The 54,841-nt window shown below is 70.3% G+C and carries 58 protein-coding genes and 2 pseudogenes (1 of these 60 cut by a window edge); 33 read left to right on the top strand and 27 right to left on the bottom strand.

Annotated elements, in window-relative coordinates:
* On the bottom strand, nt 1-213 hold the 5' end (the start) of the coding sequence (locus ACTWPP_RS39580; RefSeq protein ID WP_443109593.1) for a sigma-70 family RNA polymerase sigma factor. The gene continues 681 nt to the left of window position 1, outside the view; the window shows 213 of its 894 coding nt (coding positions 1-213); its start codon is at nt 211-213; its stop codon lies beyond the left edge, outside the window.
* A gap of 357 nt (nt 214-570) precedes the next feature.
* On the opposite strand from ACTWPP_RS39580, the gene ACTWPP_RS39575 reads away from it, so the two are divergent.
* From ACTWPP_RS39575 to ACTWPP_RS39515, 13 genes are read left to right on the top strand one after another with little or no spacing between them, the layout of a single operon-like run.
* Nucleotides 571-1,353 carry a 2-keto-4-pentenoate hydratase gene (locus ACTWPP_RS39575; RefSeq protein ID WP_443109592.1) on the top strand — a complete coding sequence of 261 codons (783 nt, stop codon included), beginning with the start codon at nt 571-573 and terminating at the stop codon, nt 1,351-1,353.
* Between the two features lie 47 nt (nt 1,354-1,400).
* Nucleotides 1,401-2,393, top strand: coding sequence for an ABC transporter substrate-binding protein (locus tag ACTWPP_RS39570; protein WP_443109591.1), 993 nt, complete (start codon nt 1,401-1,403; stop codon nt 2,391-2,393).
* An 18-nt stretch (nt 2,394-2,411) separates the two neighbouring features.
* Nucleotides 2,412-3,341: an ABC transporter permease gene (locus tag ACTWPP_RS39565; protein ID WP_443109590.1), complete on the top strand. Its 930-nt coding sequence runs from the start codon at nt 2,412-2,414 to the stop codon at nt 3,339-3,341.
* Nucleotides 3,338-4,126 carry an ABC transporter permease gene (locus tag ACTWPP_RS39560; protein ID WP_443109589.1) on the top strand — a complete coding sequence of 263 codons (789 nt, stop codon included), beginning with the start codon at nt 3,338-3,340 and terminating at the stop codon, nt 4,124-4,126. Before ACTWPP_RS39565 ends, ACTWPP_RS39560 begins: the two co-directional genes overlap by 4 nt.
* Nucleotides 4,123-5,049, top strand: a complete 927-nt coding sequence (locus tag ACTWPP_RS39555; RefSeq protein ID WP_443109588.1) for an ABC transporter ATP-binding protein — start codon at nt 4,123-4,125, stop codon at nt 5,047-5,049. Before ACTWPP_RS39560 ends, ACTWPP_RS39555 begins: the two co-directional genes overlap by 4 nt.
* On the top strand, nt 5,046-5,915 hold the full coding sequence (locus tag ACTWPP_RS39550) for a creatininase family protein (RefSeq protein WP_443109587.1): 870 nt from the start codon (nt 5,046-5,048) through the stop codon (nt 5,913-5,915). The genes ACTWPP_RS39555 and ACTWPP_RS39550 overlap by 4 nt, the downstream gene beginning before the upstream one ends.
* Nucleotides 5,908-6,756, top strand: a complete 849-nt coding sequence (locus ACTWPP_RS39545) for a hypothetical protein (protein WP_443109586.1) — start codon at nt 5,908-5,910, stop codon at nt 6,754-6,756. The genes ACTWPP_RS39550 and ACTWPP_RS39545 overlap by 8 nt, the downstream gene beginning before the upstream one ends.
* A gap of 32 nt (nt 6,757-6,788) precedes the next feature.
* Nucleotides 6,789-7,118 (top strand): extradiol ring-cleavage dioxygenase, encoded by a 330-nt coding sequence (locus tag ACTWPP_RS39540; protein ID WP_443109584.1) that lies wholly within the window; start codon nt 6,789-6,791, stop codon nt 7,116-7,118.
* On the top strand, nt 7,111-8,232 hold the full coding sequence (locus tag ACTWPP_RS39535; protein ID WP_443109583.1) for an amidohydrolase family protein: 1,122 nt from the start codon (nt 7,111-7,113) through the stop codon (nt 8,230-8,232). Before ACTWPP_RS39540 ends, ACTWPP_RS39535 begins: the two co-directional genes overlap by 8 nt.
* Complete coding sequence (locus tag ACTWPP_RS39530) at nt 8,229-8,618, top strand: hypothetical protein (RefSeq protein ID WP_443109582.1); 390 nt, start codon at nt 8,229-8,231, stop codon at nt 8,616-8,618. Before ACTWPP_RS39535 ends, ACTWPP_RS39530 begins: the two co-directional genes overlap by 4 nt.
* Complete coding sequence (locus ACTWPP_RS39525; RefSeq protein ID WP_443109581.1) at nt 8,615-9,241, top strand: cysteine hydrolase family protein; 627 nt, start codon at nt 8,615-8,617, stop codon at nt 9,239-9,241. The genes ACTWPP_RS39530 and ACTWPP_RS39525 overlap by 4 nt, the downstream gene beginning before the upstream one ends.
* Nucleotides 9,241-9,447 (top strand): 2-hydroxymuconate tautomerase, encoded by a 207-nt coding sequence (locus ACTWPP_RS39520; protein WP_443109580.1) that lies wholly within the window; start codon nt 9,241-9,243, stop codon nt 9,445-9,447. The genes ACTWPP_RS39525 and ACTWPP_RS39520 overlap by 1 nt, the downstream gene beginning before the upstream one ends.
* Nucleotides 9,438-10,877, top strand: a complete 1,440-nt coding sequence (locus ACTWPP_RS39515) for an aldehyde dehydrogenase (protein ID WP_443109579.1) — start codon at nt 9,438-9,440, stop codon at nt 10,875-10,877. Before ACTWPP_RS39520 ends, ACTWPP_RS39515 begins: the two co-directional genes overlap by 10 nt.
* A 333-nt stretch (nt 10,878-11,210) precedes the next feature.
* On the opposite strand, the gene ACTWPP_RS39510 is transcribed toward ACTWPP_RS39515, so the two are convergent.
* The 3 genes from ACTWPP_RS39510 to ACTWPP_RS39500 form a co-directional block, all read right to left on the bottom strand.
* Nucleotides 11,211-11,774, bottom strand: coding sequence for a hypothetical protein (locus ACTWPP_RS39510; protein ID WP_443109578.1), 564 nt, complete (start codon nt 11,772-11,774; stop codon nt 11,211-11,213).
* The gene (locus tag ACTWPP_RS39505) at nt 11,771-12,019 is read right to left on the bottom strand and encodes a hypothetical protein (RefSeq protein ID WP_443109577.1); all 249 of its coding nucleotides are present in this window, start codon (nt 12,017-12,019) and stop codon (nt 11,771-11,773) included. The genes ACTWPP_RS39510 and ACTWPP_RS39505 overlap by 4 nt, the downstream gene beginning before the upstream one ends.
* A gap of 506 nt (nt 12,020-12,525) precedes the next feature.
* Nucleotides 12,526-13,062, bottom strand: a complete 537-nt coding sequence (locus ACTWPP_RS39500) for a gluconokinase (RefSeq protein ID WP_443109576.1) — start codon at nt 13,060-13,062, stop codon at nt 12,526-12,528.
* 33 nt (nt 13,063-13,095) lie between these two features.
* Here ACTWPP_RS39500 and ACTWPP_RS39495 point away from each other — a divergent pair, with 33 nt between their 5' ends.
* Nucleotides 13,096-13,803 (top strand): FadR/GntR family transcriptional regulator, encoded by a 708-nt coding sequence (locus ACTWPP_RS39495; protein ID WP_443109575.1) that lies wholly within the window; start codon nt 13,096-13,098, stop codon nt 13,801-13,803.
* An 11-nt stretch (nt 13,804-13,814) separates the two neighbouring features.
* Here the strand turns inward: ACTWPP_RS39495 and ACTWPP_RS39490 are convergent, their stop codons facing one another.
* Nucleotides 13,815-15,206 carry a GntP family permease gene (locus tag ACTWPP_RS39490; RefSeq protein WP_443109574.1) on the bottom strand — a complete coding sequence of 464 codons (1,392 nt, stop codon included), beginning with the start codon at nt 15,204-15,206 and terminating at the stop codon, nt 13,815-13,817.
* A gap of 165 nt (nt 15,207-15,371) precedes the next feature.
* On the opposite strand from ACTWPP_RS39490, the pseudogene ACTWPP_RS39485 reads away from it, so the two are divergent.
* Nucleotides 15,372-15,512, top strand: a pseudogene (locus ACTWPP_RS39485) (transposase); the annotation flags it as partial.
* Nucleotides 15,513-15,604: 92 nt separating this feature from the next.
* The gene (locus ACTWPP_RS39480) at nt 15,605-15,886 is read left to right on the top strand and encodes a hypothetical protein (protein WP_443109631.1); all 282 of its coding nucleotides are present in this window, start codon (nt 15,605-15,607) and stop codon (nt 15,884-15,886) included.
* Nucleotides 15,887-15,919: 33 nt separating this feature from the next.
* Here the strand turns inward: ACTWPP_RS39480 and ACTWPP_RS39475 are convergent, their stop codons facing one another.
* The 4 genes from ACTWPP_RS39475 to ACTWPP_RS39460 are packed head-to-tail and all read right to left on the bottom strand — an operon-like array spanning nt 15,920 to nt 17,557.
* The gene (locus ACTWPP_RS39475) at nt 15,920-16,111 is read right to left on the bottom strand and encodes a hypothetical protein (RefSeq protein ID WP_443109573.1); all 192 of its coding nucleotides are present in this window, start codon (nt 16,109-16,111) and stop codon (nt 15,920-15,922) included.
* 54 nt (nt 16,112-16,165) lie between these two features.
* Entirely contained in the window at nt 16,166-16,525 is a 360-nt protein-coding gene (locus tag ACTWPP_RS39470; RefSeq protein WP_443109572.1) for a dihydrofolate reductase family protein, read from the bottom strand.
* Nucleotides 16,512-17,012, bottom strand: coding sequence for a pyridoxamine 5'-phosphate oxidase family protein (locus ACTWPP_RS39465; protein ID WP_443109571.1), 501 nt, complete (start codon nt 17,010-17,012; stop codon nt 16,512-16,514). Before ACTWPP_RS39465 ends, ACTWPP_RS39470 begins: the two co-directional genes overlap by 14 nt.
* Nucleotides 17,009-17,557 carry a cysteine dioxygenase gene (locus tag ACTWPP_RS39460; protein ID WP_443109570.1) on the bottom strand — a complete coding sequence of 183 codons (549 nt, stop codon included), beginning with the start codon at nt 17,555-17,557 and terminating at the stop codon, nt 17,009-17,011. Before ACTWPP_RS39460 ends, ACTWPP_RS39465 begins: the two co-directional genes overlap by 4 nt.
* A gap of 104 nt (nt 17,558-17,661) precedes the next feature.
* On the opposite strand from ACTWPP_RS39460, the gene ACTWPP_RS39455 reads away from it, so the two are divergent.
* The 3 genes from ACTWPP_RS39455 (at nt 17,662) to ACTWPP_RS39445 (ending at nt 21,678) form a co-directional block, all read left to right on the top strand.
* A complete protein-coding gene (locus tag ACTWPP_RS39455) occupies nt 17,662-19,863 on the top strand; it encodes an ATP-binding protein (protein WP_443109569.1) in 2,202 nt (733 codons plus the stop codon).
* A gap of 6 nt (nt 19,864-19,869) precedes the next feature.
* Nucleotides 19,870-20,319: a hypothetical protein gene (locus tag ACTWPP_RS39450; RefSeq protein ID WP_443109568.1), complete on the top strand. Its 450-nt coding sequence runs from the start codon at nt 19,870-19,872 to the stop codon at nt 20,317-20,319.
* Nucleotides 20,320-20,697: 378 nt separating this feature from the next.
* On the top strand, nt 20,698-21,678 hold the full coding sequence (locus ACTWPP_RS39445) for a helix-turn-helix domain-containing protein (protein ID WP_443109567.1): 981 nt from the start codon (nt 20,698-20,700) through the stop codon (nt 21,676-21,678).
* Nucleotides 21,679-21,714: 36 nt separating this feature from the next.
* Here ACTWPP_RS39445 and ACTWPP_RS39440 read toward each other — a convergent pair whose 3' ends face one another.
* Nucleotides 21,715-22,062, bottom strand: a complete 348-nt coding sequence (locus ACTWPP_RS39440) for a hypothetical protein (RefSeq protein ID WP_443109566.1) — start codon at nt 22,060-22,062, stop codon at nt 21,715-21,717.
* 1,332 nt (nt 22,063-23,394) lie between these two features.
* On the opposite strand from ACTWPP_RS39440, the gene ACTWPP_RS39435 reads away from it, so the two are divergent.
* The 3 genes from ACTWPP_RS39435 (at nt 23,395) to ACTWPP_RS39425 (ending at nt 29,660) form a co-directional block, all read left to right on the top strand.
* Nucleotides 23,395-27,564: a golvesin C-terminal-like domain-containing protein gene (locus ACTWPP_RS39435; RefSeq protein ID WP_443109565.1), complete on the top strand. Its 4,170-nt coding sequence runs from the start codon at nt 23,395-23,397 to the stop codon at nt 27,562-27,564.
* A 457-nt stretch (nt 27,565-28,021) separates the two neighbouring features.
* Nucleotides 28,022-28,990, top strand: a complete 969-nt coding sequence (locus ACTWPP_RS39430) for a hypothetical protein (protein ID WP_443109564.1) — start codon at nt 28,022-28,024, stop codon at nt 28,988-28,990.
* A gap of 379 nt (nt 28,991-29,369) precedes the next feature.
* On the top strand, nt 29,370-29,660 hold the full coding sequence (locus ACTWPP_RS39425; RefSeq protein WP_443109563.1) for a hypothetical protein: 291 nt from the start codon (nt 29,370-29,372) through the stop codon (nt 29,658-29,660).
* Nucleotides 29,661-29,871: 211 nt separating this feature from the next.
* Here the strand turns inward: ACTWPP_RS39425 and ACTWPP_RS39420 are convergent, their stop codons facing one another.
* Complete coding sequence (locus ACTWPP_RS39420; protein WP_443109562.1) at nt 29,872-30,564, bottom strand: TetR/AcrR family transcriptional regulator; 693 nt, start codon at nt 30,562-30,564, stop codon at nt 29,872-29,874.
* A gap of 194 nt (nt 30,565-30,758) precedes the next feature.
* Between ACTWPP_RS39420 and ACTWPP_RS39415 the strand changes: the two genes are divergently transcribed.
* Nucleotides 30,759-31,445 (top strand): MFS transporter, encoded by a 687-nt coding sequence (locus tag ACTWPP_RS39415; protein WP_443109561.1) that lies wholly within the window; start codon nt 30,759-30,761, stop codon nt 31,443-31,445.
* Here the strand turns inward: ACTWPP_RS39415 and ACTWPP_RS39410 are convergent.
* Nucleotides 31,328-32,290: a LysR family transcriptional regulator gene (locus tag ACTWPP_RS39410; protein ID WP_443109560.1), complete on the bottom strand. Its 963-nt coding sequence runs from the start codon at nt 32,288-32,290 to the stop codon at nt 31,328-31,330. The genes ACTWPP_RS39415 and ACTWPP_RS39410 overlap by 118 nt on opposite strands.
* Before the next feature lie 144 nt (nt 32,291-32,434).
* Here ACTWPP_RS39410 and ACTWPP_RS39405 point away from each other — a divergent pair, with 144 nt between their 5' ends.
* The 9 genes from ACTWPP_RS39405 to ACTWPP_RS39365 all read left to right on the top strand — a co-directional run bounded on the left by ACTWPP_RS39405 (nt 32,435) and on the right by ACTWPP_RS39365 (nt 42,915).
* Nucleotides 32,435-33,592: a tartrate dehydrogenase gene (locus tag ACTWPP_RS39405; RefSeq protein WP_443109559.1), complete on the top strand. Its 1,158-nt coding sequence runs from the start codon at nt 32,435-32,437 to the stop codon at nt 33,590-33,592.
* Nucleotides 33,589-35,262 (top strand): hydantoinase B/oxoprolinase family protein, encoded by a 1,674-nt coding sequence (locus tag ACTWPP_RS39400; RefSeq protein WP_443109558.1) that lies wholly within the window; start codon nt 33,589-33,591, stop codon nt 35,260-35,262. Before ACTWPP_RS39405 ends, ACTWPP_RS39400 begins: the two co-directional genes overlap by 4 nt.
* A complete protein-coding gene (locus ACTWPP_RS39395; protein ID WP_443109557.1) occupies nt 35,259-37,325 on the top strand; it encodes a hydantoinase/oxoprolinase family protein in 2,067 nt (688 codons plus the stop codon). Before ACTWPP_RS39400 ends, ACTWPP_RS39395 begins: the two co-directional genes overlap by 4 nt.
* A gap of 118 nt (nt 37,326-37,443) precedes the next feature.
* Complete coding sequence (locus ACTWPP_RS39390) at nt 37,444-38,679, top strand: MFS transporter (RefSeq protein WP_443109556.1); 1,236 nt, start codon at nt 37,444-37,446, stop codon at nt 38,677-38,679.
* Between the two features lie 73 nt (nt 38,680-38,752).
* Nucleotides 38,753-39,739 (top strand): NAD(P)-dependent oxidoreductase, encoded by a 987-nt coding sequence (locus tag ACTWPP_RS39385; protein ID WP_443109555.1) that lies wholly within the window; start codon nt 38,753-38,755, stop codon nt 39,737-39,739.
* Nucleotides 39,740-39,781: 42 nt separating this feature from the next.
* A complete protein-coding gene (locus tag ACTWPP_RS39380; RefSeq protein ID WP_443109554.1) occupies nt 39,782-41,167 on the top strand; it encodes an acyclic terpene utilization AtuA family protein in 1,386 nt (461 codons plus the stop codon).
* Nucleotides 41,160-41,486 (top strand): DUF4387 domain-containing protein, encoded by a 327-nt coding sequence (locus tag ACTWPP_RS39375; protein WP_443109553.1) that lies wholly within the window; start codon nt 41,160-41,162, stop codon nt 41,484-41,486. Before ACTWPP_RS39380 ends, ACTWPP_RS39375 begins: the two co-directional genes overlap by 8 nt.
* 44 nt (nt 41,487-41,530) lie before the next feature.
* The gene (locus ACTWPP_RS39370; RefSeq protein ID WP_443109552.1) at nt 41,531-42,220 is read left to right on the top strand and encodes an MFS transporter; all 690 of its coding nucleotides are present in this window, start codon (nt 41,531-41,533) and stop codon (nt 42,218-42,220) included.
* Nucleotides 42,175-42,915 carry a hypothetical protein gene (locus ACTWPP_RS39365; protein WP_443109551.1) on the top strand — a complete coding sequence of 247 codons (741 nt, stop codon included), beginning with the start codon at nt 42,175-42,177 and terminating at the stop codon, nt 42,913-42,915. The genes ACTWPP_RS39370 and ACTWPP_RS39365 overlap by 46 nt, the downstream gene beginning before the upstream one ends.
* A 126-nt stretch (nt 42,916-43,041) precedes the next feature.
* Here the strand turns inward: ACTWPP_RS39365 and ACTWPP_RS39360 are convergent, their stop codons facing one another.
* From ACTWPP_RS39360 to ACTWPP_RS39320, 9 genes and pseudogenes are all read right to left on the bottom strand, one after another.
* Nucleotides 43,042-43,563, bottom strand: coding sequence for a hypothetical protein (locus tag ACTWPP_RS39360; RefSeq protein ID WP_443109550.1), 522 nt, complete (start codon nt 43,561-43,563; stop codon nt 43,042-43,044).
* A 575-nt stretch (nt 43,564-44,138) separates the two neighbouring features.
* Nucleotides 44,139-44,519, bottom strand: coding sequence for a serine hydrolase domain-containing protein (locus ACTWPP_RS39355; RefSeq protein WP_443109549.1), 381 nt, complete (start codon nt 44,517-44,519; stop codon nt 44,139-44,141).
* Nucleotides 44,519-44,947 (bottom strand): YybH family protein, encoded by a 429-nt coding sequence (locus ACTWPP_RS39350; RefSeq protein ID WP_443109548.1) that lies wholly within the window; start codon nt 44,945-44,947, stop codon nt 44,519-44,521. Before ACTWPP_RS39350 ends, ACTWPP_RS39355 begins: the two co-directional genes overlap by 1 nt.
* Nucleotides 44,944-45,387 carry an SRPBCC domain-containing protein gene (locus ACTWPP_RS39345; RefSeq protein WP_443109547.1) on the bottom strand — a complete coding sequence of 148 codons (444 nt, stop codon included), beginning with the start codon at nt 45,385-45,387 and terminating at the stop codon, nt 44,944-44,946. The genes ACTWPP_RS39350 and ACTWPP_RS39345 overlap by 4 nt, the downstream gene beginning before the upstream one ends.
* A complete protein-coding gene (locus ACTWPP_RS39340; protein WP_443109546.1) occupies nt 45,384-45,728 on the bottom strand; it encodes an ArsR/SmtB family transcription factor in 345 nt (114 codons plus the stop codon). Before ACTWPP_RS39340 ends, ACTWPP_RS39345 begins: the two co-directional genes overlap by 4 nt.
* 319 nt (nt 45,729-46,047) lie before the next feature.
* The gene (locus ACTWPP_RS39335; protein ID WP_443109545.1) at nt 46,048-46,350 is read right to left on the bottom strand and encodes a group II intron maturase-specific domain-containing protein; all 303 of its coding nucleotides are present in this window, start codon (nt 46,348-46,350) and stop codon (nt 46,048-46,050) included.
* A complete protein-coding gene (locus tag ACTWPP_RS39330; protein WP_443109629.1) occupies nt 46,344-47,261 on the bottom strand; it encodes a reverse transcriptase domain-containing protein in 918 nt (305 codons plus the stop codon). The genes ACTWPP_RS39335 and ACTWPP_RS39330 overlap by 7 nt, the downstream gene beginning before the upstream one ends.
* A gap of 406 nt (nt 47,262-47,667) precedes the next feature.
* Nucleotides 47,668-48,888 carry a lipase family protein gene (locus ACTWPP_RS39325; RefSeq protein WP_443109544.1) on the bottom strand — a complete coding sequence of 407 codons (1,221 nt, stop codon included), beginning with the start codon at nt 48,886-48,888 and terminating at the stop codon, nt 47,668-47,670.
* A 407-nt stretch (nt 48,889-49,295) separates the two neighbouring features.
* Nucleotides 49,296-49,433: pseudogene (locus ACTWPP_RS39320) on the bottom strand (IS5/IS1182 family transposase); the annotation flags it as partial.
* 222 nt (nt 49,434-49,655) lie between these two features.
* On the opposite strand from ACTWPP_RS39320, the gene ACTWPP_RS39315 reads away from it, so the two are divergent.
* The gene (locus ACTWPP_RS39315) at nt 49,656-49,982 is read left to right on the top strand and encodes a histone-like nucleoid-structuring protein Lsr2 (RefSeq protein ID WP_443109543.1); all 327 of its coding nucleotides are present in this window, start codon (nt 49,656-49,658) and stop codon (nt 49,980-49,982) included.
* Nucleotides 49,983-50,342: 360 nt separating this feature from the next.
* Here the strand turns inward: ACTWPP_RS39315 and ACTWPP_RS39310 are convergent, their stop codons facing one another.
* The 6 genes from ACTWPP_RS39310 to ACTWPP_RS39285 all read right to left on the bottom strand — a co-directional run bounded on the left by ACTWPP_RS39310 (nt 50,343) and on the right by ACTWPP_RS39285 (nt 54,639).
* Nucleotides 50,343-51,038, bottom strand: coding sequence for a hypothetical protein (locus tag ACTWPP_RS39310; RefSeq protein WP_443109542.1), 696 nt, complete (start codon nt 51,036-51,038; stop codon nt 50,343-50,345).
* 116 nt (nt 51,039-51,154) lie between these two features.
* A complete protein-coding gene (locus ACTWPP_RS39305; RefSeq protein ID WP_443109541.1) occupies nt 51,155-51,412 on the bottom strand; it encodes a hypothetical protein in 258 nt (85 codons plus the stop codon).
* A gap of 262 nt (nt 51,413-51,674) precedes the next feature.
* The gene (locus ACTWPP_RS39300; protein WP_443109540.1) at nt 51,675-52,331 is read right to left on the bottom strand and encodes a response regulator; all 657 of its coding nucleotides are present in this window, start codon (nt 52,329-52,331) and stop codon (nt 51,675-51,677) included.
* Entirely contained in the window at nt 52,328-53,482 is a 1,155-nt protein-coding gene (locus tag ACTWPP_RS39295) for a sensor histidine kinase (RefSeq protein WP_443109539.1), read from the bottom strand. The genes ACTWPP_RS39300 and ACTWPP_RS39295 overlap by 4 nt, the downstream gene beginning before the upstream one ends.
* A gap of 80 nt (nt 53,483-53,562) precedes the next feature.
* Nucleotides 53,563-54,066, bottom strand: a complete 504-nt coding sequence (locus tag ACTWPP_RS39290; RefSeq protein ID WP_443109538.1) for a hypothetical protein — start codon at nt 54,064-54,066, stop codon at nt 53,563-53,565.
* A gap of 108 nt (nt 54,067-54,174) precedes the next feature.
* Nucleotides 54,175-54,639 carry a hypothetical protein gene (locus ACTWPP_RS39285; protein ID WP_443109537.1) on the bottom strand — a complete coding sequence of 155 codons (465 nt, stop codon included), beginning with the start codon at nt 54,637-54,639 and terminating at the stop codon, nt 54,175-54,177.
* Nucleotides 54,640-54,841: the final 202 nt, after the last annotated feature.

Below are 54,841 nucleotides of genomic sequence, written 5' to 3'. Positions count from 1 at the left end.
CCGCAGATTGGCCCGGATCATGTGGTCCTTGGCCAGCGTCCCGTCCTGCGCGACCGCCTCCAGTTCCGCACGCCCGGCCGGACGACGCGGCGTCTCACCGCTGTCCAGCAGGTGGCGCGCGTACACACCCGCCTCGATCCGCCTGGCCAGCTCGACCTCCTCTTCGGCGGTCAGCAGTGGCGTCCTGCCGATCTGGTTGAGGTACTGGCCCACCGGATCAGCCTCGTTCTCCGGCCCATAGGGCTCGGAACGGTGATTCTTCATAACCTCAGCCGCCTCACGGCCTCCCCTATGGCCCGATGCGTCCGGCAGATCCAATCCCATACCCAATGGGACCGATGGCAACCGCGACGCCGACCGGGCGGGCCTCGGTCCCGGGGCCTTCAGACGCCGACCACACCGGCCACGGTCGCCCTGTGAGGAGGGGCTGACGTGGGCGTTCACCCTGCCGCGCCCGCGGCCTCCGAAAATAATCTGTATTGACCTATTGAATATAACCAATACAGGTCTTAGGTTGGGGCGTCACGAGCTACCCGCACGTGCAGAAGACGGACAGAAGGAAGCGCGGCCATGGCTGAGTGGACGATCGACACCACCGTCGGCGAGCTGCTGCGCCGCGAACGCGGCCGCGAGGACGGAGGCAAGATCACCGATCGGTGGCCGGCTCTCGACCTCGGCACCGCCTACCGGGTCCAGGACGCTCTGCTGGACCGCAAGGTGCGCGCCGGGCAGACCATCGTCGGGGTGAAGCTCGGCCTGACCTCACGTGCCAAGCAGCGGCGCATGGGGGTCGACGCCCCGCTGACCGGCTGGCTCACCGACGCGATGACCCTGCCGCCGGGGGAGCCGGTGGCCGTGGGGGAACTCATCCATCCGCGCGTCGAACCCGAGATCGCCTTCACCATGGGCGCGCGGCTGACCGGCCCCGGCGTGACGGCGGAGCGGGCCATGAGCGCGGTCGAGAGCGTGCACGCCGGGTTCGAGGTCATCGACAGCCGTTACCGCGGCTTCGCCTTCGACCTGCCGGACGTGGTGGCGGACAACGCCTCCGCGTCCCGGTTCGTCGTCTCCGGCCGCGCCGTCTCACCCGGCGGCCTGGACCTGGCGGAGGAGACCTGCCGCCTGGACGTCGACGGCCGCACCGTCGACACCGCGACCGGCGCGGCCGTCCTGGGTCACCCGGCCAACGCCCTCGCGCTCGCGGCCAACGGGCTGGCCGAGCGCGGGATGGCCATCGAGTCCGGCTGGATCGTCCTGACCGGCGGACTCACCGACGCGGTCGCTCTGCAACCCGGCCGCACCATCTCCGCGGATTTCGCCTCACTCGGCGTCCTGTCCCTGACCGGAACCTGACGATCCCGCCGCGCCATCGCGCGCCTCCGCACACCTGGAGTCCCGAAATGTTCCTTCCCAACCGTGACCACAAGAGGGGCCCCGCGAGGTTCACCGCGTTCGCGGCGACGGCGGCGCTCGCCCTGACGGCCCTCACCGGCTGCGGCTCCGATGACGGCGAGGCCTCCGCCTCCGGCGAGACGGAGGTGAAACTCGGCGTCATCCCCATCATCGACATCGCCCCGGTGAAGCTCGGGGTCAGCAAGGGCGTGTTCGCCCGCCACAAGCTGACGATCACCACGCAGAACGCCCAGGGCGGCGCCGCCATCGTCCCCGCCGTGATCAGCGGCGACTTCCAGTTCGGCTACTCCAACATCGTCAGCCTCCTCATCGCCCGGAGCAAGGGCGTCCCGGTGACGATGGTCTCCGTCGGGGCCCGCGCCTCCGGCGACGAGATGGACGACGGATCCGGGCAGCTGATGACCCGCGACCCCGGGATCGCGAAGGTCGCCGACCTGAAGGGCAAGAAGATCGCGATCAACACCCTCAAGGGCATCAACGAGGTCGCGGTGGCCTCCAGTCTCAAGAAGCACGGGCTGCAGCGCGGCGACGTCAGTCTCGTGGAGGTGCCCATCCCCACCATGCCCGCCGCCCTGAAGGACGGCCAGGTGAACGCCGCGATGGTCGGTGAGCCGTTCATCACGATCGCCGAACGGCAGGGCGCCAAGCCGCTGCCGGTCAGCTACGCCAGCATGGGCGCGCGCCTGCCGTTCGCCGGCTGGTTCACCTCCGAGCGGTACGCGGCCGAGCACCCCGACGTCGTGAAGCGCTTCACCGCCGCGCTGAAGGAGTCCATGAAGTACGCCGAGGAGCACCCGGACGAGGCCCGCGCGGCGCTGGACGGCTACCTGAAACTGGACCCGGGCCTCAGCGGCGAGGTGAGCCTGCCCGGCTGGAACCCGGAGGCCGGACCGTCCGAGATCGCACCTCTCGCGCGGCTCACCGTCGAGACCGGCCTGCTCGACAGCGCCCGTCCGCTGGACGACCTGTTCGCCCGGTGACATGACGAGGACATCGCGATGATCATGAAGAGTCAGCACCGGGGCGACGCCGGACCCGTCGCCCCGGCCGGCGGGCGGCCGCACCCGCCCGCCGGCGGCCCCGGCGGCACGGCGGCCGCCGCCACCGGGCCGCTCCGCGGCGGGCGGCCGGGCAACGGCCGGCGGGCGGGGCGCCGGGGCGTGCCCGACCCGTTCCTCGGCCTGCTCGGAGCCGGCGTCTTCGTCGGCCTTCTCGAGCTGCTCCCGCGGACTGGCGTGATCTCGCCGGACGAGCTGCCCCCGTTCAGCGAGATCGCGCGGGCGCTGGCCGGCGAGGCGGGAAGCGCCGCGTTCTGGGGCGCCCTGCTCGACACGCTCCGCGGCTGGGGGTACGGGCTGGGCATCGCGCTCGCGGCCGGGCTGAGCCTGGGCCTGCTGATCGGCAGCGTTCCCTTCCTCCGCGAGGCCACCGCGTCGACCATCGAGTTCCTGCGGCCGATACCCTCGGTCGCCCTCGTCCCGCTGGCCGTGCTGCTGTACGGCACGCAGATCGGCTCGACGCTGATGCTGGTGGTGTACGCCGCGGGCTGGCCGGTCCTGCTGCAGGCGATCCACGGGGTGCAGGACGTCGACCCGGTGGCCCGGGACACCGCGGCCGCCTATCGGTTCTCCCCGTGGGCCCGGCTGCGGTACCTGGTCTGGCCGACCGCGCTGCCGTACCTGATGACCGGCGTGCGGCTCGCGGCATCGGTGGCGCTGATCCTCGCCGTCGCAGGCGAGCTCATCATCGGCGCCCCGGGCCTGGGCAGCGCGATCGCGCTGGCCCAGGCGAGCAACGCCGTCGCCGAGATGTACGCGCTGATCTTCGTCACCGGCGCGCTCGGAGTCTGCGTGAACCTCCTCGCCCGTGCGCTGGAGCGGCGCGTGCTGGCCTGGCACTCCTCGGTGCGGACGGAGGTGCCGGTGTGAGGACCGTCCTGCACGGCGCCAGGCGCCTCGGCTACCTGCTCGGGCTGCCCGCGGCGCTGCTGACCCTCTGGTGGACGCTGACCGCTCAGAGCACCAGCTTCTACTTCCCACCATTGCGCACGATCCTGACCGCGTTCGGTGAGACGTGGTTCTCCGGCCGCATCGTGGACGACGTCCTGCCCAGCGTCGCCCGTCTGGCGGCCGGATACGCCGGCGCGGTGGTCCTGGGCGTGACCGTCGGCGTTCTGCTGGGATCCAGCCGCCGGACCAGGCTGCTGGCCGAGCCGGTGCTGGAGTTCTTCCGCGCGGTCCCGCCGCCGGTACTGATCCCGGTGCTGATGCTCTTCGCCGGCATCGGCGACACCATGAAGATCACCGTCATCGTCCTCGGGTCGATGTGGCCGGTGCTGCTCAACACCGCCGAGGGCGTCCGCGCGATCGACGAGGTGCTGGCCGACACCGCCCGCTCCTACGGGCTGACCGGGGCCGCGCGGCTGCGTCGCCTGGTCCTGCCCGCCGCCGCCCCGCAGATCGTCACCGGCATGCGGCAGGCACTGTCGATCTCGATCATCCTGATGGTCATCAGCGAGATGTTCGCGAGTTCCAGCGGCCTCGGCTACACGATCGTCCAGTTCCAGCGCGGTTTCGCCATCCCCGAGATGTGGAGCGGCATCCTGCTGCTCGGCCTGCTGGGGTTCCTGCTGTCGCTGCTGTTCGGGCGGTTCGAGCACCGGGCGCTGCGCTGGCACCGGGGCTGGCGCCAGGCCCAGAAGGGAAAGACATGACCGGTACCGATATCGCGTCCCCCACCGCGGTGGGCACCGGGAGCGCCCGGGCCCTGCTCGACGTGCGGGGGCTGAGGAAGACCTATCAGGCGGCCGACCGGACGGTGGAGGCGGTACGCGACCTCACCTTCGGGATCGCCGCGGGCGAGCTGGCCTGCATCGTGGGCCCGTCGGGCGCCGGGAAGACCACCCTGCTGAAGTGCGTCGGCGGCCTGCTGGCCCCGAGCGGCGGCGAGGTGGTGCTGGAGAACCGTCCGGTCCTGCGGCCGCCCGAGAACATGGCGGTGGTCTTCCAGGAGTACGGGCGGAGCCTGTTCCCCTGGCTGACCGTCGCGCAGAACATAGACCTGCCGCTGAAGCAGAAGAAGGTGCCGAAGCGGCGGCGCGGAGAACTCGTGGCCGAGGCGCTGGAGTCGGTCGGCCTGGCCGATGTGCCGGGCGCCTACCCCTGGCAGCTCTCCGGCGGGATGCAGCAGCGGGTGGCGATCGCCCGCGCGATCGCCTACGAGCCGGCGGTGCTGCTCATGGACGAGCCCTTCGCGGCGGTGGACGCCCAGACCCGCGCGGAGCTGGAGGACCTCACCCGCGAGCTCTGGCGGCGGCTCGGCATGACGGTGCTGTTCGTCACCCACGACATCGATGAGGCGGTGTACCTGGGACAGCGCGTCCTGGTGCTGTCCGCGGCCCCCACGGTGATCATGGAGGACGTCGCGATCGACCTGCCCGCGGAACGGGAGCAGCTGACGACGCGCTCCGACGCCCGCTTCGCGGAGCTGCGCGCCCGCATCTACTCGCTGGTGCAGCGGGCGAAGACCTACCACCACGCCGACCATGCCGACCACACCGACCACGCTGGTGGGGAAGGCGCCGGTAGGGAAGGTGGGGCCGGACAGGTCGCCGATCCCCTGGGGCCCCGGCCATGACGGACGACGATGGCCGCGGCGACGTCTTCGCCGGCACGATGGCCGAGCTGACCTGGCACGAGGTCGACAGTGCCGCCCGGTCGGGAGCGGTGCTGCTCTGGGCCTTCGGTGTGATCGAGCAGCACGGCCCGCACCTGCCGGCGGGGACCGACGTCTACCTCCCCGGCGCCCGGCTGCGCTCCGTCCGGGCGCTGCTGGCCGAACGCGGTGTGCAGGCGCTGATCGTGCCGCCCTACTACTGGGGAATCAACGTCGTCTCCGGATCCTTCCCCGCCTCCTACAGCGTGCGGCCCGAGCTGATGCGGGAGGTCATGGTCGACCTGCTCGCCGGGATGGCGCGCGACGGCTTCCGGCACGTGTTCTGCTTCTCCGGCCACGGCGACGCGCTGCACAACCGCACGGTGCACGACGGGGTCCGGTCGGCCTGCGAACGCACGGCCGTGGACGCGAGCTTCGTCACCGAGCCGGCGCTGGCCCGCCGCATCGGCCTCCGGCCGGACGATCCGTACCTGACGCTGTCCGGCCCCGACGACCCTCCGCCGGACGGCCCGGTCGACGTCCACGCCGGAAACTGGGAGACGTCCCTGATGATGCACTCCCACCCCGGACTGGTGCGCGAGGAGGTCCGCGCCCGGCTGGAACCAAGCGGCCTGGGCGCCCGCGAACTGGCCGTTTGGCGCCAGGGCTTCGAGCACGCCCGCCGCGTCACCCCGGACGGTTACCTCGGCGACCCGGCCGCGGCCGACGCCGGCGAGGGACGCCGCATCCACGCCGCCACCGCCGAGCAGGCCGCCGACGCCATCGCGCTTCGCCTGCGGCGGGACGCGACGGCCCGCACCCATCCAGGACGGAGGAACAATGGCTGAGATCAGCCTCGCCGCGGCCGTGAGCCACGCTCCCGGCCTCACCGGCTGGTTCGGCAAGGCACCCGAGGCCGACCAGAAGACGGTGCTCGCGGCCTACGCCGAGATCCATGCCGCCGTCGTGGAGTCCCGCACCGATGTACTCCTGGTCATCGGCAACGACCATGTCGCGAACGCGCCGGTCAGCGACTACGCCGACTTCACCTTCGGCCTGGCCGGACGGCACTCCGGCCCGGACGAGTGGTTCAAGCCGTGGCTGCGGGTCGCCGACTACGAGATTCCCGGCCGCCCGGACGTGGCCGACGTCCTCTACCAGAGCGTCGAGGCGTCCGGTCCGCGCGTGCGCGCCGTCCGCGAGAACCTGCGCTATGACGACAACCTTTCGGTGCCGGTCACCATGGCCGATCTCGTCTCGACCGGTGTGGCGGTCGTTCCCGTGCTGCAGAACTGCACGGTCCCGCCCGTCCCGGACGAGCGGGTCTGCTACGCACTGGGCTCGGCGCTCGGCGAGGCCGTCCGCGACCGCCTTCCCGAGGGCCTGCGGGTCGGCCTGCTCGCCTCGGGCGGCCTGTCCCACGAGCCGGGCGGGCCGCGTTACCTGGAGATCGACGAGAAGTTCGACCGCTGGTGGATGGACCTGCTCGTCGAGGGCGATCACGAGAAGATCCTCGCCGAGGCGACGTTCGAGCGCATGGAGGAGGCCGGCTCGGGCGGCACGGCGGAACTCTTGTCCTGGGTCGTCGTCATGGGCGCGATCGGCCCGCGCCCCTGCAGGTCCCTGGGCTACGCCGCCGTCGACCAGTGGCGTTGCGGCGTCGGCGCGGTCCGCTGGGACCTGTCGTGACCCCGCCGACCAGACGAATGGACGACCGAGAGATGGCACTTGAGTACTTCGACCCCCTGCTGCGGACCAACGATCTGGTGCAGGAACTGAAATGGGACCGCGAACTGCGGGCCCGCTTCGAGGCGGCCGAGGAGGAGGTGCTGGACGCCTACCCGCTCACCGGCGAGGAGCGCACCGCGATCCTGAACCGGGACTTCCGGCGGCTGTTCGAACTCGGCCTGCACCCCTACCTGCTCTCCCAGCTCGCACGGCTGGTCTACGGCACGGGCGAGAAGGCCGGCACGTCCGGCGCCGCGACCGCGCTGATCAGGTCCCTGCTGGGGGAGCGGTACGAGACCTACATGGCGGAGCGCGGTGAGTGACAACGTGCCGGACGGAGACGAGCCCGGGCACCGGCCGCGTCCGGAGACGCCGGTCATCGACGTCCACACCCATGCGATGCCGATGCCGTTCCTTCGGCGTCTCGAGCGCAGGGGGCTGGCCGACCTGTCCCGGACGGCGGAACGAATCCTGGGCCTCGATCCGGCGGTCTGCGGGCTCGCGCCCGGATCGCCCATCCCCTTCGCGCCCGAGCAGCACGACATGGAGCGCCGCCTGGCCTCCCTGACCGAGATGGGCGTGGATCACCAGGTCGTCGCCGCGCCGCCTTTCGTGTTCGCTTCGGAGTCCGACGACGACCGGCTCGCGATGGACGTCACGCGCTACGCCAACGACGCGCTCGCGGAGTTCGTCGCCGGTTCGGGCGGCCGGCTGTCCGGCCTGGCGACGGTGCCGGTCGGGCATCCGGGCGCGGCGGCGGAGCTGACCCGCTGCCTGGACGAGCTCGGCCTGTCGGGCGCCACCATGGGCACCTTCGGCGGCGGCCGGGAGCTCGACGACCCGGTCAACGAAGAGCTGTGGCAGGCCCTCGACGCGCGGCGCTGCTTCACGCTGCTGCATCCGAGCCGCGTCTCCTCCCGTGACCGGCTGGCGGACTACCACCTGGTGCAGCTGCTCGGCTACCCGCTGGAGACCGCGCTGGCGACGTCCCGGCTCATCTTCGGCGGCGTCCTGGACCGCCACGACCTGGTGCTCTGCCTGGCGCACGGCGGCGGGTGCGTCCCCGCCGTGTGCGGCCGCCTGGACCTGGGCTGGCACCGCAAGCCCGTCTCCCGCGTGACGCGCCATGCGCCGAGCGACTACCTGCGCCGGCTCCTGTACGACACGGCGGTGTTCGACACCAGGGCCCTCGGCCGGCTGATCGAGGACATGACGGCCGCCCATGTCCTCCTGGGCACCGACGCGCCTTTCGATCTCGTCGACCAGGACCCCCTGCGGACCGTGCGGGCCCTCGGCATCGACGCCGGGCAGCAGGCCGCCGTCCTCGGCGGCAATGCCGCGCGCCTGCTCGGTGCCCGGGCGGCCGGGACGGCCGGGACCGGCCGCGCCGAGCCGCTCGGCTCCCTCCGACCCCCCGCCCAAGGACACCCGTCATGAGCACCGGCAATGCGGCGGCCGAACTGCCCCGGTCCTCCCTGGCGGAGGCCGTCGCCAAGAGGATCGAGGCCCGCATCGCGGAGGACGCCCTCCCGAACGGCCACCGCCTCGGCACCAGGGACAGCCTGCGCCGCGAATTCGACGTGGCCGCCGCGACGCTCAACGAGGCGGTCCGGCTGCTGGCCGCGCGCTATGTCTCCCTGCTGGAGTTCGTCGGGAACCGCCTGCACGGAGTCATGCCCGACGACGCCGCCACCAGACATGTGGACGGGCCGGGCGTCCACAGGGAACTGGTGGAGGCCATAGCCGGCGACGATCCCGAGCGCTTGGACGCGGCCGTCGCCGCGCACACCGACCTGACCGCAACCCACGGAGGTGGCGTGTGAACACCCCGCAGACCGCCTTGCTCGTCATCGACATGCAGAACGACTACTGCCATCCCGACGGCGTGTTCGCGCAGGCGGGGCTCCGCGTCACCGGCCTGGACGACCTCGTCGGGCACGTCAACACCCTCGTCGCCGCCGCCCGCTCCGCCGCCCGGCCCGTCATCTGGGTGCGGATGGAGTGGGCGGCGGACGCCGACGTGGGGCTGCTCGCCGAACGAAGCCCGTTCCTGCGCACGCGGGGCCTCAGACACGGAACGTGGGGCGGCGAACTGCTCGGCGGCCTCGACCGCGCGCCGGACGACCACGAGGTCGTCAAGCCCCGCTTCGACGCCTTCCACCGCACCGGCCTGGACGACCTGCTGCGCGGCCTCGGTGTCGGCGCGCTCGTGATGGCGGGTGTGCGCACCGACTTCTGCGTCGAGTCCACCGTCCGCGCGGCCTTCTTCCGCGACCTGCGGGCGATCGTGGCGCGAGAGGCCGTCGCCGGATACGTCGAGGACCTGCACGCCGGCAGCCTGCGCCTGATGGGCACCGTCTTCGCCGAGGTCGTCCCCGTCGGCGACGCGGCCGCCGCACTCGCCGGCACCGGCCGCGCACAGGACGCCACGCCGGGGGACCGCTGATGCCCCTCATCGAGGTGACCCTGGTCGCCGGGCGGACGCCGGAGCAGCTGCGCACACTGATCACCCGCCTGACGGAGGCGGCCGAGGCGGCGACCGGCGCGCCCCGCCACAACATCCGCGTCATCCTCCGCGAGGTGCCCGCCGCCCACTGGGCCGCCGGGGACGTGACGATCGAAGAACGCGACGAGGAGCAGCCATGGACCTGATCCCGCATTTCATCGACGGCCGGGAGACCGAATCCCGCGACGGCGCCCGCTTCTCCACCGTCGACCCGTTCACCGGGCGGGCCTGGGCGGAGGTGGCGCTCGGCGGCGAGGGCGAGGCCGGGCTCGCGGTCACCGCGGCCCGCCGCGCGTTCGACGAGGGCCCCTGGCCGCGCATGGGGCACGCGGAGCGCGGTGCGATCCTGCACAGGCTGGCGGACCTGATCGACGCCAACCGCGACGAGCTGGCGCTGGCCGACACCACCGACATGGGCAAGCCCATCGCCGACACCCGCGGCAAGGACGTGCCGCGGTCGGCGTCCAACTTCCGGTTCTTCGCCGATCACGCGCGGCTGTCGGCCGCCGAGGCGCTGCCGATGGACAGCGGCCACCACGCCTACACGCGGTTCGAACCGGCCGGTGTCGTCACGGCCATCGCGCCGTGGAACTTCCCGCTGATGCTGGAGACCTGGAAGGTGGCCCCGGCGCTCGCGTGGGGGAACACGGTGGTGCTGAAACCGGCCGAGCAGACCCCCGCCTCGGCGTCCCTGCTGGCGAGGCTGGCGCTGGAGGCCGGGATGCCGCCCGGCGTGCTGAACGTCGTCCACGGCTACGGCCCCGGCTCCGCCGGCGAAGCGCTGACCAGGGACCCGCGCGTCGACCGCATCACCTTCACCGGTGAGTCGAGCACCGGCCGCGCCATCGCCGCCGCCGCGGCCGCGAACCTCACGCCCGTCAGTTTCGAACTGGGCGGCAAGGGCGCCAACCTGGTGTTCGCCGACGCCGACCTGGACCTCGCCGTCTCCTGGTCGGTCAAGGCCATCTTCAGCAACGCGGGACAGGTCTGCCTGGCCGGCAGCCGCCTGTTCGTCCAGCGCGAGATCTACGGCGAGTTCCTGGAACGCTTCATCGCCGCGGCCGAGGCCCTGCTGCCCGGCGACCCCAAGGACCCCTCGACCCGGCTGGGTCCCCTCGCCTCCGAGGAGCACCACGCGAAGGTGAGCGCCCACCTCGACGCGGTTCCCGGCGACGGCGGCAAGATCGCCACGGGCGGTGCGGGCGCCGAGGGCCTGTTCGTGCGGCCGACCATCGTCGTCGACGCGCCGCCCACCGCGCGGGTGTGCCGGGAGGAGATCTTCGGCCCGGTGGCCGTGGTCACGCCCTTCGACACCGAAGGCGAGGCCGTGGCCGCGGCCAACGACACCCCGTACGGACTGAACGCCATGGTGTTCACCGAGAGCCTCTCCCGGGCGCACCGCGTCTCGGCCGCCCTGAGGGCCGGCACCGTGTGGACGAACTGCTTCTTCATCCGCGACCTGCGGGCCCCCTTCGGCGGCGCGGGGGACTCCGGCATCGGCCGCGAAGGCGGCACCTTCAGCCGCGAGTTCTTCACCGAGCCCAAGGCCGTGGTGATGGCGATAGACACGACATGACGGGGGCCGGGGTCATATGTCGCGGCGGCGTAGCAGGATGCCCGCTGCGAGCGCGAAGACGAGCAGGTACGCGGTGATGACCAGGCTCGCCTGGGCGGCCCGGTGAGTTCGGCGACGGCCGGGGTGTCTTCCCGCGCGCCGAGGGACGCGGCGAGTGATCCGGAGGCGCCGCCGGGCAGCCAGGCCTGGAGGGCGTCCCAGGCCTGGAGGGCGTCCACCCAGCCCAGCAGCGGAGCGGCCAGCCCGCTGATCAGGTTCTGCACGGCGAGCATCCACACCAGCCCGATCCCGACGGGCACCGCTTGGTCAGCCCGCTGGTGGTCAGTGCCGTCGTCATCGGGGGCCGCCTCCCTTGCGGGCGCGGCGGATCCGGCCCCATGGCTTGGCCACGGCGAGCACGGTCGCGATCGTCAGCGTCGTCAGCGACACCGCCGGCGGGTAGAACAGGTCGGACACGGCCCTCGGCTCGGACGCGCCGGTGCCGAGGCTCCGGCCGTATTCACCGACCTCGTCCATCCCCGGCTGGAGCGCCACCAGGATGAGGACGCACAGAGTGAGGTTGAGGGCGAGCTTGATGGCGACCCACCAGTAGCGCAGCAGCCCCCAGCGTGTGCCGAGGCCCAGGATGACCCCGGTGGTCAGGCAGACCAGCGCGGAGATCAGCATCGGCCAGACGACGAAGGTCGCCAGCGCCTGGTAGGCCAGGCCGCGCACCTCGTCGGTCGTCCCGAACCGTCCGGTGAGGACCAGGACCGCCACGATGACGTCGATCCCGATCCAGCTTCCGGCGGAGATGATGTGGGTGATCAGCGTCGCCTTGCGCCATTTCCTGCCGAGCCGGAACAGGCCCTCCTGCCGGCGCGCCGCGGTCGACGAATTCGCCAGTCCGGTGGTCATGACTCTCCCTGGGTCGACAGGACGGTCGTGGACCGGGGGCCTCGCGCGGGCGGCCACGTCCCCCGGGAGAGGCCGCGGGTCACGCCGACGGCCGGGACCGCGACCACCCAGGCGAAGCCGCGGACGCCCTCGCCGAATCCCGGTGTCCGCGACGCCAGCAGGACGAAGACACCGAGCGCCACCACGTGCGCGGTCCCGCCGTGGGATCGCGGGTCGTGCGCGAGGGCCTTATCGTTTGCCGCCATCTCTTCAAGTCCTTTCTTCTACGGGACGGGCTGTCGGCTGATCAACCGCTTCGAGGCTGACCCCATGGCCGGCCCCCGGACATCGCCCAGGTGGCCATCTCGGCCCCTCCCACGAAGACCATCCCGCTTCGCAGACCGGATGCCGTCCGTTGCGCGTCGACACTTCGGATACGCCACGCGGTGCATGCCGGCGCTCACCGATACGGCACACGTCGTACCTCGGCCAGGTGGACAGAGGCGGCGGCGTCGCCGGCTGATAGCGGGTGCGCCACCGGGGCGGGGGGGTACGGTCCCGGACGGCGAGTTTCGTCAGGTCGCGGTCAACGCCGACACCACGACCAGCACGGGCACCGGCCACCGGCACCGCCCAGCGGTGGCGGCGCCTGCCACCACGATGCAGATCCGCGTGGTATCACCCGCTACGCCGCTGGGCGTACGCCAAGCCTGGACGGCCCGGGCTGCTCAGCGCTGTCGCGGAGGGGCGGTAGCCGTCGGGGGTGAGCGTTTCAGCCCCGCGTCGTGCCGGGCCCGGCCGGGATGAGCGGCCGGATGAGCCGCACGGCCTGCCGGACCAGCTCGTCGACGGCCGGCGCGACGTCCAGTGCGGCGCCGTGCTCATCCGGCCGGAGAGCCTCCAGGGTCTCGAACTGGGAGCGCAGCAACGCGGGTGGCATGAAATGGTCGCGGTCCCGCATCCGCTGGTGTAACAGGTCCTCCGCGCCGTGCAGGTGGAGGAAGTAGGTGTCCGGCACCGGGCGGCGGAGCACATCGCGGTAGGGATGCTTGAGGGCCGAACAGGCGAGGACCGTGGACGTCCCGGTGGCCTGCCGATCCGCCGTCCACCGGGCGAGCGCCTCTAGCCACGGCCACCTGTCGTCGTCGGTCAGCGGTTCGCCGCCGGACATCTTCGCGATGTTCGCGGGCGGGTGGAACTCGTCGGCCTCGGCCATCCGCATCCCGAACTCGTCCCGGAGGTGTCGCGCGATCGTGCTCTTGCCGCAGCCGGCCACCCCCATCACCACGACGTGGAAGCTCGTGATCAAGAGATCGCTCCGTCCGCGGGTACGCTGGCGCACATGTCGACTCTGCACGAGGAGGTCCTCGCGAAGCTCGGGCCCTTGATCATCTCGGGCTCCCTCGCGCCGGGGTCGAAGGTCAACTTGGAGTGGGTGCAGCAGGAGTTCGGCGTCTCGCGAACGGTCGCCCGGGAGGCGGTGCAGGTACTCGCGTCGATGCGGCTGGTCGCCAGTCGCCGGCGGACCGGCGTCACGGTGCTGCCGAAGGACGAGTGGGACTCCTACGACCGCGCCGTGATCAGGTGGCGGCTCGATGGGCCGGAGCGGGGCACGCAGCTGCACCAGCTCTCGCAGCTGCGCACCGCGATCGAACCGCCCGCCGCCGCGCTGGCCGCCCGGTACGCCGACGGCCGCCAGCGGGACCGGATCGTCGAGCTCGGGGCGGCGATGGAGTCGGCGGGCGAGGCCGGCGACCTGACCACGTTCCTCGAACACGACATCGCCTATCACCGGTTGCTGCTCGAAGCCTCGGGGAACGTGATGTTCGCCGGCCTCGCCTACGTCGTGGAGGAAGTACTGCGCGGGCGCACGCTCCACCGCCTAATGCCGCCGCAGCCCAAGCCCGAGGCACGCCGCCTCCATCTCGTGGTGGCCGAGGCCGTCGCCGGCCGCGAGTCCGAGGTCGCCAGGGCCGCGATGACGGCGATCTGCGTCGAGGTCGCCGACGAGATGGGCCAGCTGACCGGGGACAGCGCCCCGGCCGGCTGACCCGGCCGGACTCAGGCGACCAGCCACAGCAGGTAGGCGATCACGAACACCGAAAGCCCGAGCGTCGTCTCCATGACGGTCCAGGTCTTCAGCGTGGTCTTCACGTCCATCCCGAACAACCGGCTCACCAGCCAGAAACCGGAGTCGTTCACGTGCGAGAGCACGGTGGCGCCCGCCGCGATGACGACCACGAGGAGAGCCAGCTTGAAGTCGCTCAGGCCGGCGTCGGCGACCGCCCCCGCGATCAGACCGCCGGTCGTGGTCAGCGCGACGGTGGCGGAGCCCTGCGCGACGCGCAGCAGGGTCGCGATGATGAAGGCCTGCAGGATCAGGGAGATGCCGAGATCGGACAGGCTGCCGCTCAACGCGTCGCCGATGCCGCTGAGCTCCAGCACCCCACCGAACATGCCGCCCGCGCCGGTGATCAGGATGATGGCGCACACCGGACCGAGAGCCTGGTCGAGGATCTGGCTCACGGTGGCCAGCGACGCGTTGGGCCGGCCGAGCACCAGGATCGCGACGAGGACCGTGATCATCAGGGCCACCGGTGTGATGCCGATCAGGCTCAGGAAGCCGACCCAGTCCTGCCCCTCGTCGAGCACGTCGCTCTCGACCAGCGTTGAGAGCACCGTGTTGAAGGAGATCAGCACCAGCGGGATGAGCAGCAACATGAGGACCGTGCCGAAGGACGGCGCCCGCCAGGTGGGCTCCTCCGCGTCCTTGCCGTCCCGCACCTCGCCGAAGATCACGTCCGGTACCGACACGTTGACCCTGGCGGCGAGGAAGCGGGAGACCAGCATGACGCCGACGTACCACGCCACCACCGCGATCGGGATGCCGATGAGCAGCGTGAGCCCGACGTTGGCGCCGATCAGGTTCGCCGCGGCGACCGGTCCGGGGTGGGGCGGAACGAGCGCGTGCATCGCGGCGAACGCGCCCGCCGCGGGCAGCGCGTAGTAGAGCACGGACCCGCCGAAGCGCCGCGCCACGGTGAGGATGATCGGCACGAAGATGACGAGCCCGGCATCGAAGAAGATCGGGAACCCGAACAGCAGGGACGCGACACCCAGCGCCAGGGGCGCCCGTTTCTCGCCGAACCGGCCGATGAGCGTGTCCGCCAGCGTCTGCGCGCCGCCGGTCACCTCCAGCAGCCGGCCGAGCATGACGCCGAACGCGACCAGCAGGGCCACCGAGCCGATGGTGTCGGCGAACCCGAACATCAGCACGTCGGGGATGTCACCGGGCTCGAAGCCGACGGCGACGGCCGTCAGCACACTCACCAGGACAAGGGATATGAAGGCGTGCAGCTTGACCTTCATGATCAGGAACAGCAGCACCGCCACGGCGCCGGCCGCTATCAGCAACAGCGTGAGGGTGCCGAACTGGGGTTCCATCGCTTCCACGGCAACTCCGATACTCTCCCGCCCGGCCGGTTCTCGGGCGCGTACGCACACCTTGCCGCAAAGGTATTACCTTTACAAGGCCCTGTCGCTGGTCGTCCTGAGGAGTCGGCCCGGTGCGCGCCGCGCGCTCTACGAGACGTTGCCCCGGGCACCGCGAGAAACCCCGGCGTCGAGGTCACCTCGGCCGAAGACGGCGCCGGCCGGGTGGCGTTCCTGCGCGGCCTGGTCGCCCTCGGCCCGACCGGTGTGCGGCTGGTCATCTCCGACGCCCACCGCGGCCTGGTCGAGGCGGTCACCGCGACCCTGCGCAAAAGGCCGCCTACGGGGAGAACTGAAAGGCCAATGACATCCGGTCCACAGGCCGAAATGGCCGGGGCCGCCCTGGCAGAATTGCTGCCATGGCGAAGAGGTGTGGTGTGGGCTGTTGGCTCGTGACGTTTGCGGCCTCAGTGGGGTGGTGCGCGACGGCAGTTGCGTGTGTCCCCGCTGCATGGTTCCTCGGGATCTGGTTATCAGGCTGGGAGGATCCTGGCCCCGGCATCATTCAAGGTGCGAGCAAGAACCCGCTCTACAGCGGCGCCGGGTTCGCGATGGCACTCAGCTATGTGGTGCTCCTGGCGCTGACCACGGTTCTGTGGGGATTGCTGATCAAGCGCATCATCACGCGGCATGACCGATGACTCGCTCTTCAGGTGCCCACGGCATCCCACCGCTCACGCCCCCAGCGGCAGAAGATGATCACCGCGGGGCCGCCGGTACAGACGCATCCACGCGGCCATTCCCGCCGACATGGTGCAGGCCATCTCCAGCGAGCCGATCGCCGGATGGTCGGCGTGGGGACAGCCGGCCCCGGCGGCGCCGAGGATCGCACGGAACGCATCTCGCGGGCCCCGGGCGTCGCCCATGAAAGAACCCCCGCCTGGGGAAAGGCGAGGGTTCTTCGAAGTGAGAATGTGCGCTTACTTCTTGATCTCGTAGCGCAGAAGTACCACGCCGTTGGCGAACGGCCTGGCCTCGGCCAGCGTCAGGTCTTGGCGATCTTCGAAAATGCGCGTTCCCTTGCCGCGTGACGCCGGGCAGACGAGCAGGGTGATCTCGTCGGCGACGCCGGCGTCCAGCAGGGAGTGCATGAGTTTCAGGCTGCCCCACAGCCAGATGTCCTTGCCGCTCTGCTCCTTGAGCTCCCGGATGGTGGCGGCCGGGTCGCGCGTCACGGTCCCGGCGGGGGTCTGTCGGATGAGCAGGTCCGCCGGTACGGAGCCTTCGTGGCGGATCCGACGCCACCCACGGGCGACCCGGCGGCGCTCAGGCGGAGTCACGCTCCTCCCGCTGCCGGATCAGCTCCTCGACCGCGCTCGGCAGTGTCGTCTCGAAGTCGATCAGCTTCGCCCACGTCGGGGTCACGACGATCCGGACCATGGCGTCGTAGAGCGAACGCACCCCCGCCTCCCACTCGACCCGCTGCTCGGGCGTCATCTCGTAGGTGCCGCTCATCTCGAGATACTCGTCCGGGATGCCCTCGACGAGGTCCAGCTCGGCCCGGCCGCGGATGAGCAGGATCTTGGGCGGATGCACCTCGGTGTCGATCGTCAGGGCGACCGCCGGGTTCTGGCGCAGGTGCGCGAGCTTCGGCGCGTTCGTCGCCGTGCACATGACGATCTCCGACCCGTTCCAGGCGAATCCGATCGGGACATTGCGGGGTGTGCCGTCCTTGGCGACGTAGGCGAGGCGGGTCAGGTCACGGGCCAGCAGTTCCTGGCTCAGCGGGCGGTTCAGGATGTCGCTGATCTCGTTCGGCGTGTTCATTTCGTGGCTCCTGTCGGGAGGTCGTAGAAGCGGCGGACGCTGGAGCCGATGCGGCGCAGGTCGGTGCCGTAGATGTGCAGGGAGACGGCGGTGTCGTCGCCGATGTTGCGGATGCGGTGGATGTCGCCGGGCGGGGCGAAGCCGCTGACCTCGCCGGTCCGGTTCGCGTTGCCGCCGATTTCGGTCAGGGTGGTGCCGTCCTCGGAGAGTGCGTACAGGTCCTCGTACTCCACGCCGGCCAGGACGCCGAACGCGCACCAGGTCACGTGGTCGTGGATGCGGGTCAGCGCGCCGGGGCGCCAGACGATGGCCACCATAGAGAACGAGCCGTCCGGCTCCACATGCAGGCGGTGGCTGCTGGAGGTGCCGCGCTCGCCGGCGAGTTGGTCCGCGGTGAGCAGTTCGGGTGGCGGCAGGTGCTCGTGCAACGCGTCGGCCACGTAGGACGCGGTGTCGCGGCAGCCGGCGTCGCGGGCGACGGCCGCGCGTACCGCAGTGACCAGTTCGTCCAGCTCCGCGGCGGGGCGCACGGTTATGGTGTTCATGGTGTCTCCCTGTCGGTGTGCTTACAGCGTCCACCCCGAGGGGACTCGCGGTCATCCGTGTCGGCCGCAGGGCACCACGGATGCCGCCACGGAAAGGGGACACGATGGCGGAGCGAATATCCGAGCGGGAGGGCGAGGTGCTGGCCGCGCTCGGCGCGCGGCTGTCCAACGCGCAGATCGCGCATCGGCTGCACATATCTGTGCGCACGGTGGAGAGCCACGTGTCGTCGCTGCTGCGCAAGTACGGAATGGCCGACCGGTGGGCGCTGGCGGAGCTGGCCCGCTCCGGGGAGCGGGAGCCGGGCCGTGTCGTCGGCCTGCCGGCGTCCAGCACGACGTTCGTGGGCCGCGACGCCGAACGCGCCGCCGTACTGGCCGCGCTCGAGGAGGCCCGGCTGGTGACACTGCTGGGTCCGGGCGGCGTGGGCAAGACCAGGCTGGCCGCGGTGGCCGCCGGGAACGCCGCCGCGATGTTCCCCTCCGGCGGCGGGTTCGTGGACCTGGTGCCGGTACGCGACGGCTTCGTGGCCCGCGCGGTCGCGACCGCGCTCGGCGTCACGGAGGGCTCGCATCAGCCGCTGGACGAGGCGGTCGCGGCGCGCCTGGGTACTGGGCGGTCGCTGCTCGTACTGGACAACTGCGAGCACGTGATCGACGAGGCGGCCGCGTTCGCCGAGCAGATCCTGGCCGCCTGCCCGGGCACCCGCGTACTGGTGACCAGCCGGGAACGGCTCGGCGTACCGGGTGAACGCAGCCTGCCGATCGCCCCGCTGCCGCTGGGCTCGGACGCCGAGCGGCTGTTCCACGACCGGGCGCTGGCCGGGGACCCGCAGTTCGTGGCGGAGCCCGCCGTGATCGCGGACCTGTGCGCGCGGCTGGACGGTATGCCCTTGGCGATCGAACTGGCCGCGGCGCGGGGCGCGTCGCTGGGCACCACGGGACTGCTCGCCGCCCTGGATGACGCACTGCGGCTGCTGTCGGGCGGGCGGGGCGGCGATGAGCGGCACCGGTCCCTGCGCGCGGTGCTGTCCTGGAGCTACGACCTCCTCGGCGAGGAGGAGCAGGCGCTGTTCCGCCGGCTCGGGGTGTTCGTCGGGGCCTTCGACCTGGACGCCGCGGCCGCCGTCGGCGGGGACCGGGCGGGCGTCGCGGACCTGCTCGGCCGGCTGGTGGACAAGAGCCTTGTGGCGCACGTGCGCGGGCGGGTCAGCCGATGGCGCCTGCTGGAGACCGTACGAGCGTTCGCTCTGGCCCAGATGTCGGCTGCGGGCGAGGAGGACAAGACCAGGGCGCACCACCTTCGCTGGGCCGCCGACGCGGCGTCCACCGCGGAGGGCAGGCTCGGGCGTCCCGCATGGCGGGAGGACTTCGACGCCATGGCCGCGGACCTGCGGGCCGCGCTGGCCGCATCCGGCAGTCCGGGCGAGGTGACGCATCGGCTGGCGAGCGCGCTGGCGCACCTGACCTTCGCCCGCCGGCACCTGCTGGAGTCCTTCTCACACCACCGGACCGCCGCCGCGATCGCGCCGAACGCAGCCTCGGCGGCACGCGATCTGCGCGCCGGAGCCGGGTGCGCGCACGTCAGCACCACGTCCAACCAGCACGTGTACGAGCTGCTGCTGGAGGCGGCCGAACAGGCGCGGCGGGCCGGCGACAACCGCGGCCGGGTGATCGACCTGGCCCGCGCGGTCGAGACGGCGTGCCGGTACCCCGAGGCGTTCGAAACCGGCGTACCGCACGAACGCCTGCGCGGCCTCCTCGACGACGCGGTCGCGGCCGCGCCCGGAGACGACCCCGAGGTGGCGGCGTGCATAGCCGTGGCCCGCGCGTGGCTGGCGGGCCCGGACAAGGGCGCGCCGGACGGCGAACTCGCCTCGGCCGCCGTCACCGCCACCCGGGCGACCGCGGATCCCGTACTGATCAGCTCCGGACTGTGCGCGGCGGCGACCGCGGCGCTGCACGCCGGACGGCTGCGCGAGGCCAACCGCATCACCCGCGAACGCCTGCGGATGCTGCCGTCCATGGACCGCGACGACCCGTACTGCGCGCCGGAGATCTGCAACACCTACGGCCGCGCCTGCATCTACGCGATCATGGCCGGCGACCTGCCCGGCGCGATGGCCGCGGCCCGGGCGGGCATCGAGGACGACCTGCTGAGCGACACCCACATCACAGCCAGCCGCCTGGTCCAGCCGCTCGTGCTGACCGGCCGCTTCCGCGACGCGATCGGATACGCCGAACGGATGTGGGACCAGTGGGAGCGGGCCGGACGGCCGGCCCCGCTCTGGATGCTGCCGGCCGTCTGAACAACGGTGCTGGCGTGCGCGCTGATCGACGAGCCGGAATCGGCTGCGCTCTGGCGGTCCCGCGCCGCGGAGGTGGCCGGCGGCACGCTCGGCACGGCAGCGGTCGCGGCATTCGTCGACGCCCGCCTCGCCCTCCACTATGGCCAGTACGACACCGCCGACCCCCTCTTACGCCAGGCCTTCGCCGTCAGCGCGCCGCTGGACCCGTATCTGGCGTACGCCCGGGCGGCGGGCGCAGAACTGGCCGCGGCGGCGGGCCTGCCCGACGCCGCGGACCTGCTGGCGGCCGCCACCCCGCTCGCCGAGGAGAACGCCTGGACGGCGGCCTGCCTCGCCCGTGCGCGCGGACGCCTCCACAAAGACCGGTCCGAGCTGACCCGTTCCATCGAGGCGTGGGAACGCCTGGACGCGCCGGCCGAACGGGACCACACGGAAACGCTGCGGGCGCAGCTCTAGCGATCTTGGTTCCGATTCTTCGCCCGTCGTGTGCCACGCCGACGGGCAAGGTTCACGGCTATTACCGGCGGCGGGACGCCTGCGCCCACTGCCACGAAGGACCACCGATCCAGCGACAGCAGGTCGCGGTCCGCGGTTGACGATCGCCTTCCACGGTCCTTCCTGTGAGGTGTGAACATCCCCCCGGTGGGGGAGACCGCCTCGGTCTCGCGGGGGAGGCCTCGGTGGGAGGTCTTCTGCGAACCTGAACGCGTCAGGACTGCGGTCGGCGTATGGCTACCCCGGCAGCGGTACAGGCACCTGCGTCGGGCGGCGGATGACGGCGGAAACGTTTCGCTGAGGATTGGGCTTCACGGCTCTCGACAATGTGGTGGGGTTATGGACGTGGTCAGCACCGCCGATGTCCCGACGGAAGACCGGTTCGCCTTCTGGCACGAGGTGACCTCGAAGATGTGGGTGCCCCTCGATGCGCGCTGCGATTCGCACCTGGAAAGCGGATTTCGAGCTCAGGCCAGTTTCAGCGGGTTCGGCTCTGTTCAGGCGGTCTTGCTGACCACGACGCCGCTTTCGGTCCACCGCACACCCAAGCTGATCCGCCAGTCCGATCCCGAAACGTACTTTCTGAACTGCGCCGTGCACGGTCGATTACTGGGAGAGCAAGACGGCCGCCGCGCGCAGCTACTTGCCGGGGATCTGGTCCTCCGTGACAGTTCGCGTCCCTACCTGACCAGGCTTGCGCCGGGGGATACGGCGGCTCAGTCCCTGGTCCTGCAGTTTCCGCGCTCGCTGCTGCCGTTACCCGAGCGCGGACTGCGGGAACTGACCGCGGTCCGCATTCCGGGCGACCAGGGCATCGGGGCGCTGTTCTCGCAGTTCCTGCTGCAGTTGGCCCGACACATGAACGAACTCAGCCCAGCCGACAATGCCAGACTGTCCACCCCTATGCTCGACCTGCTGACCGCAGCGCTCGCCCACGTGCTCGACGCCCACAGCGCCGTGCCACCCCACACCGGGCAGCGCCTGCTGCTGACCCAGATCCACGCCTTCATCCAGGACAACCTCAGCGACCCCCGGCTGACCCCGGGCGCCATCGCCGCAGCCCACCACATCTCCGTGCGCCACCTGCACAAGCTCTTCCACACCGAAGGGCACACCGTGGCCGGCTGCATCCGCCGGCGCCGCCTGGAGCGGTGCCGACGCGACCTGGCCGACCCGCGGCTGGCCGCCCACCCGATCAGCGCGATCGCGGCCCGGTGGGGGTTCACCGGCCCTGCGCATTTCAGCCAGGCCTTCCGTAACGCCTACGGTCTCTCCCCACGCCAGTTCCGCCAGCAGTGCGCGACAGTGCGCGCAGAGTAAGAGGGCGTTTGATTTGAGCTGATTGCTCCGTATGCCCTAGTAGATGCCTCGCCAGGTAGGTGTGGTTTCGCCGGTTATGCACTTGCTTGCGTTGTCGATCACCGCGATGTGGATCATGGCTTCGGCGCTGGATGCCAAGGTCTCGTAGTCGGTGGTCGAGATCCGTTCGGCCAGCCCGGGCTCGTTGCGGCGCGGGGCCCGGTGCCACAGCACGGTCACCAGGGCAGGGGTGAGCTTGGCCGCTTGGCGCGGTCCGGGCGCGGCCTTGAGCACGGTGAGCGCTGCGGCATGGGCCAGGTGGGAAACGCGGCCGGCGCCGTCGGTAGAACTCGCGCAACAGCGAACGCAGGCGTGTCGGTCGGCACGGCGGCGTCGCCCGGTCATCAGCCCGGTGAAGCCGGCCAGACCGTCCCCGATCCGCTGGTTCAGGTCTCCACGCTACGAGGGAAGAAGCGCCTCGCGGCGTTCGGTTTCGCAGGTATATGGGCGGGCGTAGGCCCATTCGTCCAGCAGGGGTGCTCCCGCATTTCAGGCAGGCGTTCCGCAGCGCCTACGTCCTGTGCCCGCGCCGGTTCCGCCGACCGTGCGCAATCGGGCACGCAGGCTAAAGAGCTGTGCACGCACTTGAAAGACAGGCTCCGCCGCGACCTGCACGCTTGAGAAAGGCCGACCGAAGCGAGTGCCATCAGGCGCGCAAGCACCAACAACACGGAGGAGCAACCGGGTTTCAACGCATTCACAGACCTTCCTCCGGTGGAGCTGCAACGAGCACAGGGTGAAAGTGGCGGGCAATCTCAGAAGGCCTGCACACCTGGCTGCCTCAAATCCCCGGACAAGGAAACGACACAAGCAGAGGCAACAGTGATGCCGGAGGCCGGCAAACTGTGAGTAACGAAAGGAAACCGGGTTCGATGCTCGCAACAGTCAACGCATGGCGACACCTAGTTAAGGGAGTATCGGTACTGGCGGCAGGCTTCGCTGTCACCATCTCGTCTCTTCCGTCCGGCGCCATGCCGGCGGCGTCCGCGTCGCCCCATAGTGCGGATCTCGCTCCGGGGTTCTACGTCGAGTCAGGAGATGCGCGGTTTAGCAACGAGTTCTTTCCCTTTACTCCTGCGGGTGCCGAGCGCGCGCGAGCAGCCGTTGCCAGGTGCACTGTGTTCTGCACCATCCAGATCGACAGATATACGGGGTCCCCACGGTACGAGGTCGTGTGGCTATACGGGAAGGGGTGTGTCACATGGCGTCTACACAAGGTGTCCGGGACCTTCCACAGCAAGAATGGCGGAGATTTTGAGGTGCGTTTCTATGACGCGTCGAGGAATGTGTATGCCAAATTCTGGAGCGGCAGGCATGACGTCGTGAACTGGAATCCGATCTATTACATATGGACCTGTAACCTGTAGCGGGTCTTAACCGGCGACGAAGTGTGGGGTCCTGGGGCAGGTGCTGCCGCCCGCCACCCGTTTGTGTTCCTGCCTCGACCTCTGACACCCATCGCACCGAGTCGGGGTACCGGCCGCGCAGGGCAGCACGACGATCGAGCCGGTGGACGCTGACGCAGGCGACAACGGAAACGGCCAGTCCGGACACCCTGCGGGGCGGAACCGGACCGGCAGGAGTTGGATACGGACACGGACGCCGTTCAGGCGTCGTATCCGCTTCTCAGCTCGGCCAACATCTGATCAATGAGGCTCCATCCACAAAGGGGAAGCCTTGAATGCTCGAAAATTCCTCACCGTAGTGTCCGCCCTCGTCACCTTGCTGGTCGCGCCGACCGCTGTTCTCGCCGCGCCCGCGCAGCCGTCCACCAACACAGATATCGCGGGGCCGGCCACACCCGAGAGCATCGGTGTGGGCAAGCGAGGTGACCTGCTGGGCAGCGGTTGGCAGAAGTCGTCTGATCGGGCGGTGACCACCACCGGGGATGCCACCGGGTTTCACGTGCTGGTCGCCGACGCCAAGGACGGTTACCGGTGGCGGACGGTGGCCTCATTGTCAGAGCCGGGCTTTGACACCGACGCCTGGATCGGCAACATGTGCGTGACGGCCTCGGGCGATCGGGCGGTCGTGGTGTACGCGCCGCGCACTTTTACCAACAAGGCCGAGCTGATGGAGCGCGGTGGCTTCGCCGCCATCGTGGACCTCAACGGCGGCCCGGTGCGCAAGCTGCCCGTGCAGAGCACGCTGGCGTACTTCAACCCCGGCTGCGGCCCGTCGGAGTCGGCCGTTCTCACCCAGAGCGGCGCCGAGGACCTCGGGGCCACCCGGCTGCTCGAACTCGATACGACCAACGGTCGTCTGGCCAAGCCGATTCAGGTGCCCGGCCAGCTCACCTCGGCGGTGCCGACCAAGGGCGGAATCGTGGCGGCCGATTCCGGCGCGCTGGTGCGGGTGCACTCCGATGGCAAACGCACGGTGCTGGCGCCGGCCAAGGGCGTGCCGTATCGGCTGGCCGCCGATGCTGACGGCGGCGTGACCTACGCTCAGCTGGAGGATCAGCGGACATCCGCCGTGCGCCGGGTAGACATGAAGGCGGGTAATGCGGTCACCACCTTGGCCACCGGCGCCACCACGGACCTGAGCGTACGCTCCTCCCGCGGCGGCCGGGTCTTCGTCACCGGCACCCGAGCTTCGAAGGCACGCACGACACCGCCGCCGAGCGTCAAGCTCGCCAAGGTGTCCCACAATGCCGCGATGTCACTGTCCGGCGATCTGGCGGTCACCTCGGTACTGCGAGCACACACCAAGGATCTGCGGGTGGCGCCCGACGATCCGGCCGCGCCCCAGCGGGTGGACATCACCGCGACGTCGCTGTCGACAGACAAGACTTTCACCTTGTCGGCCACGCCGACCGCCGACGCCGGCCGGGGCGCGCAGCTCAGTCCGGCGCTGGGCGTGGGGACGGCCGCGGCGGGTGATCCGAACGACCCGGCCGACGGCGACCAGCGCTATTGCTCGGTGGCCCGCAACGACCCGCGCAACCAGGCCATGCAGCCCAAGCCCCGCCAGGTGGAATGGGCAGTCGACCAGGCAATCCGTGGAGTGCTGACCGTGCGGCGGCCGGCCAACTGGAAGAACCTCGGCATGCCCGCTTACACACCCCAGGGGCTTTTCCCGCCCAGGCAGATGGAAGGTGGCGGCTTCGTGCCGGCGCAGGTCTTTCTGGGGATCACGGCCCAGGAATCCAACCTGTGGCAGGCCGCTCGCTACGCGGTGCCCGGGGTGACGGCGAACCCACTGATCGGCAACTACTTCGGCATCGACTACTACAACAGCGACGAGGGTGACGACTGGACGATCAACTGGGGCGATGCCGACTGCGGCTACGGCGTCACGCAGGTCACCGACGGCATGCGCCTGGCAGGCAAGGAAAGGCCGGGCGAGGTGGCGCTGCCCTATGACCAGCAGCGGGCGATCGCTTTGGACTTCGCCGCCAACATCGCCAAAGGCTTGCAGATCCTGCAGGACAAATGGAACCAGACCCGCCGTGCAGGGCTGGTGATCAATGACGGCGCTTCCGATCGGATCGAGAACTGGTTCTTCGCCGTGTGGGCCTACAACTCGGGCTTTCATCCGAACAAGAATGACGGGCGGCCGTGGGGGGTGGGCTGGCTCAACAACCCGGTCAACCCCAACTATCCGGCCGATCGTCTGCCGTTCATGGAGTTCTCCTACGAGGACGCGGCGCATCCGCAGGACTGGCCATATCCGGAGAAGGTGATGGGCTTCGCCGGTCACCCGATCGAGCTCATCGAGACTCCGGGCAACCTGATCCACGCGTTCCAGCCCGCCTGGTGGCTGACCGAGCAGGATCGGCGTGACGTCAAACCGCCGCTGACGCAGTTCTGCGACGCCAGCAACCAGTGCCGTCCTGGGGAGTCCCACACGCCGGACGCCCCGGAGGTGATCGGCGAGCCGGCAGGCCCATGCGCGCACAAGAACAGCGCCGGTCAGTACGACCTGAAATGCTGGTATCACGAACCAAACACCTGGAAACCCACCTGCGAGGTCACCTGCGGCAACGAGCTGCTGCGTTTCGACCCCGGATACGCCTACCAGGAGGACGCCGCCAGTTATCCACCGGTCTGTACGCTCAACGGCCTGCCCTCCAATGCCGTGGTCGTCGACAACCTTCCCCAGTCGACCCCCTCGATCCGTCCGGGCTGCACCAAACCGCCTAGCCCGGGGAACTTCAGGTTCACCTTCAAACAGGCCGCCAACGGAACCTACCCCGGCAAGATCGACGTCCATCAGATCGGCGCCGCCTACGGCGGCCACTTCTGGATGAGCAATACCCACACCGCCGGCGGCCGCGAAGCGATCGGCACCTGGACGCTGGATCACACGCGCACCGGCCCGATGAAGATCATGGTGCACATTCCCGATCCGGGCGCCCGCACCAGGCTCGCCACATATCGCGTCAACGCCTCAGGCGGTGAGCGCCGGCGCATCGTCCGCCAGGAAGGCCCCGGAGGAAACCGCTGGGTGAACATCGGCACCTTCATGTTCAACGGCACCAAGCCTCAGGTCAGTCTCAGCAACCTCACCCCGGACGGCGACGGTACCGCCAGGATCGCCTGGGACTCCGTCGCCTTCATTCCCGTCGCCGGCCAATACCACGAAGAGAACGTCGAGGCCGTCGCCGTCTTCGACGAAGACCAGGACATCGACACCGCCCCGCCCGGGTCGTGGCTCGCAGGCCCCCTGGCCAATCGCAACAGCCTCTACCAATGGGCCCGCGAGTCAGCGGACGGCATTCTGTCCTCCACCACCCTCGGTACAGCGACAAGGCAAGCGGTTACAACATGGAAACAGCAGGTCGAAGCCGCGGGAACCGATCCGGTCGACCATCCCGACGGAAACAGCATCGGGACATGGATCGGCTTTGCGCAGCCCCACACCGACCGGCCGACCACGAGCCGGCGGCCGAACTGGTTCGACAACGAAGACCGGTTCAAGATCAAGCTGAAGGCATCGGTGTCCTTCGTTACCGGCGACGACGGAAAAATCATTCCGGGCAGCGAATTCGCCGAGTACGAGCATCGGACGGGCAATACACACCTGCCGGAGTTCGTGCGTAATCTGTTCAGGGCGGTCGAACAGGACTACGCCATAGCCAAACCTCGCCTCTGGTACAGGATGCCGGACCTCAACAGGCACGACGGCGCCTGGCGAGCCGCCGATCCAAGTGTGGACGGAAGACTCCCTGGCCGGGCATATGCCTATGCCGGTATAGCACCCCAGCTGACCGACACCTCAGGAAGCCCCTCTGAGACCAACGCCTCGTGCGTCAAGGCTCTGACCTCAGGGGGCGGATCGATCGGATATCGCCCGATGCTCAGTCAATCCGGGCCCACCGGTGCCATGGAGGCGTGGTCCAACCGGGTCAAGGGCGACGCGCGCATCCCTTCCGGAGTCAAAGAACTTGCCGAGGACGTCCGAGACCTCTTCTTCAATCCCGGACCTGTACCGGCGATCGGTTCGTCGCTGTTCACCGACGCTCCACCCATCTGGCAGGAACTGTTCTTCCTCGCCTGCGCGGATGGATCCGTCCGCAAGACCGACCCCTACTCACCGCTCCTGCGCGCAGGTTGGATGCCGGACCAGTATCTGTATCACAACGGCAGTGCCATAGACAGAGACGGCCGTCAAAGTGGAAGTGCAGGGCCCATACTTCGCGGAAACTTCTTCCAATTCAGTATGATCCCGGCCGCCGGGTCGAACACGGCCTTCGGCCAGTGCGAGTCCGTAAACACAGATGAGCGCTCCGGCAATCCATGGGTAATTCAATCATACATACCAGCCAATCCCGGAATTAATCCACCATTCCACCGATTCTGCTCGAACGGGACCATTGATCCGGACCCTGCGCACAGCAGTTAGCGATCTGTGGAGACCCGACGTCGACCGCCAGGAGCTGTTGCGGCCCCTCCCCTGCCGAGGTAGGGGAGGGGCCGACCGGGGCGCGTGCCGGAATTCGGCAGAAACGGTCCGCGTCCCTCTCTCTGCTGGCGGCGGCCGGCGTACTGGCCCGGGCGGGTCTCGCCGGAGAACAAACAGGCGTGACCGGGGACGACCAGATAGACGAACACAGGCGGTACTCGCATCACCATGCCGATGTTCGGCGTGCTGGATTCGGCGTGTACTCCGAGAATCCGTTGCGGTGATCTCGGCTGGGCGCGGCGGCACGGGCTCGGGAACGACGCGCTGCCGTGGGGTGCGGTGCGACGCCGGTCGACTTAGGTTTATCGGGGATGGCCGGGTGGACGATGCCGGGGCGGGAGGGCGTCCCTAGCGTGTGGAGCCGGGTGGCCGGTCTCCGGCGAAGGGACGACGGGGCATGGACGTCAAGGGGATCTCGTACACGGTCGACGACAGGCCGAGCGAACTCGTAGGCCGGGATCTGCGCGCCATCGCCGCGGACCTGCACTGCACGACAGTGATGCTGATCGGGACCGATGCCTCGCAGCAGATCCAGGCTGCGCGATGCGCTTTGGAGACCGGGCTGGACGTCTACATCCGGCCCTACCTGCCGGACCGCCCGCACCGGGAGCTTCTCGCCCATCTGGCGAAGACGGCGGTGGAAGCCGAGAAGCTGCGCCTTGAGTATCCGGGCCGGGTCACGCTGCTGGTCGGCAGCGAGTTCTCATTGACGTCGCCGGGCATGCTCCCGGGGCCGCGCGTGTTCGTCCGCCTCCAGGTGCTGGTACGGCCCCGGTTGCGGCGCCTGTTCGATCGGCGGATCACGCGGAAGCTGAACGTGCTGCTCGCCGCGGCCGTCGCGGTCGCCCGCCGCGGGTTCCAGGGCCCGGTCACGTATGCGGCGGGCGCCTGGGAGAGGGTCGACTGGTCGGGCTTCGACCTGGTCGGCGTCAACCTCTACCGTCAGGGTGACGATCTCGCCGGCTACCGGGAGCGGCTGCGGGCTCTCCATGAGAACGGCAAGCCGGTGGTCATCACCGAGTTCGGATGCGGCGCGCATCGGGGCGCGCAGCGGCGGGGACCCGCCTCGTTCCTGATCGTGAACTGGTTCACCGACCCGCCCCGCGTCAAGGAGGGCCACGTGCGCGACGAGCGCACGCAGGCCGATTACCTGGCCGAACTCATCGACCTCTACACGGCGGAAGGCGTCCACGGCGCTTTCGTCTTCACCTTCTCCATGCCCGGCTTTGCCCACCATCCGGACCCCCGCCGCGACCTGGACATGGCCGGTTTCGGTGTGGTGAGGCAAGCCGCCGACGCCCCCGGCTGGGAGCCGAAAGAGGCGTTCCATGAAGTGGCGCGCCGCTACGGGCACACGAACCCCTAGCAGCCAGGGCGATGGCGCCATATTGATAGTGCCCTGTCATTTCGACGGGATCGCCACATGCTGACGCCGTCCGCGCAAGTCATCTCGGACTTGGTGAGCTGATGGAGCTGACCCTTGAGGGGCGCGAGGCGCTGGCCTACGTCGACAGGCGGCAGGCCGCCTGGGCGAACCGGATCGCCGAGCATCTGCCGCCGGGCGAGCTGGACGCGGCGCTCGGCACGCTGCGCCGGATCGGCGGTCTTATCGCTTCCGGCGCCGGCACGACGTCGACCCGGGCGGCAACTGGATCCGGATCTTCCCCTCCGCCGGGCTCTCCTCCCACCGGTCCTCAGCGACCACCGAGCCGGCCGAGCGCGCCCGGAGCAAGCTCGCCCGATCGATGGAGAACGCGGTCGTCCTCGGCGAGTCCAAGGGCGACCATCGGCAGGCGGCCCGAATCCTCGATACCGCCCTCGGAAGCGAGCGGGACACCACCTCCGCCGCCGAACTCGTCGACGCGCTGGTCTACCGGGCAGAGTTGGCGATCCGGCTGGACGACACGGACCGCGCGAACGCGCTGCTGGCGAGGGTCCGGGACACGCCGCTCGACGACGCCGAGCGCGGGGCTCTCGCCGAGACCCTCGCGGGTGCACGGGACCTGGAGGAGACCCTGCGCTCGACGGACCGCTGAACCGCGCTACCGGGCGACGCTGGCGCGGCGCTTCACCGCCTCCGGCCTGCCCGCAGTCTCCCAACAGTCGAGTCCGGAAAACCAGGGGAAGATCAGCGCCTGGGTCACCCGGTTCCGCGGACAGGAACGGCTGATTCCCAGATCCCTGGCCGAGTTGCACGTTCAGTGACCCGTCCAGGGACGGCAGCGTAGCGGCGGCTGGAGACTCTCTTTAACTCCCGGCCCGCGGGGAGTGGACGTGGCGCACGCCGGGGCGGTCCAGGTGTTCTCGCTCCAGGGCTTCGCTGTGCGCGAGGAGGGCGGGATAGTCCACCGCCGCCCCCCGCAGGAGAACCTCGATGGCGCGTTCGGCCTCGTCGTCTTTTAGGTGCTCGCGTCCGAACATGGCGCGGTACTGCACCAGCGAGCCGACGATGTCGAGCAGCAGGTCCCGATCGATCTCGCTGCGCAGGTCGCCTCTGGCGATCGCACGGTCCAGCGTCCGGCCGACGGCGTCGCGGGCGGGCTCGACGATGGTCCGCAGGTACAGGCGGCGCAAGTCGGGGTCGGGCGCGCATTCGGCGTAGAGCACGCTGAGGACGTCGGGCCGGATGGTGCGGTAGACCGCGAGGAAGACGTTGAGGCCCTCGGCTAAGTCACACAGCGTGCATCCGGTGTCCGGCGGGGTGGGCACGTCCAGGCGGTCCGCGACCGCGGCCAGCACCAAGGGCGCACGCCCAGGCCAGCGACGGTAGATCGCCGGGCGGGAGGTGCCTGCCCGCCGCGCCACCGCTTCCAGGGAGACGCCGGCGTAGCCCTCCTCATTCTGGATCGCCAGGGCCGCGGCGATGACGGCTTCGTCGATGTGCCGGTCGCGGGGCCGTCCGCCGGCGCCTTTCGGTTCTGGGCTTCGCGGGTCCGACATGGGCTCAGGCTAGTGGTTCCGTTGCGCGACGTAATGCTTGCCCGGGTCCTGGGGCGGCGGTCGCGCCTCGACGTCCTCTATGATTACGTGACGACACGAAACGATACTCGTGGAGGAGTGCAGGTGCACAACACACCGCCGGCGGACGCGCCACCAAGAAGGAGTGGGCCGGGCTCGCCCTGCTGGTCCTGCCGATGCTGACGCTCTCGACCGATCTGACGGTGCTGTTCTTCGCGCTGCCCACGCTCAGCGCGGATCTGGACACGAGCGCGTCCGAGGCGTTGTGGATCGTGCACGTCTACGGGTTCGTGATCGCCGGAACCCTCATCACCATGGGACGCCTGGGGGACCGCATCGGACCTCGGCGGCTGCTGCTGACGGGCAGTGCCGCGTTCGCCGCGACGTCGATCCTGGCGGCGTTCTCGGTCAACGCCGAGATGCTCATCACGGCCCGCGCCCTGCTGGGCGTCGCCGGCGCCACGCTCATGCCCTCGCCGTGGTCTACGGGCTGCAGGAACTCGCCGCCGGGCGGGAGACCGGCACCGGGTCGGCCTGGCCTGACCTGTCCATCGCCGCAGCCGGAGGGCTTGTGCTGGCCCTCTTCGTGCGGCGGCAGCGCCGCATATGTGATCCACTCTTCGACCTCACCTCGCTCGGCAACCGGCGCATCATCGTCTCGCTCGTGGCGCTACTGCTCGTCGGGACCGGCGTGGTCGGCGTGTTCTACCTGTTCACCCAGTACCTGCAGCGAGTTGTCAACAGTTCACGCGTCGCCGGCCTCCGTCGCGCGGTTCAGCCGACTCGGCAGGCCGGACGCGAGGTGGTCGATGAACCGGCCGACCCGCCGCGGGACATGCCCGTCGTCCCCGTGCAGCGCGTAGATGTCGGCGGCCGGCGTCGGCAAGTGCGGCAGCACCCGGACCAGCTCGCCGCGTTCGAGATACGGCCCGATGTGCCACTCCGAGCGCATGATCACGCCGCGCCCCTGCAGCGCCCAGTCGGTCACCACGTCACCGTCGTTGCTCGACAGGCCGCCGTGCACACGCACATGCCGGGGACGGGCCGCGTCCCCGAAGCGCCAGAGCGCGTAGTCGCTCTCGTTCTCGCGCAGCACGATGCAGTTGTGCTCGGCCAAATCCTCGATGGCCGCCGGAGCACCGTGCTCGGCCAGGTAGGACGGCGCCGCACAGGGCACGCGCCGGTTCGTGGCCAGGCGGCGCATGCGCAGCGACGAGTCGGGGGGCGTGCCCACATGGACGGCGACGTCGAACGTACGGCGGTGCGGGCGTAGCGGGAGCGCGGACGTTTCCAGCTGCACGTGCAGCCCGGGATGGGCGGACGCGAACTCGCCGAGCAGCGGCGCCACATGCGCCCGTCCGAGGCCGATGGTCGACTCGACGGTCAGCGAGCCGCGCAGCTCCGCCGACTGGCCGGCCAGCGAGTCCTCCAGTTCGCGCACCTGGTCGAGGATCGCTTGGGTGCGCGCCGCGTACCGCTCGCCTTCGGACGTCAGCACGAGCCGCCGGGCACCGCGCTGGACGAGCCGGACGTCGAGGCGCCGCTCCAGTGCGCTCAGGCGCTTGCTGACGACGGACAGGGAGCATCCCAGCTCACGCGACGCGGCGGTGAGCGTCTCGCTTGAGGCGACCACCTGGAAGAACCACAGATCGTCCATCGATGAGCGGCTTGCCTCGGCGCGCCGCCCGGGACGACGGATGCTTTCCACCAGGGAAAGCCTACCTTGCTCACTGCGGCCTTGTGGTGCGCATCTCCGCTGGCCAAGGTAGGACCCCGGGTTGCGCCCCGGTGGGAGCCACGACGTTCCCGCCGTCGCCGGGCGCCTCGATCACGTGGACTGAGGAGCGTATTGGTGCCGCACAGCTATCGCATCGCAGCCGTCCCGGGCGACGGGATCGGCCGGGAGGTCGTCCCCGAAGGCCTGAGGTGCCTGCGGGCGGCCGCCGAGGCGCACGGATTCGAACTCGACGTCGTCGAGTTCGACTTCGCCAGCGCCGACTACTGGCTGCGGCAGGGCACGATGCTCCCGCCGGACTGGAAGACCACGCTCGGTGCCTTCGACGCGATCTTCTTCGGCGCGGTCGGATGGCCCGAGGTCGTCCCGGACCATGTGTCGCTCTGGGGCAGCCTGCTGCAGATGCGGCGCGGGTTCGACCAGTACGTCAATCTGCGTCCGGTCCGGCTGCTGCGCGGGGTGCGCAGCCCGCTGCGCGACCACCGGCCCGGAGACATCGACTTCTACGTCGTCCGGGAGAACACCGAGGGCGAGTACTCCAGCATCGGAGGCCGGATCTTCGAGGGCACCGACCGGGAGACGGTGGTGCAGGAGACCGTGATGACGCGGACCGGCGTCGACCGCGTGCTGCGCTACGCCTTCGACCTGGCCGCCGCTCGCCCGCGCAAGCGCCTGACATGGGCGACGAAGAGCAACGGGATCTCGATCTCCATGCCGTACTGGGACGAGCGGGCGGCCGCGATGGCGTCGCGGTACCCGGACGTGACGGCGGACAAGGACCACATCGACATCCTGGCCGCCAAGTTCGTCCTGCAGCCCCAGCACTACGACGTCGTCGTGGCCAGCAACCTCTTCGGCGACATCCTGTCCGACCTCGGGCCCGCCTGCACCGGCACCATCGGCATCGCTCCCAGCGCCAACATCAACCCCGACCGCGCCCACCCCAGCCTGTTCGAGCCGGTCCACGGGTCGGCGCCGGACATCGCCGGCCTCGGCGTCGCGAACCCGGTCGGCCAGATCTGGAGCGGCGCGATGATGCTCGCGCACCTGGGCGAACACGATGCCGCGGCACGAGTGGTGGCCGCGATCGAGGACGTACTGGACGAGCGGCCGGAGGTGCTGACCCCCGACCTCGGCGGCCCCGGCACCACGGCGGGCCTGGGGACGGCGATCGCCGACCGCATCGCCGTGAGCCCGCCCGCGGCGGCCGCCGGCGCGGGGACCGGCACCGCGCGGACCGGCCACCTGCACGAAGGGACCAGCAGGACGTCATGACCGCATCCGTTGCCGATCCCGTCGGCCTGGAAGTGCGCTGGGACCGTCTCGCCGCCGCCACCGACGAGGCGGCCGCCACCATGCTCCGCACGGCGTTCTCGACGATCATCCGAGAGTCCAACGACTACACCGTGGTCCTCATGGACCGCCACGGGCGCACGATGGCGGAGTCCCGGGCCGGCATCCCCGCCTTCGCCGCGCTGATGAGTTCGCTGACCGCCGTGGTCCTCGAGCGGTTCCCCGCCGGGGAGTGGCGGGACGGCGACTGCGTCATCACCAACGACCCCTGGATCGCGACGGGACACCTGCCGGACATCGCCATGATCACCCCGGTCTTCCACCGCGGCCGGCTCGTCGCCTACGCCGGCACCGCGGCGCACGCACCCGACATCGGCGGCACCCCGTCGCTGGGAGCCACGGACCTGATGTCGGAGGGCGTCCTGATCCCGCCGCTGCGCCTGTTCCGCGCGGGCCGGGTGCAGCGCGGCGTCAAGGACCTGCTGCTGGCCAACATCCGCCTCGCCGACCAGGTGTGGGGCGACCTCGAAGCGCAGACCGCGGCGCACGCCGTATGCCGCAGACGCGCCCAGGAGTTCCTCACCGACTTCGACGAGCCCGACTTCGATGGATTCGCCACCGCCGTGCACGCGGCCACCGAGTCCGCGATGCGCGCGGCCGTGCGCGGCCTGCCCGACGGCGTCTACCGCTCCGCCCTGGACGCGGACGGAGTCGAGGGCCACCCCACCCGCATCGCGTGCACGGTGACCGTACGGGACGACGAGGTCGAGATCGACTACACCGGCAGTTCGCCCCAGGTGCCGTTCGCGACCAACTCGACGCTCAACTACACCCGCGCCTACACGATGTACCCGCTCAAGATCCTGCTGGATCCGGCGACGCGGACCAACTGGGGCTCCTACCGGTCCATCCGGGTCACCGCCCCAGAGGGCACCATCGTCAACCCCGCCTTCCCCGCCCCCGTGGTGGCACGGCACCTCACCGGGCACCTGCTCTCGTGCGCGGTGTACCGGGCACTGGCACCGGTCCTGCCCGACCGGGTGATCGCCGACAGCGGCGGCGCACCCGCCCTGCGCGTCCGCTTCGACGGCCTCGACGACCACGACCGGCCCTTCAGCCTGATGCTCTTCGCCAATGCCGGCATGGGCGCCTCCCTGGAGTCGGACGGCCTGTCCACGACCGCCTTCCCGACCAACTCGGGCAACGGCGGCATCGAGGCGCTCGAAGCCGCGTCCCCGCTGCGGTTCCTGCGCAAGGAGCTGCGCGCCGGATCGGGCGGGCGGGGCCGTCGCCGCGGCGGCCTGGGACAGGACGTCGAGGTGCGCAACCCCACCGGCCGCCCCGTCCAGATGGTCCTGCTCGGAGACCGCGAGCGGCACCCGGCACTCGGTCTCGCCGGGGGAGGGCCCGGCGCCGCCGCGCGGGTCGTCCTGGACTCCGGTGAACGTGTCCCGTTGAAGTCCATCTCGCGGCTGGCCCCCGGTGCCTCCGTGGTGATCTCGTTCGCCGGCGGCGGCGGATTCGGCCCGGCGGACGAACGCGAGCCCGCTCTGGTGGCCGCCGACGAGTTCGCCGGCTACACCATCCGCGCGGAGAAGCCCCTGCCCGCGGCCGACCCGGACGCGTACGAGAACCGGGAGGCGGGCCGATGAGCCGCACCGTCCGGATCGGCGTCGACGTCGGCGGGACCTTCACCGACCTGCTGCTCCACGACCCGCGTCGTGGTCTGACCCGGCCCGGCAAGCTGCCCACCACCCCCCACGCCCCCAACGAGGCGATCACCACGGGGATCGGCCGCCTGCTGCGGGAGACCCGCACCGCGCCCGGCGACATCGCGGGCATCGTGCACGGCACGACACTGGTGACCAACACCCTGCTGGAGCGCACCGGAGCCGTCGTGGGCCTGCTGTCCACACGCGGATTCGGCGACATCGTCGAAATGGGCCGGGAGACGAGGTTCGACACCACCGACCTCCACGCCCGGCCGGCCCCGCCGCTGGTGCCCCGCGACCTTCGCCGCGGTGTGCCGGGACGGATCACCGCGGACGGGCGCGAGGAGACGGCCCTCGACGAGGAGGCGGTCCTGACGGCGGTCGCGGACTTGGCCGGCCGGGGAATCCGGGCGCTGGCCGTGGCGCTGCTGCACTCCTACCGCAACGCCGATCACGAGCACCGCGTCCGCGACCTGGTCGCGCGGGAGTACCCGCATCTGCCCGTCACCCTCTCCAGTGACGTCGCCCCCGTCATCGGAGAGTACGAGCGGACCACCACCGCGTGCATCAACGCCTACGTCCAGCCGCTGATGTCGCGCTACCTGGACGACCTGCGCGACGGCTTGGCCGCCATGGGGATCGACGCCCCCCTCCGCGTCATGCTGTCCGGCGGCGGCGTCACGACTCTCGAGGACGCGAGGAGGTCCCCGGTCCGGCTGCTCGAATCGGGCCCCGCGGCCGGGGCCATCGCCGCCGCCGCCGTCGCCCGGCGGCTGGGCGAGCGGAACCTCGTCTCCTTCGACATGGGCGGCACCACGGCGAAGATCGCCGTCGTCCAGGAGGGCGGGCTCCGTATCAGGCACGACTTCGAGGCCGGCCGGGTCGACAGGTTCAAGCCGGGCTCTGGTCTTCCGGTCCGCCTGACCGTCGCCGACATGATCGAGATCGGCTCGGGCGGCGGGTCGATCGCCGCACCCGACTCCCTCGGCCTGCTCAAGGTCGGCCCCCGCAGCGCGGGCTCCGACCCCGGCCCCGTCGCCTACGGGCGCGGAGGCGAGCACCCCACCGTCACCGACGCCGACCTGACCCTCGGCTGTCTTGACCCGGAGACCTTCCTCGGGGGCGACATGCCGCTGCTGGCGAACGAGGCCCGCAAGGCGCTGGACCGGGACGTGGCGGGCCCCCTCGGGCTCGACACCCCCGGGGCCGCCGCGGGAATCGTCGCGGTGGCCACCGAGAGCATGGCGGGCGCCGCCCGGATGCACCTGTCCGAGCGGGGCGCGGATCCCGCCGACTTCGCGCTGCTGGCCTTCGGCGGGGCCGGACCCGTCCATGCCTACGGGATGGCGAAGGCCCTGAAGATCCGCCGCGTCATCGTGCCGATGCGCGCCGGCGTCATGTCCGCCTACGGATGCCTGGTCGCCGACCCCGCCGTCGACACGGTCCGCAGCCTGCCCTCGCCGCTCACCGACGTCGACTGGGCCCGCGTCGCGGCGCTGTACGCGGAGATGGCGGGCCAGGCTACCGCGACGCTGGAGCCCGACGACCCCGCCCTCGTGCGCGTTCGCCGCACCGCCGACATGCGCTACCTCGGCCAGGGGTTCGAGGTCGAGGTCGACCTGCCCGGCGGTGACCTCGGCCCGGCGGACGCCGAACGCGTCCGGACGGCCTTCCAGGACACCTACCGCACCGTGTTCGGCCGTGCGCTCGACGGGCCCGCGGAGGTGGTGAACTGGCGCCTGTCGATGCGACTGCCCGGCCGCGACGTGCCGTCGACGGGCGCGCCAGAGCCCGGGGAGGCGAGCCGCGGGATCCGGACGGTGTCCTTCCCGGGCGCGGGACCGGTCCCGGCCCCCGTCTGGGACCGGTACGCACTCATCCCCGGAACCGTGATCGACGGTCCGGCGGTCTTCGAGGAGCGCGAATCGTCATGCTCCTTCGGGCCCGGCTGCCGGATCAGCGTCGAGGACGACCTGACCCTCGTCGCCGACATCGACACGTGATCGGGCCGAATCCGCCACCTCGCTCACCCGCGAGACGAACCACATCCAACACCTCCGCCGCGGGCGGTGACGCGAAGGGACGCCCATGGCGACGATGTCAGCACGGGAGCGTTCAGGGATGCGACGCATCACGTTCCTGGCCGCTCTCGCGGTGTTCGCACAGGAGTCGACCTGGAACTTCTACGAATCCCAAGTCCCGCCCCTTCTGCGGGAGCACATCACCAGCGCGGCCGTGGTCGGCATGCTGATGGGCATGGACAATCTGCTGGGAATCTTCGTCCAGCCCTGGATCGGGAACAGGTCGGACCGTACCCGGACCTCCTGGGGCCGGCGGATGCCCTACCTGGTGGTCGGGATGCCCGTCGCCGCCCTGCTGTTCGCCGTCCTTCCGCACACCGCGGCCTCACTGCCGCTCCTGGTGGTGTTGATGTTCACCTACGCTCTGGTGGCCAACGCCTTCAAACCGATCGCCGAAGCGCTCGTCCCGGACTTCCTCCCGCCGGAACGCCGCAGCCGCGGCAACGCCGCGGTCAAGATCGCATCCAGCCTGACGGTCGTCGTCGGGGCGCTCATCAGCATCGTCCTGGTGGACGACCACCCGAACATCGCCTTCGCCATCCCCGCCGCCATCATGCTGGTCTGCATCGCGGTGCTCGCGGCGACGGTGCGCGACAGCCGGTCCCCGGCCTACCGGGCCGTGGTGAAGGAGAACGAGACGGGCCCCGAGGCCGGGCGCCGGGGGCGGCGCGTCCGGGACATGCTCTTGGAGATCGTCACGGACACCGACCGCAGCCGGCTGCTGCTCCTGGTCGCGATCGTGCTCTTCGGCAGCGCATGGGCCGCGTCCCGCTCCTTGATGACGCCTTTCGGGATGGAGGCGCTCGACATGACGCGCGGTGACGCCGGCGGGCTGACGCTGCCCAGCGGTCTCGCCTTCATCGTGGCGGCGTACCCGGCGGCGGTCCTCGCCGAGCGCTACGGACGGCTCCGCGTCATCACGGCGGGCATGGCGGTCTTCGCCGCCGCGATGGTGCTGGGAACGCTCGTCCAGACACCGGCGGGAGTCACCGTGGCCCTGTGCCTCGCGGCGGCGGGCGCGAGCAGCTTCCTGGTCAACGCCGCGGTGGTCCTGTGGAACCTCGCCCCGTCCGCGCAGGTCTTCGGCACGTACGCCGGGATGTACAGCATCAGCTGGGCCGGCGGCGGCTTCCTGGGGCCGGCGCTGGTCGGCGGGATGGTCGACGGCACGGGCTGGACCCTGATGCTCGTCGACATCGCCCTGATCACCGCGGTCGCCATTGCCGTCGTCGCGAGGATCGGCACCGTGCAACGACGCACCGCCCCGGTCGGATGAGCGGGCAGCCGAGGCCCGTCCGGCGGAGCCGACCGCCCGGCGGAAAGAAGGCGGCGCGAGAAATGAGGAACACGTGTCCCGCATCTTGATCACGACCGACTACCTGCGTCCCGGGGACGAGGTCGACCGCTACCTCCGGACCCGCGGCCACACCACCGCGCACGCGTCCCTCGCCGGCGTGCGCGATCCCGAGCGGCTCGTCGCCGCCTTCGCCGACGCCGAGGCGGCGCTCGTCGGCCACGAGCCCCTGACCGCCGAAGTCCTGTCCCGGGCACCCCGGTTGCGCGTCATCGTGCGCACCGGCGTGGGCTACGACTCCATTGACGCCGCGGCCGCGGGCCGGCTGGGCGTCACCGTGAGCAACCTGCCCGGAATCAACGCCAACGCGGTCGCCGAGTACACCCTCGGCCTGCTGCTGGCGGCGGCGCGGCGGCTGGTGCAGACCGCCACGGCGGTCGCGGCCGGCGACTGGCCCAGGCGGCACGGCCGCGAACTGCGGAACTCGACGCTCGGACTGCTCGGGTACGGCGCGGCCGCACGGGCCGTCGTCCCGCTGGCCCAGGCGTTCGGCATGCGGGTGCTGTGCACGACCGGCGTGCCGGAGACGGAGCGGACCGATCCGACCGTGCGGTTCGTCGAACTGCCCGAACTGCTGGCGAACGCCGACTACCTGTCGGTGCACACCGCGCTGACCGAGCGGACGCGGGGTCTGCTCGACGCCACGGCGTTCAGCCGGATGAAACCGACCGCCGTCCTCGTCAACACCGCTCGGGGAGCCGTCGTCGACGAGCAGGCCCTGGCCGACGCCGTGCGCACGGGCCGGATCGCCGGAGCCGCCCTCGACGTCGTCGGCCGGGAACCGCTCCCGGCCGACAGCCCGCTGCGTGGTGTGGACGACATCGTCGTCTACTCCCACCTGGCGGGACAGACCGCCGAGACCCGGGCGGCGGCCGGCCTGGAGGGCGCGGCGGAACTGGTGGCCGCACTAGTGGGGCGTCCCCGGTTCGCCGTGAACGCCGACCTCCTGCCCACCGCCTCCACCGCGGACCGAACCGGCTGAGCACCTGTTTCTCCCGAAACGCGACAACGAGGAAAGAGGACCATGAACCACGAACCGGTCGACTCCGTCAGCGTGCTGGTGCCCAGCGGCATGCTCGGCGCCGGCTTCGCCGAGGCGACGATCGAGCGCGGCCTCGCCCTCGGCGCCGACGTGATCTCCGTCGACGGCGGAAGCACCGACTCCGGCCCCCACTACCTCGGTGCGTCCGTCCCGAAGACCACGGCCGCCGCGGTCGCCCGCGACCTGCGCAGCCTGCTCAAGGCGGCGGCGCGCGCCGGCATCCCGCTGATCGTCGGCTCGTGCGGCACCAGCGGCACCGACAGCGGCGTCGAATGGGTCGCCGGCATCGTCGCCGAGATCCAGGCCGAAGAGGGCCTGGCACTGAAGGTCGCGCGGATCTACAGCGAGCAGGACGCGGGCACGCTCGAACGGCACCTGGACGCCGGCCGGATCCACGCCCTGCCGCCCATGGGAGACCTGCGGTCGGAAACGCTGGAGAGCTGCACCCACATCGTCGCCATGATGGGCCACGAACCCATCGTCGCCGCCCTCGAGGCGGGCGCCCGGGTCGTGCTGGCCGGCCGCGCCACCGACACCGCCGTCGCCGCGGCGTACCCGCTCATGAAGGGGATGCCCGCCGGACCGACCTGGCACGCCGCCAAGATCGTCGAATGCGGCGGCCAGTGCACCACCGACCCGCGCGCCGGAGGAGTCCTCGCCACCATCGACGCCGGCGGCTTCACCATCGAGCCGCTCGACCCGGCGGCGGCCTGCACGCCGACCTCGGTCGCCGCCCACATGCTCTACGAGACCGCCGACCCGTTCCAGATGCGCGAACCCGACGGCACCCTCGACGTCCGCGATGCCACCTACTCCGCCGTGAACGACCGCGCGGTACGGGTCGAGGGCTCGCGCTTCCACACCGCCGACCAGCACACGGTCAAGCTCGAGGGCGCCCGGATCACCGGCTACGAGACGATGTCGTTCAGCGCGATCCGCGACCCCCGCATCCTCAACGACATCGAGGCCTGGGCCGATCTCCTGCGCACGATGATCGAGCAGCGGGTGGAGCAGACCCTGCGCCTGCGCCCCGACGCCTACGCCTTCGACGTGCGCCTCTACGGCCACAACGCCGTGCTCGGCGACCTCGACCCCGCCGCGTGCCCGCCACGGGAAGTGGGGGTCATGCTCCTCGTCAACGCGCCCGACCAGGCCACCGCCACCGCCGTCGCCAAGGTCGCCAACCCCCTGATGCTGCACCTGCCGACGGCCGACATGAACTATCTGCCCAGCCTCGCGTTCGCCACCTCCCCGGCGGAGACCGAGCGTGGCGCCGCGTACGAGTTCGTCCTCAACCACGCCGTCGACACCATCACCCCCACCGACATGTTCCGCATCGTCCTCGAGGAGATCCCGCGCCATGACTGACACCCCCCAGACGACCCTCGCGGACCTCGCCCACGAGATCCGGTCCAAGAACGCCGGCCCGTTCTGGGTCACCATGGAGTTGTTCATGCGTGACGCGGACGGCTACCGTATCGCCGCCGACGAGACGTTCCTCAACGAGCGCACCATCGCCCGGCTCTACGGCGTGGACGAGGCCGCGGTCGCCATGTTCCGCGTCCCATCGCTGAAGGTCGTCAAGATCTCGTTCCCCCGTCCCGTCGGCCAAGGGTCGCTTCGCGACCGGGACGTGCACGCCGGCCAGCACCATGTGCCGCTGGCCGTCCTGCCCGTACCGCGGTGAGGGCGCCCGCCCGGCCATGGCCGTGCTCGACGGGTTGACCAGGGGTGCGCGTCACCGCACGCCTGCGCCAGGGGCGCACATCCGCTCCGGCGGCGTTCGATTACCGTCTGGTACCCCCCATGGCGATGGGATCGGTCCTCAATCCGGTCAACTCCTCGATGCTCGCAGTGGCGCTGATTCCCATCGGTCGCGCCTTCGGCGTGCCGCCGTCCCAGGCCGCATGGCTCGTGTCGGGGCTCTATCTCGCCACGGCGGTGGGTCAACCGGTCATCGGCCGACTCGTTGACGCCTTCGGACCGCGCCGGCTCTACCTCGTCGGCACCGCGCTGGTCTGCCTCGCCGGCCTGCTGGGGGCCTTCGCCCCCTCGTTGTGGGTCCTCGTCGTCTCTCGCGCGCTCCTCGGCTTGGGGACGTCCGCGGCCTACCCGGCCTCGATGTCCGTGCTTCGCACCGAAGCCGACCGCACCGGCATGAAGAGCCCCGCCGGGATCCTGGTCACCCTGTCGATCTCCAGCCAGGTGGTCTCCGTCGCCGGCCCCCCGCTCGGTGGACTCCTCATCGGTGCGGGCGGCTGGCAGTTGATCTTCCTGGTCAACGTGCCCTTCTCCCTGGCCTGCCTCCTTCTGGGCGCGATCTACCTGCCCAGGAGGGCAGTACCCCCTCCGACGTCCATATCGACGTCACGGGCATGGCCCTGTTCGCCACCTCCCTCACCGCGTTCATGCTGTTCCTGATGGAGCCGTCCGCCGGGCACTGGCACCTGCTCGTCATCGGGGCGGTGACCGGTGCCGTGTTCGTCCGCCGGGAGCTGGCGACCACCACCCCGTTCATCGACCTGCGGGTACTGGGCGGCAATGCCCCGCTGCTCGCCACGTACGGCCGACAGTTCTTGGGCTACACCGTCTTGTACGCGTTCCTGTACGGCTACACCCAGTGGCTCCAAGACGGGCGCGGGATCAGCGCCTCACATGCCGGCCTCATTCAGATGGCCATAGCCCTGGCGGTCGTGATCACCACCGCCCTGACCGGCCGGCGTCCGCGGGTGCGCGGCAGGCTCATCGCCGGATCCCTCCTCCAGCTCCTGGGCTGCACGGGTCTGCTCCTGCTCGACTCCCATAGCCCGATCTGGCTGGTGATCCTGGTCGGCGCCCTCTTCGGCATTCCGAACGGCCTCATCGGCCTGGCCAACCAGAACGCCCTGTACGCGCAGGCCGACCCCAACCGCATCGCGGCTTCCGCCGGACTGCTGCGCACCTTCATGTACCTCGGTGCCCTGGTCTCGTCTGCCCTGATAGCCGCGTTCTTTCACGACGGCGCCACTTCCGGCGCCCTGCACGGTCTGGCCATCCCGATGATCGGCGTCGGAGTCGTCTTCCTCCTCTTCAGCGGCGTGGACCGGTCTCTGGACCGTGTCGGACGCGACTCCTAACGCCGCACGACGCCGCTGGTGGAGCTGGTGCGGGCCGGCCGGACGCCGGAGGAGTTGTCCTTCGGGGTGTCGAAGAACGAGTGACTCAACCGCGAGCCGGTTCCACGCGGCTCCCCGGGTCACACGTCAACGGCGTGATTCGAGTTCGTCGCGCAGACGTCCTCTGACGGTGACGCCGGGCACCATGGCCAGCCGGGACAGAAAAGCGTCGCGGAACTCCGGCGGCTTAAGAGGGACGGCGAGCGACCGGGGGTATCCGCTCACCGGGATGAGTCTCAGGCGGCAACGAGGTCCATCGCTGTGCTGCTGCAGGCGGGCTCGAGCGACCCAGCGCAGGTCGGCCGTCTTGGTGCGGCCGAAAACCGGTCGCACGGTGACCTGCCACCCGCGCAGGGCAACGAAACTCCGCCGGTACCCCCACCTCAGAAACACGAACCAGCCGCTGTAGACGGCCATCAGGAAAGCGCCGATGAGCCAGTCCCGGGCCGTGCCCACCGCGATCAGAAGAGCGACCACAGGGACGTTGAAGATCGCGCACATCAGCACGACCGGCCACCACGACGGCGCCCCGGCGAAAGTCATCGGGGGAGCCCGCTTCACCTGCTCGTCGCCCGGCAGAGGCGGCCAGGGCGAGAGTTCGGGGTCCACGCGACCATTATGCGAACCGCCAGCAGGTGGTCATAGCCCAACTTGGAGCGGCTGACGACGACACTTCAGTCGGAGGGGTGTTGCGCCGTCAGGTCGCAGGTCGGCCGCGCTGGGGTCATGGCGAGACCGGCTCTGGTTTGCGGTGTTGTCCCGTCTGGTCCCGAGCCGGTGGTGGGCCGAACTCTTTGCGGTTGTTCCGGCGACGATCCTGCGCTGGCACCGTGACCTCGTCGCCCGTAAGTGGACCGACACCGACCGGCGGCGTCCAGGTCGCCCCCGGCAGGTGCGGCGGTCAGAACGCTGATCGTGCGGATGGCGCGGGAGAACCCGGCATGGGGGCACCGGCGGATCCGAGGTGAGTTGGCCCGTCTGGGATATGCGATTGCGGCTTCCGCGGTGTGGGAGACCCTGCGGGCAGCCGGTGTCGATCCTGCGCCTCGCCGGGCCGGCCTTGTCCGCTGGGGCGCCGACGCGACCGAGCGGGTAGCCCAGGGCCAGCCGCGCGGCGTTGCCGAAGACCTGGTCGGTTCCCTCGAAGGCGACCGCCGACGGCTCCGCCAGCTGGTCGGCGGAGATCAGCCGGCCGTCCAGGATCGCCGCGTACACGGTCGCGATCCCCCGTGCGGTGAGGGTGCCCACTGACGGGACGTCACCGTGTGCGTCAGCACCTTCCGCAGGGTCGCGGTTTGCTTGCCGTGCGCCACCGGCGTGTCGTAGCCGACCAGGCCGTTGCCGACCAGCAGGTGGGCGATCAACGCGGCCACGCCCTTGGCGGTGGAGAAGTTGAAGAACAAGGTCTGCGGGGTCACCGGCCGTCCGGTCGTGCCGTCGGCGACGCCGGCGGCGACGTCGACGACCCGACGGCCCCGGTGGTGGACGGCGACCTGCAGGCCGGTCTCGGCCCCGGAGGCGACCAGTTCGTCCAGGACGCCCTGGACCCGGTGCTGGAGGGTCATCACAGCTCACCGCGCAGCACGGCGTGGCCGGTGTCGGCGTCGAAGGGCACCGACGCGTGCTCGTGAACGATCGTCCAGGCGCCGCCTCGCCGGCGGAGGCAGCTCGTCGCGCGCACCCACATGCCGACCTCGGTGCCGTCCCGCATCGTGCCGCTGATCCGGACCAGGAAGTGGCAGAACGCGAGATCGGCTCCGGCGGTGATTTCCAGGTCGCGGATCTCGTGCCCGATCCCGGTCCGGTACGACGCGATCCACCTGTCCAATCGGGCGGTCGGGTCCTCACCGCGGCGGACGAACGGGCCGACCACGTCGTACAGCACGAGGTCGTCGTCGTAGCCGGCGGCAGCGGCGGCGGCGTCCCGGCGGCCGAACGCCCGGGTGCGGGCCTCCAGCAGCTCGCGGATCTGCCGGTCGTCGTCCGCGGTCATCGCTGGGCCACCTGGCGGCCGAGGGCGTCCAGCCAGTCGCCGGTGCCCTGCTCGCGCCACTCGGGCTGTTCCCGGTCGTCCAGGAAGGTGCCCTGTTCGGTGAGCACCAGGCGGGTCCCGTCGCCGTCGCGGGCGAACCGCACGGTGGTCAGCGACACGGTCGACAGGACCCCGTCGGTGAACAGGGCCGTGGTGTAGACGATGCGCTCGTCGGCGACGATGTCGTGGTACTCGCTCCTCGCGACGAGGTCGGCCCCGTCGCCGCCGTGTACGGTCTCGGTGCCGCCGACCCGGAAGTCCAGCGAGTAGCGGCCGTCCTCGGCCGCGAACCACTTCGCCTTCGTGTCGCGGTCGGACCAGGCCGCGAAGACCGCGGCGGGCGAGGCGGCGTAGTCCCGCTCCAGCGTGAACGTGCTGTGTTTCACCGACTGGTCGGTCATGATCCTTGCTCCTTCTTCTGGTCGTCGAGGACCGCGCCGAGGCGGTCCAGGCGGTGCTCCCACGCCGTGCGCTGGCGCTGCAACCACGCCTCGGCGTTGCGGAGGCCGGCCGGATCGATCTGGCAGGTGCGGACCCGTCCGACCTTCTCCGACCGCACCAGCTCGCTGTCCTGCAGCACCCGGAGGTGCTGGACCGTCGCGGCGACGGTCACCCCGAGCTGGGCAGCCAGCTCGCTCACGGTGGCCGGGCCGCGGGTCAGGCGCTCGATCACCGCCCGCCGGTTCGCGTCCGCGAGCGCATGGAACACCCGGTCCGCCGCCTCCGCCTCATACTTAAGCATGCACTTAACTTTAATCGCCGGCCTCGCAAAGTCAAGTCGAAACTTAAGTTTCCGATCCATCCGGTGGCGGGCGCCGACCAGCAGGACCGACCTTGACCCGAACGGACGCGCGCCTCACGGCCGACGAGTGTCCGTGACGTTGCGGACGGTCCTATAGAGGTCGGCCGTATGAGGGCGACGCGCTGATCATCTCTGCACGTTTACCCGTCGAGTCGGCACGGAGCGCGGTGCCAGTGTCGCCACCGGTCCGTTTCTCCGTGCCGCTCGCCGAACCCGGCGTACCCGTCTCCGAGTACCGGGCTCTCCACGGCCTCTGCCGTCAGGCGTGGTTGGGGACCGTCCAGGGGTTGGGGATCTTGTTGCCTCGGTAGCGGTAGCGGGTGACCGGCACCGTTGCCAAGTCGAACGACTCGATCCCGTCCGCCGAGGGTTCGCGCCACCGGCCGGTGTGGTCGGTGAAGCGTCGGCGGACGTCCTTCCACCTCCAGCGGTGCAGCACCATCAGCCAGCCGATCACCCTTCGCCAGGCGAAGTGGGCGATGTTGCTGAAGGTGTGCTTGCAGACCGCGTGCCGGAAGTAGTCGGCCCAGCCGCGCATGATCTGGTTGAGTCGGATCAGCACGGTCCGGGGGTCCTGCTGCGACGTTCTGGCTGCGACGTTCTGTTCGTCAGGGCACGGATCTTGTCCTTCAGCGCCCGGATGGGCCGGTCGGCGATGAAGGTGTAGACGTACCACTTGTCCGTGCCCCGCTTGCGGCGCCACTGGATGTGGAACCCCAAGAACTCAAATCCGTCCGCCATGTGCACGACCCTGGTCTTGGCCGGTGACAGCCGGAGACCCAGAGGTTGCAACACGGCGGTGATCTCCTCGCGCAGCGCCTCAACGCCATCGCGTCCGCCGTGCACCAGGACGACGAAGTCGTCGGCGTAGCGGACGAGCCGCCAGTTCGGCAGCCCTTTGCGGCGGCGTCGCTGACGTCGGCTGCCGGTGGAGATCTCCCCGCCGTCCTCCCATGCCCTGATCAGGTGCTCATCGAGCTCCGACAGAGCGATGCCGGCCAGCAGCGGGGAGAGCACGCCCCCTTGCGGTGTGCCGGTCCAGGTGTCCTCGCGGTTTCCGGTCTCGGTAAAGACACCGGCCTTGAGGAACGCCTTGACCAGCCGCAGCACGCGCTTGTCTCCGACCCGCGCTCGCACCCGGTCCATCAGGGCCGTGTGGTCGATGGAGTCAAAGCACGCCTCGATGTCGGCGTCCAGCACCCAGCGGTATCCCTTGGTGCCGGACTCGTGGATCTCGGCGATCGCGTCGTGTGCGCGCCGCTTGGGCCTGAACCCGTAGGAGACCGGCTTGAAGTCGGCCTCGAAGATCGGTTCCAGGACCAGCTTGAGCGCTGCCTGGACCACCCGGTCGGCGATGGTCGGGATGCCCAGTCTGCGCACCTTCCCACCACCCCCGGGTTTGGGGATCTTGCGTTCACGCACTGGCAGCGGCCAGAACTCGCCCGCCTTCAGTGCGCGCCGCAGATCGTCCAGGAAGCCAGGAGCCCCGATTCGTTCTTCGACAGTGGTGGTCTCTCACCTCCACTCGAACAACAAGCGCCTCACGGCGCACGTACCTGGCTCCGCACTGGAAGCAGTACGCCGACACCTGGCTGCTCAAGCGCATGCGGTCATCGCGTGCGACTTCCTGGTGGAGACGATCCTGCTCAGGCGGCTGTATGTGCCTGCGTTCATCGGGCACACGCCGGCCCATCACCTCACCGCGCTGCTGCGCCGCTCCAACCGACTCGCCAACGACCTCGGCCGGCTTCGGCTCCGTATAGCCGTGCACACCGGCGACATCGCTCACGACGAGCACGGTGTCCTCGGCCAGCCACTGACGCACCTGTTCCGGCTGCTGGAGGCGGCGCTTGCTTGCCGCAATGGAATCAGGTCGCCGTCACGACCCGCGACAGTTATCCGGAGCCGGCTTGCCGGCGAATCGATCCGCTGCCCATGCGGGGAAACGTTCAGCGGCGACCGGAACGACGGAGCTATGGTTCAGCCCGGCGAACTCGTTGTACATCACCTGGGATCCAGCCCCGCACAAGGCGACTCGTTCCCGGAGGGTCAGGCTTGGCGGGGTCGTGGTGTCGTCGGTCCCCTGGTAGATGACGAAGGGCATTGTGCCGGCGGGGCGGAAGGCGTCTACTGCCGTGAGGGCCTTGCGCCAGCTGCTTCCTCGGGCCATCGCCCGTGGCCGGTAGGGGTGCCGCAATGAGCTGGCGCTGCTCCAGATGTCGAAGCATCCGTCGCTGAGGACGGGCAGTTGTTCCATGGCGCTGGGGGTGAGGAAGTCCCTGTATTTCAGGTCCGGGTAGAACGCTTGGATGCCGCGCAGAGTTGCGATGACGTATCCGGCCAACCCGGGAATCTGCATCGAACGGTGCGTGAGGTCGCGGATTCGGACTGCGGGCGCGATGAGTCCCGTTCCCAGGCCCTTGAATTCGGGGGCGTAGGATTTGGCGGTGGATTCGAGGTGCATTGAGGTCTGGCCGCCTTGCGACCAGCCATATTGGACGAAGCGCTGGGAGGTGTTGACCGTGGGAAGCTTTCGAGTGGCCCGCAGGACGTCCAGGGACGCCCGGGCGTTTGGGCTGCCCGCCATGTAGTACGGTGCGCCCGGGAGTCCCTGACCTGGATAGTCGCTCATGGCGACGACGAATCCGGCGTCGAGAAGTTCTCGGATCGCCGGAACTCTCAGCCTATCGTCCTCGACCAGGCTTCTTCGCGAAGGTGCACAGTTGTCGGTGAGTCCTGTTGTCTCGTGGTTCCAGAGAACCAGGTCGCGCGGGCTCCTCCTTTTCTTCTTGGGCGCGTATACCTCACCTGAGACGTATTTCTTGATTCCTGGCTTGATCTCCGACACATAGATGAGGTTCCATCCCTGGGCCCCGGCGGGCGCGTCGGTGCGCGGCTGGGTCCAGAGAATGTCGCCGGGTCTGGCGTTGGCCGGCGGCTTCTGGTTGACATTCCAGAAAGCGGTTCCCGGTGGACCCGGCTTCGCCGGCCGTGGGGACTGCTGTGACGGCTCGTGTGGCGCGTAGTGGAATGCTGACACCGTGATCGCCACTGCTGCGCCCGCCACGATAGAAAACGCGGCTTTCATCCGGGATGACATCTTGGTCTCCTTGCTGTGCGGAGTCATGTGGCGAACGACCGGCAGAGGCCTGGGCCACGCGCCGATACGCCGGTGGCGAACGGGCCGGGTGTCGACGATTGCGCTCGGTGCCCCGAATCACGAGGCGTGGCAGCGGTGCTGAACGCCGCCCGGAGCGTCAGATGCGTGTGCTGGAACCGGACCGAGTCGTAGGTGGACGCCGAGTTCATGGCTTGGCTGGAGTCCCTGCTGGTGTGCGCGCCTTGTTGCTGCGCCTGTCCCCAAAAGCTAGACCTATCCTTGGCGCCCGTCAATGATCTGTCTACTTAAGGCCATGTCTCATGTGGCGACTTTCATGTAGCAGGTGACGGCTGCGGCGATCACGAGGAAGGCGTTGAACAGATGGCCGCGGCGTTCGTGGCGGACGGTCAGGTGCGCAGCGGCTTGAACGCCTGGCTGTCATGGACGTTGGCCGCCGAGACCGCGACCACCCGCGGCGGCCCGGCGGCGTCGGACAGCACGTGGAGTTCGCTGCCCTTCTTGCCCGATCGACCGGATTGGGGCCACCGGCGCCGTCCCGCCGCCCTGCCGACGCGGCGTGAACTCCGGAATCAACGGCTCGGCGATCGCCCACAACTCATCCGGCACCAACCGGAGCGCAAGATCCGACGACACGACCCCCGAGCATGCCGCACCGCCTATCGATATCCACGTGAGGACGCTCTAACTACGCGCCCGAATCAGCTACGGTCAAGATAATCAGAAGAACGGCAAGTAGGGGGACAGACGTGGCTCAGAAGGTAATCGTCCAGATGACGGACGACATCGACGGCACGGAGGCCAACGAGACCGTACGGTTCTCCATCGACGGTTCGGCCTATGAGATCGATTTGAACGAAGGCAACGCGGACAAGCTTCGTGGTGCTTTGCACGCCTACATGGAGAGCGGTCGACGACTCAAGGCCACCAGGGGCGGCAAGGCCCAGGCTCGTAGCACCAACAGCCGTGAGCGCAGCGCCGAGATCCGCGAGTGGGCGAAGGCCAACGACATCAAGGTCAACGAGCGTGGGCGCATCCCGGCCAACGTCATCGAGCAGTACGAGGCCGCGCACTAGCCAGCCCGCACAACCTATACGCAGCGCCCCGAGGGACTCATCGGCTCCGGCTGGTGGGTCCCCTGCTGTCCGCACCAGGTAGGAACGATCGTCCCTTGGCCACCACATGGAAGTGGTCACCGGGAAGTACGAGGGGACGATCCACCCAACAGCAATGACTGCACCGGTCATCTTTACGCTTGCCGACAACCTCATCCGTGCCGGTCAGTTAGCACGCTCGCACTCGTTGGAGATTCCTCCCATACGTTCTTTCTTCTGGGACGTTCAGGCGGGATGTAGAGGACGAAACATCCGCAAGCCACTTGCGCCCCCGGGACTGCATGGGGCCGGGGGCCGTGCTCAACGTCTCCGAACGGCTCGTCAGTCGCGGAGGATGGGGAAGTAATGCGACCACTCCGCCACGACGACGGCGTCCAGCGTGAGCGGCTCCGGGTAGGGCTCGCCCGGCGGCTTCGGCGTGTCCGGGTGGATTGATCGCGGCAGATAGCCGTCGAACAGGAAGGCCCCGCGGTACCTCGGGTCGAGTACGGCCGTACAGTCGGCGATCGGGCTCACCGAGCCGGTCGGCACCGTCGCGTATGCCCCGTCGCGCAAGGCGAAGGCCGTACCGGATTCTTCGTCGCCGGGCTTTCCGTGCTCGATCCCGGACGCGGCGCGCAGCCGCCCGGCCACACAGACCGCCGCGTACTCGGTGTCCAGCACCCCGCCGAACGTGGTGTCGCCCAGGTACACCACGCCGGCCGGAGCGGCCAGGCTGAACAGGGAGGCGAATCGCAAGTCCATCAGGTCCAGGGAGGACAGCGGCGCCGCTCCGGCGGGCACGCCCGCGGCGGCCTGCCAGGCCGCGTCGGTGTCGTCGTCGTACCAGTCGAGGGGAAGAGCGAGGGCGTTGCCGAGCCCGTCGGCCAGGTGCGTCGGCTCGGGCAGCACCCAGGCGTCCGGCAGTCCCTCGCCGGTCACCGGGACGGCCCAGGCGGAGCCGCCGGGCAGCAGCCGCTCGTACAGGGCGAGCGCCTCCCAGTCCACGGTGAGCAGCCCCTGCAGATTGAATCCCATACGTCCCCGGCCGTTCCTTCCCGTACGGATGTCCGAACGGGAAACGTACCGCATTCTCCGCTGCTCCACCGGCAAGCTTGGGTCGCCCACGATTAAAGCCCGATCCTCCTGGCGATTCAGCGATCCACGATGTGCAGCAAGTCGAGCAACTCGACGGCGATCGTCGCTGTGGGGGCGCGACCCGCCCGGCGCGGGCGGTTCATCGACCCCAACACCGCGCGCACCAGCCTGGCCGGTGTGCGCCGAGCACCGTCAGCGGGATCGTCACCCTGCTGTCGGTGGTCCTTTCCGAGGCCGTCGAGGAACGCATGATCGCCCACAACCCCATCCAGGGTCTCAGGCTCGGCCACATGGCCGCTCACCAGCATGACCATTCGGGCAGGGATCGTCCGGTCCCTACGGGCAAGCAGGTTCGGCAGAGCTGTGAAGGGGTTCGGCGGCCGGCGGCCGGAACATGGAGATCATGGTGATCGTCGCCGCGTGGACCGGGATGCGCTGGGGCGACACGTACCAACCGCACATCGCCCGCCGGTTTCCCCGCCTGATGGTGGCGGTCTTCGGGCGCCTCGCCTCAACGACCGCGCGACCTGCTGAGCTCGCGCGGGCTTTCCGCACGTATGCCGGCCGGGTGCCGCGTCATGTTGTGTCGACGAGCTGGTTCTCCCACGCCCAGGTGACGATTCCGACCCGGTTGCGCACCGCCAGCTTGGCCTGGATACCCGACAGGTGGCTTTTGACGGTGCTGAGCGAGATGAACAGCTCCGCGGCGATCTCCTGGTTGGTACGGCCGCGCGCCAGGGCCCGGACGACCTCGAGTTCGCGGTCCGACAGGGGTGGGGGTTGCGCGGCGCGCGCCGGTGCCGAGGCGGCCGCCAGGTGCCGCAGCAGCCGGACGGTGACGGAGGGAGAGACCAGCGCCTCCCCGTTGTGGGCGGCACGGACCGCCTCGACGAGCAGTGCGGGCCCGGCGTCCTTGAGGACGAAGCCCACCGCACCGCCGCGCAGTGCCCCGTACACGTACTCGTCCAGGTCGAAGGTGGTGACAACGACGACCCGCATCGGGTCGGGCACCCGCGGGCCGGCCAGCGCGCGGGTCACCGCGATGCCGTCGAGCAGGGGCATCCTGATGTCCACCAGGCACACGTCCGGGCGCAGCCGCCGTGCCAGGGCGACCGCCTCGGCCCCGTCGGCCGCCTCCCCGACGACGCTGATGTCGGGCTGGTCCTCCAGGATCAGCCGCAGCCCGCGGCGGATCATCGCCTGGTCGTCGGCGAGCAGGACCGAGATGGTCATCGGGGCTCCCTGGTGGGGACGGGCAGGGTCGCCTGCACGGACCAGCCGGCGCCGGGCCGTGGCCCGGCGCACAGCGAGCCGCCGAGCGACTCGACGCGTTCGCGCATGCCGATAAGACCGTACCCGCCGCGATGGGGGTGCCGGGCCGGGGACGCCGGGGCGTCGTCGGTGACCTCGACGGTGACAGACTGCGCGCCCTGCTCGACGGTGACCGTGACGGACCGGGCCTTGGGCGCGTGCCGCAGCACGTTCGTCAACGCCTCCCGGACGACGCGGTACACGGCGGTGGTCACCTCCGGCGGCCACTCGGTGTCCCCGTTCCCGTCCGGCATGCTCAGCCGTGCCTCCGGGCCCTGCCGGCGGAAACGCTCCACCAGCGCGCCGAGGCGCTCGGGCCCGGGGGACACCGGCACCGCGTCGTCGGCGTCGCGTAGCAGCCCGACGACCCGCCGCATCGCGGCCAGGGCGTCGGTGCCGGCGGCCTCCATCTCGCCGAGGTACTCGCTCACCCGCTCCGGGTCCCGCCGCGCCACCACCTGGGCGCCTTGCGCCTGGACCACCATGCCCGTGATGTGGTGGGCCACGACGTCGTGCAGTTCCCGGGCCAACTCCAGCCTCTCGTCCCGGCGCACCCGCTCGGCGGCCGCGCGCGCCCGGGCGTCCAGCATCCGCAGCGCCAGCCCGGCTCCGACGGCGGCCAGCCAGACCAGGCTGTCCAGCGCCGTCACCGCCGCGAGCCCGGCGGACGGCGACCCGGCGGCGAGCTGCCCGGCGATGATCAGCGCCGGTCCGGCGCCCGTGATGGCAGCGGCCGGTGCCGGCGCGAGGGCCCGGAGCGCGGAGCCGGTCAGCACCGCCAGCCCCAGGGCCATGGCCGGGCTGGGTTCGGCGGGAAGGTCGGGGCCGGCCAAGCGGGTGACCACGATGGCCGCCGCCGCGAGGCCGAGCCCCGCGACCGCCGGCCAGAGCGGCCGGCGCAGCCCCAGCAGCGCCGGGAGGCATACCGCCGCCGCGGTGACGCTGCCCGGCACCCAGTACCAGGCGCCCCAGCTCTGCGCGATGGCGGCGGCCTGCACGGTGATCGCCGCAAGGAACACGGCGCCGAGCCCGGCCGCGGAGACGCCCCGGACCCATCCATCCGGAACGGTCACGTCGGCCAGGTTACCGATGCGTCGCCCGGCGGCGCCCGTGGACGGATCCGCGCTCGGCGCGCCCTGGTCGCGTCCCATCTCTACCGCCGCGGTCGGCCGGGCGGCAACGGCTCCGCGGCCGGGGCGCCGGACCGCCGGACCGGGGCGAACGCGCGAAGTAGCGACCCTACGACGAGAGCGCCGGCCACCAGCATCGTGGCCATGGCCGTCACGCCGGTGGGCCCGGCGAACCAGCCGAGCGCGGTCACCGCGACGCCGCCCGCGGCGATGGCGACGGCCGATGGCACCGGCAGCGCTCTGAGCGAGGAGCCGATGAGCACGGCCAGGGCCAGGGCCGCCGTGGGCGACGGCTCCTGCGGCAGGTCGGCCGCCAGGGACACCCCCACGGCGCCGGCCGTCACGGCCACGCCCGCGGCCGCGGGCCACGCCCTTCGCCGCCCGCGCAGCAGCGCCAGCCCGCACATCACCACCGCAACGGCCGTGGTGGAGATCCAGTAGGCGTCGCCCCAGCTCTCGATGAGCATGTACGCCGTGAAGGCGATGCCCAGGGCGAACAGCACGCCCAAACCTGTGTTGACCAGCACGTCCGGTCTCGCTGGAGACCGACCGGCATCATTGCCATGACTGTTCGCAAGCGGCATGAGGCACCTGGTTTCGGTATCGGGAGTCGGGAATCAGTGAGCGTGGTCGTTTCATGCGCGCCTGACGCGGCGCAGAGCGATGGCGGTGACGAGCGCGCCGGTCACCACATAGAGCCCGGTTTCGGCCATTTGGAACGGCCAGTAGCGGCTGCTGGGCTGGTACTCGATGTCAACGTGCAGGTCGAGTGCGGACAAGCACACCGCGGTGTCGCCGAACGTGCCGCCGGCGCCGGTCTTCGACGGGGTGTCGAGACACTCGTTGAACGCGCTCTCGCTGAGGGTCCGCCCGTCCGCGGTGCGCAGCGGGCTGGTCTCGCTGATCCACGCGTCGGGTGCGCCGGGCACTCGCAGGCCGCCGATGACGGGGGCGCCGGTGACGCTGCCCAGACTCCTGGCCCGGTTGATGGTCTGCGCGGTCATCGCCAGGGTCGCCTCCTCGGGCGGCATGAGGTGCGGCCGCACCAGGTTCGGCACGGTGAACTGGACGACGAGGAAGACGACGCCAGTGATGGCCATCGCGGGAAGCGTCCGGCGCACGAAAAGGCCGATGGCGGTGCCGAGGGTGAAGGCGAGGAAGGCGTAGCCGATCGGGGTGAGGGGCCGCGCGTTTTCCGGACAGCGTCCTGATGGGTGATCTGCGGGTAGATCTACGCCGCTTGCTGTCGCTCCAGGTACTCGATGTGGACCTCAAGTGGGGTCCGGTACCCGTTCGCGGAAT

Source organism: Actinomadura sp. 3N407 (assembly GCF_052245875.1).
Classification (GTDB): Bacteria; Actinomycetota; Actinomycetes; order Streptosporangiales; family Streptosporangiaceae; genus Spirillospora.
Note: the sequence above shows the minus strand (reverse complement) of the source record. Positions and strands in the feature narration are given on the sequence as shown.

Coding starts and splice junctions, on each gene's coding strand:
- ACTWPP_RS39575 (WP_443109592.1), top strand. CDS start 571: ATGGCTGAGTGGACGATCGACACCACCGTCGGCGAGCTGCTGCGCCGC.
- ACTWPP_RS39570 (WP_443109591.1), top strand. CDS start 1,401: ATGTTCCTTCCCAACCGTGACCACAAGAGGGGCCCCGCGAGGTTCACC.
- ACTWPP_RS39565 (WP_443109590.1), top strand. CDS start 2,412: ATGATCATGAAGAGTCAGCACCGGGGCGACGCCGGACCCGTCGCCCCG.
- ACTWPP_RS39555 (WP_443109588.1), top strand. CDS start 4,123: ATGACCGGTACCGATATCGCGTCCCCCACCGCGGTGGGCACCGGGAGC.
- ACTWPP_RS39550 (WP_443109587.1), top strand. CDS start 5,046: ATGACGGACGACGATGGCCGCGGCGACGTCTTCGCCGGCACGATGGCC.
- ACTWPP_RS39545 (WP_443109586.1), top strand. CDS start 5,908: ATGGCTGAGATCAGCCTCGCCGCGGCCGTGAGCCACGCTCCCGGCCTC.
- ACTWPP_RS39540 (WP_443109584.1), top strand. CDS start 6,789: ATGGCACTTGAGTACTTCGACCCCCTGCTGCGGACCAACGATCTGGTG.
- ACTWPP_RS39530 (WP_443109582.1), top strand. CDS start 8,229: ATGAGCACCGGCAATGCGGCGGCCGAACTGCCCCGGTCCTCCCTGGCG.
- ACTWPP_RS39520 (WP_443109580.1), top strand. CDS start 9,241: ATGCCCCTCATCGAGGTGACCCTGGTCGCCGGGCGGACGCCGGAGCAG.
- ACTWPP_RS39515 (WP_443109579.1), top strand. CDS start 9,438: ATGGACCTGATCCCGCATTTCATCGACGGCCGGGAGACCGAATCCCGC.
- ACTWPP_RS39510 (WP_443109578.1), bottom strand. CDS start 11,774: ATGACCACCGGACTGGCGAATTCGTCGACCGCGGCGCGCCGGCAGGAG.
- ACTWPP_RS39505 (WP_443109577.1), bottom strand. CDS start 12,019: ATGGCGGCAAACGATAAGGCCCTCGCGCACGACCCGCGATCCCACGGC.
- ACTWPP_RS39495 (WP_443109575.1), top strand. CDS start 13,096: ATGTCGACTCTGCACGAGGAGGTCCTCGCGAAGCTCGGGCCCTTGATC.
- ACTWPP_RS39480 (WP_443109631.1), top strand. CDS start 15,605: ATGGCGAAGAGGTGTGGTGTGGGCTGTTGGCTCGTGACGTTTGCGGCC.
- ACTWPP_RS39475 (WP_443109573.1), bottom strand. CDS start 16,111: ATGGGCGACGCCCGGGGCCCGCGAGATGCGTTCCGTGCGATCCTCGGC.
- ACTWPP_RS39465 (WP_443109571.1), bottom strand. CDS start 17,012: ATGAACACGCCGAACGAGATCAGCGACATCCTGAACCGCCCGCTGAGC.
- ACTWPP_RS39460 (WP_443109570.1), bottom strand. CDS start 17,557: ATGAACACCATAACCGTGCGCCCCGCCGCGGAGCTGGACGAACTGGTC.
- ACTWPP_RS39455 (WP_443109569.1), top strand. CDS start 17,662: ATGGCGGAGCGAATATCCGAGCGGGAGGGCGAGGTGCTGGCCGCGCTC.
- ACTWPP_RS39445 (WP_443109567.1), top strand. CDS start 20,698: ATGGACGTGGTCAGCACCGCCGATGTCCCGACGGAAGACCGGTTCGCC.
- ACTWPP_RS39440 (WP_443109566.1), bottom strand. CDS start 22,062: ATGACCGGGCGACGCCGCCGTGCCGACCGACACGCCTGCGTTCGCTGT.
- ACTWPP_RS39430 (WP_443109564.1), top strand. CDS start 28,022: ATGGACGTCAAGGGGATCTCGTACACGGTCGACGACAGGCCGAGCGAA.
- ACTWPP_RS39425 (WP_443109563.1), top strand. CDS start 29,370: ATGGAGAACGCGGTCGTCCTCGGCGAGTCCAAGGGCGACCATCGGCAG.
- ACTWPP_RS39420 (WP_443109562.1), bottom strand. CDS start 30,564: ATGTCGGACCCGCGAAGCCCAGAACCGAAAGGCGCCGGCGGACGGCCC.
- ACTWPP_RS39415 (WP_443109561.1), top strand. CDS start 30,759: ATGCTGACGCTCTCGACCGATCTGACGGTGCTGTTCTTCGCGCTGCCC.
- ACTWPP_RS39400 (WP_443109558.1), top strand. CDS start 33,589: ATGACCGCATCCGTTGCCGATCCCGTCGGCCTGGAAGTGCGCTGGGAC.
- ACTWPP_RS39395 (WP_443109557.1), top strand. CDS start 35,259: ATGAGCCGCACCGTCCGGATCGGCGTCGACGTCGGCGGGACCTTCACC.
- ACTWPP_RS39390 (WP_443109556.1), top strand. CDS start 37,444: ATGCGACGCATCACGTTCCTGGCCGCTCTCGCGGTGTTCGCACAGGAG.
- ACTWPP_RS39380 (WP_443109554.1), top strand. CDS start 39,782: ATGAACCACGAACCGGTCGACTCCGTCAGCGTGCTGGTGCCCAGCGGC.
- ACTWPP_RS39375 (WP_443109553.1), top strand. CDS start 41,160: ATGACTGACACCCCCCAGACGACCCTCGCGGACCTCGCCCACGAGATC.
- ACTWPP_RS39365 (WP_443109551.1), top strand. CDS start 42,175: ATGGCCCTGTTCGCCACCTCCCTCACCGCGTTCATGCTGTTCCTGATG.
- ACTWPP_RS39355 (WP_443109549.1), bottom strand. CDS start 44,519: ATGACCCTCCAGCACCGGGTCCAGGGCGTCCTGGACGAACTGGTCGCC.
- ACTWPP_RS39350 (WP_443109548.1), bottom strand. CDS start 44,947: ATGACCGCGGACGACGACCGGCAGATCCGCGAGCTGCTGGAGGCCCGC.
- ACTWPP_RS39345 (WP_443109547.1), bottom strand. CDS start 45,387: ATGACCGACCAGTCGGTGAAACACAGCACGTTCACGCTGGAGCGGGAC.
- ACTWPP_RS39340 (WP_443109546.1), bottom strand. CDS start 45,728: ATGCTTAAGTATGAGGCGGAGGCGGCGGACCGGGTGTTCCATGCGCTC.
- ACTWPP_RS39325 (WP_443109544.1), bottom strand. CDS start 48,888: ATGTCATCCCGGATGAAAGCCGCGTTTTCTATCGTGGCGGGCGCAGCA.
- ACTWPP_RS39310 (WP_443109542.1), bottom strand. CDS start 51,038: ATGGGATTCAATCTGCAGGGGCTGCTCACCGTGGACTGGGAGGCGCTC.
- ACTWPP_RS39305 (WP_443109541.1), bottom strand. CDS start 51,412: ATGGTCATGCTGGTGAGCGGCCATGTGGCCGAGCCTGAGACCCTGGAT.
- ACTWPP_RS39300 (WP_443109540.1), bottom strand. CDS start 52,331: ATGACCATCTCGGTCCTGCTCGCCGACGACCAGGCGATGATCCGCCGC.
- ACTWPP_RS39285 (WP_443109537.1), bottom strand. CDS start 54,639: ATGGCCATCACTGGCGTCGTCTTCCTCGTCGTCCAGTTCACCGTGCCG.